This window comes from Ruegeria sp. C2, from assembly GCF_056537765.1.
Genome location: NZ_JBQFRZ010000005.1, coordinates 1 through 57,671, shown reverse-complemented (window position 1 = coordinate 57,671; position 57,671 = coordinate 1). Strand labels below are relative to the sequence as shown.

The window sequence follows — 57,671 nt, the reverse complement described above, 5'->3', positions numbered from 1 at the left end:
CGTGGTTCGGACGGCGACACCCAGACCTTTGGTGTTGGCGCGACCTTCGTGACCTCGGCAGATGTGTCGGACGACGCGGTCTATGCGGTTGTCAGCTCGGTCTTCGAGAACTTCGATGACTTTAAAAAGCTGCACCCGGCCTTCGCCAACCTGAAACCGGAAGAGATGATTGCGGACGGCCTGTCGGCACCGCTGCATCCGGGTGCTGAGAAGTACTACAAAGAAAAAGGCTGGATTCAGTAACCAGACCTGACGCGGGGCGCCTTTCGGGGCGCCCCGATTCATATCCGGGGTTAACCGGTGACAAGACGGCCATAAAAAACCAAGGCCGAAGGACGGGGAGATATTACCATGAGTTCCGACGACACACAGGGCAATCGCCCACTATCCGAAGAAGAGCTTCAGGATCTGGTCGCCTCATCCGATGCGGGTGCGCGTAATCCGGCTGGGAATGTGGGGCTGTTTCTGGCGATCGTTGCTGTCTTGTGGTCGGTGTTTCAGGTCGTGTTGGCCTCGCCCCTGTCGAATTACCTGCTGCCGGGCAGCGTAGTGAACAACTCGCGTCAGATTCATCTGGCCTTTGCGATGTTCCTGGCCTTTGCGGCCTATCCGGCGCTTAAATCCAGCCCGCGAAACTATATCCCTGTTCAGGACTGGATTATGGGGATCGTGGGCGCATTCCTGGCGCTGTACGGCTATTTCTTCTACCAAAAGATCGTCGATGCGGGCGGCCTGGCGGACGACACGGACAAGTGGTTTGCACTTGTCGGTCTGCTGCTTCTGTTCGAAGCCGCGCGTCGCGCACTTGGTCCCGCGATGGCCATCATCGCGACGATCTTTCTGGCCTACGTCTTCTTCGGCTCGTCCGATTGGGTCCCCGAAGTGATCCGTTGGAAAGGTGCCAGCCTGCAAAAGGCGATGAGCCATATGTGGATCACCTCCGAAGGTGTCTTTGGCATCGCGCTGGGCGTGTCGACCAAGTTCGTCTTCCTCTTCGTGCTGTTCGGTGCGCTGCTGGATAAGGCAGGCGCGGGCAACTACTTTATCAAGATGGCCTTTGGTGCGCTGGGCCACCTGCGCGGCGGACCGGCCAAGGCGGCTGTGGTGGGTTCAGCGGCGACTGGACTGATCTCGGGCTCGTCCATTGCGAACGTTGTGACCACCGGTACTTTCACCATCCCACTGATGAAGCGTGTGGGCTTTTCCAGCGAACAGGCTGGCTCGGTCGAGGTCGCCTCATCCGTGAATGGCCAGATCATGCCGCCGGTGATGGGCGCTGCTGCCTTCCTGATGGTGGAATATGTGGGCATCTCCTATGTCGAGGTGATCACCCACGCCTTCCTTCCTGCCGCAATCTCCTACATCGCGCTGGTCTATATCGTGCATCTTGAAGCGGTGAAGCGGAACATGCCGACGCTGGGCGACCGCGTTGTTTCGATGGGTCGTACGATTGGCGGCATGGCGCTGTTCTTCGTGGGCTTTGCCGGGCTGTGCTATGGCATCCAATACCCGATCAAGGCGATCATAGCGATCATGCCTGATGCGTCGGGACTGGTCCTGTCGGCGCTGATCGTGTTGGCTTATCTGTTCCTGTTGAAACTGGCCGCGGGGGTCGAGGATCTGGTTCCCGATGACCCCAACGCCAAAGAGGTCGAACTGCCGGTGATCGCCGAGATATACAAGGCCGGTCTGCATTACCTGCTGCCGATCATCGTGCTGGTCTACTTCCTGATGATCGAACAGAAATCGCCCGGTCTGTCCGCCTTCTGGGCAACCTCTCTGCTGTTCGTGATCCTGCTGACGCAAAAGCCACTCAAGTCCATCTTCCGGGGTGAGAGTGACACCGCGAATGCCTTTATGGCCGGTGTTGTAGATCTGTGGAACGGCCTGATTGACGGCGCGCGCAACATGATCGGTATCGCTTTGGCGACCGCTACAGCGGGCGTGATCGTGGGTACCGTGACGCTCACCGGTGTAGGTCAGGTGATGGCCGATCTTGTCGAGTTCCTGTCAGGCGGCAACCTGATTGCCATGTTGGCGCTGGTGGGTCTGCTGAGCCTGATTCTCGGCATGGGTCTGCCGACCACGGCGAACTATATCGTGGTCAGCTCGCTGATGGCGGGTGTGGTTGTCGAGCTGGGCGCGCAGGACGGTCTGATCGTGCCGCTGATCGCGGTGCATCTGTTCGTGTTCTACTTCGGTATCATGGCTGATGTGACACCGCCCGTGGGTCTGGCGAGCTTTGCGGCTGCCGCTGTTTCGGGCGGGGACGCGATCAAGACAGGCTTCACGGCTTTCTTCTATTCCCTGCGCACCGTAGCCCTGCCTTTCGTGTTCATCTTCAACACCGATTTGTTGCTGATCGATGTGGGCTGGGTGCAGGGCATCTTGGTGGCCGTCTCTGCGACCATCGCGATCCTGATCTTCACCGCCGGTACCATGGGCTGGTTCCTGACCAAGAACCGCATCTATGAAAGCGTCGCGCTGATCCTGATCGCTTTCGCGCTGTTCCGTCCGGACTTCTTCATGAACCGCATCGCACCGCCCTTTGCGCAGATCGAACCGGCACAGCTGACACAGGCCGTGGGCGAGGCTGCACCCGGCAGCACCATGCGGATCGAGGTCGCAGGTCCTGACTTTGACACCGGCAATATGACCGAAACCACAGTGGTTCTGGACATTCCGGAAGGGGCCGATGGTGCCGCGCGCGTTGACGCTCTGGGTTTGATCACGCTGGAAGAAGACGGCCTGATCAAACTGGACGAGCCGCTGTTTGGCACTCCGGTCGCGGATGAGCTGGACATGTTCGACTATTATGCTGACGACGCTGTTCGCATCACCAGCATTCAAGCCCCGCAGAGCCAGCCACCGAAAGAGCTGATCTTCATTCCGGCGCTGCTTCTGCTGGGTCTCATTGCCTTCCTCCAGCGCGGCCGCGCCGCGCGCGTCAACGAAGAAGAGGTCGTTACATCATGATTAAATCTGTCCTCTGTGCCGTGGATATCAGCAATGACGATCTGGATGCAGGCGTTCTGGAACGGGCAGCGGTGCTGGCCGATCTGGACGGCGCGCAGCTGGATGTGGTGACGGTTCTGCCGGATTTCGGCGAAAGCTGGGTCTCGGGCTTCTTCCAGCCCGAGTTCCATGAAAAGGCGGTGGAGGCGGCGCAAGAAAAGCTGATCCAGCTTTGCGCCCGCACGCTGGGCGAGGAGCGAAACGCCAGCATCCGCCATGTGGTCGCCACTGGCACCGCCTATCAGAAAATTCTCGAAACTGCCGAAGGCGCAGGCTCTGACCTCATTGTCATCGGAGCGCACAAACCAGACCTCAAGGACTACCTTCTCGGACCAAACGCGTCCCGCGTCATCCGACACTCAAACGCGTCCGTCTATGTGGTCAGATAGTGGTCAATTCGGTTTGAAAGTGTTTTTGTAACGAGTGTTTCGGTTTCCAAAAAACTTTCAAAGGTGAATTGCTATGAAAACCCTGTTGAAGACAACAGCGGCGATGGTCTTTGGCACCGTCGCCAGCATGGCTGTTGCACAAGACCCTGCGCCAGAATTTGGCTATGGCTGGGAAGACAAAGACTCGGTCACCGGGACCGAGTTCATGGTTTCCGCCGCAAACCCGATTGCCGCAAAAGCCGGATATGACGTGCTGTTGGCGGGAGGCACCGCCGCGGACGCGATGATCGCGGTTCAGTTGATGCTGAATCTGGTGGAGCCGCAATCCTCGGGCATCGGTGGCGGTGCGTTCATGTTGTATTGGGACGCCTCAGCCAAAACTCTGACCACCTTTGATGCGCGTGAAAAAGCACCCGCCAAGGCCACGCCCGAACGCTTTCTGTTACCGGACGGGGAAAAGATGCCGTGGCCCGAAGCTGTTGTAGGGGGTCAATCTGTCGGCGTGCCGGGCATTCTGCGCCTGATGGAAGTGACCCATAACCTTTATGGAAAGAAAGACTGGGCCTCGCTGTTTCAGTCCACCATCGATCAGGCCGAGCAGGGGTTCGAGGTCTCGCCCCGCATGGCAAATTCGATCCAAAGCACCATTGAGCGTGAGCGTTCTGTCGGTGTGTTCCCGGCGGGTAAAGCGTATTTTTTCAACGAAGATGGCACCCCGCTGCAGGCCGGGACGTTGCTAAGGAACCCCGAATTTGCGCAAACCCTGCGTATTCTGGCCGATCAGGGCGCGGGCGCTTTCTACAGCGGTCCGATTGCCGAGGATATGGTTGCTGCGGTTGCGGCGACTTCGAAAGTCGAAAACAACATCACGCTTGAGGATCTGGCCGCCTACCGGGTCAAAATCCGTCCCGCCGTCTGTGCCGATTATCGCGGCTATGACGTCTGCGGTATGGGCCCGCCGACCTCTGGTGGTCTGACCGTGGGGCAGATTCTGGGCATCCTGAGCAATTTTGACCTCAATGGTACCGGTTGGAACGCAGAGATGGCGCATCTCTATGCCGAAGCGGCCAAGCTTGCCTATGCTGACCGCGCGCTCTATATGGCCGATAGCGATTTTGTCGATGTACCGGTCAAGGGCCTGCTGGATAAGGATTATCTAAAGCTGCGCTCAGAAATGATCGACCCAGCAGCGGCTGGTGAGAAGCGCCAAGCGGGTGAGCCACCGCGTGATCACACTGCTCTGTTTGCACCGTCACAGAATCCGGATCGCCCCGGCACCAGTCACATCGTGATCCGCGATCAGTATGGCAACGCGCTGTCGATGACGACCACGATCGAAACCGCCTTTGGCAGTCGGGTCTTTGTGCGGGGCTTTCTGCTGAATAATGAGCTGACCGACTTTGATCGCGCACCCATGGATGGTGACCGGCTGGTGGCCAACCGGGTCGAAGGGGGCAAGCGTCCGCGCAGCTCGATGTCGCCAACCATCGTGATGAAAGAGGGTGAGCCCTATTTGCTGATCGGCTCACCCGGAGGCAGCCGCATCATCAATTATGTGGCCAAGACCATCATCGCGATCCTTGATTGGGACATGGACCCGCAGGATGCCATCGAAACGGGACATTTCGTGCATCGCAACGGGTCTTCGATGGATCTGGAGCAGGGAACATCCGCTGCAGAATTCGCGGATGCGTTGACCGGCAAGGGACATGAAGTGAAACAGGTCGACCTCAATAGCGGGTTGCACGCCATCCTGATCAAGGACGGGCAGTTGATCGGCGCTGCTGATCCGCGTCGCGAAGGCGTGGCTTTGGGCCAATAAACATGAACTGGAAAGGGGCTGCTGGACAATTGTACCACGCAGCCCTTTTCTCTTGCTTTATCAGCATACTCGTCCGATAGGGCGGTATGTTCAAAAGCCGCGCTATAACCTTCATTCTGATCACACTGATGATCGATGCCATCGGTATTGGCATCGTGTTCCCGATCATGCCCGATCTGATGGAACGCGTTGGGGCGGGTGATACCGGGCAAGGCGCCTTTTGGGGCGGTCTGCTGATGGCTGCTTATGCCGGGGCGCTGTTCCTGTGCGGGCCTATCGTGGGCAGCATTTCGGACGCGGTTGGCCGCAGGCCGATCCTGATCGCGGCGCTGACCATGTTGGCTCTGGACTATGTCATCATGGCGCTGGCCGAAACGTTTTGGCTGCTCCTTCTGGGGCGAACGCTCGCGGGGCTTGCGGGGGCGACCTATATCACCGCAACGGCTTACATCGCTGACATATCCTCACCGACCGAAAAGGCGGCGAATTTCGGCCTGATCGGGGCGGCCTTCGGGATTGGGTTTGTGCTTGGCCCAGCCATCGGCGGCATCGCTGCCGGGATCAGTATCACTGCGCCGTTCTGGATTGCCGCGGTTTTGTCCGCGGCCAACGCCCTGTTCGGAGTATTCGTCCTGCCCGAAAGCTTGAAACCAGAAAAGCGCCGCCCCTTTGGCAAGCGTGACCTGAACCCGTTCAAATCGATTTTTGACGCCTTCCGCTTTCCGGGGCTGGCGGTGCCGCTGCTGTGCATATTCATCTTTGAATTTGCCAACATGGTCTACCCCACCCTCTGGGCCTTCTGGATACGAGAGGTGTTTGGCTGGTCCACGCTCTATATCGGTCTGTCTCTGGCCGCATACGGTGTGCTTCTGGCCTTTGTCCAAGCGGGATTGATGCCGGTCTTCATTCGCTGGATCGGGGACTACCGGACCCTGCTGCTGGGGATGATTTCGGCTTTGATCGGAATGATCGGCTTTGGGTTTACCGTAACGGTTACGGCCCTTGTCATCTTTATTCTGCTGGCCGCGCTGTCCGACCTCGTGCCTGCCTTGATCACGGCTATGGCCTCGAACCAAGCGGACGAAGACCGGCAGGGCGTGGTGCAGGGGGTCATCGCGTCACTGTCTTCTGTGGCTGCGGTTCTGTCGCCTTTGGTGATGACCGGCATCTTTCAGGCGTCAGTCGATGGCGAAGGCACTTATCTGCCCGGCGCTCCCTTCTTTTTCTCGGCGGCTCTGGTTCTGGTGATGATGCCATTGGTGTTTCGTCTGCGCGGGCACGCATCGGTCTAATACGAAAAACGCACCCGCAGCGGACTGCGAGTGCGTTGAATTTTCAAGGCACGAGACGCTTACTGAATTTCACCCATGCAGAGATACTTCATCTCAAGGAAATCCTCAGTCCCGTATTTCGAACCTTCACGACCCAGACCGGACTGTTTGACGCCACCGAACGGAGCGACCTCGGTCGAGATCAGGCCGGTATTGACGCCAACCATGCCCGATTCCAGCGCCTCGGCGACACGCCAGACGCGCGCCAGATCGCGGCTGTAGAAATATGAGGCCAGACCGAACTCGCTGTCATTGGCCATGGCGACCACGTCGTCTTCTTCTTCGAACTTGAACAAGGGGGCAACGGGGCCAAAGGTTTCATCCTTCGCCACCACCATGTCTCGGGTCACGCCAGTCAGAACGGTGGGTTCAAAGAAGGTCCCGCCCAGATCCGAGCGTTTGCCGCCCAGAGTGACAGTCGCGCCTTTGGAGACCGCGTCCGATATATGTTCTTCGACCTTGGCAACCGCCGCGTCGTTGATCAACGGGCCTGTCGTGATGCCATCGCCAAAGCCGTCACCTACATTCAGCGCCTTGGTTTTTTCGGCCAGTTTGGCAGCAAACTCGTCATAGACGCCCGCCTGCACATAGATGCGGTTGGCGCAGACGCAGGTCTGACCGTTGTTGCGGAACTTGGCGATCATCGCGCCGTCAACGGCGGCATCCACATCGGCGTCGTCGAAGACGATGAAGGGTGCGTTGCCGCCCAGCTCAAGCGACATCTTCTTGATCGTGCCCGCAGCCTGACGCATCAGGATCTGGCCCACCCGGGTCGAGCCGGTGAAGGTGATCTTGGCAACCTTGTCGTTGGTGCACAGCTCATTGCCCACGCCCGAGCTGTCGGTGCCCGGGATCACGTTGAAGACGCCCGCCGGAATACCGGCACGTTCGCCCAATACCGCCATCGCCAGCGCCGAGAGCGGCGTCAGAGTTGCGGGACGTGCCACGAAGGTACAACCCACGGCCAGCGCCGGGCCAACCTTGCGGGCGATCATTGCATTGGGGAAGTTCCACGGTGTGATCGAGCCCACGACGCCCACAGGCTGTTTCAGCACCACGATGCGCTTGTCGCGCTGATGGCCGGGGATGACGTCGCCATAAACGCGTTTGGCCTCTTCCGAGAACCACTCGATGAAGGATGCGCCATAGAGAATCTCTCCGCGCGCTTCAGGCCAGGGTTTGCCCATCTCGGCGGTCAGGATCGTGGCTAGATCGTCGGCGTTTTCGACCATCAGATCGAACCACTTGCGCAGGATCGCAGCGCGTTCCTTGCCTGTCTGAGCGGCCCAGTCCTTCTTCGCGGCATAAGCGGCATCGATGGTCTGCGCGGTGCCTTCGATGCTGACATCGGTCACATTGGCGATCAGATCGCCTGTGGCCGGGTTGTGAACTGGGAAAGTCGCCTCACCCTCAACCCATGCGCCGTTGATATAGGCACGGGTTTCCAGAAGGCTGGGATCTTTCAGTTCCAGCTTGGTCACTTTGGTATCCAGCATGTTCAGGCTCCTTTGACAGCGTCGACCGAGGCTTCGAGGATATTCATGGCCTCGGCGAAGATCTCGTCCTGCACCGTCAGCGGTGCGAGGAAACGAATTACGTTCCCATATACGCCACATGTCAGCAGGATCAATCCGCGCTTGAGCGCTTCGGCGCGCACGGCGTTCGCCATGTCGGGGTTCGGGGCGCTGCCATCGGAGGTGTTGAACTCGGCCGCGACCATGAAGCCCGGGCCGCGAATGTCGACGATCTCGGGCGTACGGGCGCGGATGGATTCCAGACGCTGTTTCAGACGCGAACCCAACTCATTGGCGCGGGCGCACAGGTCTTCTTCTTCGATTACATCCATCACCGCATGGGCAGCGGCGATTCCCAGCGGGTTGCCGCCATAGGTGCCACCCAGACCACCGGGGTTTGCGGCATCCATCAGCTCGGCACGTCCGGTGACGGCAGCCAGCGGCAGGCCACCGGCCAGACCTTTGGCCATGGTGGTGATGTCTGCGGACACATCATAGGCATCCATCGCAAACAGGTTGCCGGTGCGGGCAAAACCGGTCTGAACTTCATCGGCGATCAGCACGATGCCGTGTTCATCACACAAGGTGCGCAGACCACGCATCAGCTCGGCAGGGGCGGGGTAGAAGCCGCCTTCGCCCTGAACCGGCTCGATGATAATCGCGGCAACGCGGCCCGGATCAAGATCGGCCTTGAACAGCTTGGTCAAAGCGCCCAGCGAATCCTCGACCGAGGTGCCGTGCAGCTCAACCGGGAAAGGGACGTGATAGGTGTCAGGCATCATCGCACCGAAGCCGGCTTTGTAAGGCTGAACTTTGCCGGTCAGGGACATGCCCATGAAGGTTCGGCCGTGGAAACTACCACCAAAGGCGATCACGGCGGGGCGGCCGGTGGCGGCGCGGGCGATCTTGACAGCGTTCTCGACCGCTTCGGCACCGGTGGTGACAAAGACGGTTTTCTTGGTGAAATCGCCCGGAACCTTCTCGTTCAGGCGCTCGGCCAGACGAATATAGGTCTCATAGGGCAGAACCTGATGGCAGGTATGGGTGAAGTTCGCGGCCTGTTTCTGCACGGCCTCCATCACCTTGGGGTGGCAATGCCCGGTATTCACAACGGCGATGCCTGCTGCGAAATCGATATAGCGTTTGCCCTCGACATCCCAGACCTCGGAGTTCACGGCACGGTCCACATAGACCTGCGTCTGCATTCCCACGCCCTGCGCGATCGAGGTGTTGCGGCGTTCAGCAATCTGAGCATTCAGCATCTTGCGTCCTTTCGGGTTATCGGGCGAGCGCGCCCGTAAATCTGACCGCGTGACTGTAGAGCCCACAGCCCCGAGCGAAAGCCTGTTTCTTGTGAATCATAAGTCCTTGATTTACGGTCCCGGCACCCCTCAAGTGATGCGGATAGTGAACATGAAGAACGCCAATCAGGATGATCTGACCCTCGGCTTGCGCCTGCGCACCCTGCGTGAACGGGCCGGCCTGTCACAACGGGCGCTGGCCAAAAAGTCGGATGTACCGAACTCCACCATCTCTTTGATCGAGTCCGGTAAGATGAACCCCTCCGTCGGTGCGTTGCGCCGGATATTGCAGGGTATTCCGATCGGCATGTCCGACTTTTTCTCGTTCGAGATCGAGCCCGAACAGACGGTGTTCTATGCCGCCGAAGAACTGACCGAGATTGGTAAGGGCGGGCTGTCGCTGCGGCAGGTGGGTTCGAACCTGCATGGCCGCGCGATGATGATCCTGCAGGAGACCTATGATCTGGGTGCCGACACGGGCCGCGTAATGTACGGGCATGAGGCGGAAGAGGGCGGCGTGGTGATCTCGGGCCGGGTCGAGGTCACTGTGGGCGATCAACGCAAGGTGCTGGGGCCTGGTGATGCCTATTACTTCGACAGCCGCACGCCGCATCGGTTCCGGCAGGTGGGGCCGGAAAAATGCCGGATCATCAGCGCCTGCACCCCGCCGACATTTTGACCGCCGATGCAGGAATCTCAGCACTATGCATCATAGTGTTGCAATATTCGTCGAGTTGATCCACAGTATGATGCATAGTGTGGGATTTTCCTGCATATTCCAACGGGCGACCCCCGCCCTATTCGGAGATATCGGATATGAAAAAGAAGCCTGCCACCCTGCCCCGCGGTTATCGCACCTGCACCGCATCGCTTGCTGTTTCGGACGTTCCCGCAGCGCTGCAGTTCTATGAAAAAGCCTTTGACGCCAAGATTCAGGCCTATGACGCGGAAGAGGCCCCCGGCTTTGCAGCCATCAAGATCGGCAACTCGATGCTGTTCGTCACCGCTGGCTGGGGCGCGCATGTCCCGTCCGTACCCGGCACCGTCATCCCGGTCGGCCATCATATGTATGTCGAAGATGCTGACGCCACGCTGACGACCGCCCTGGAAAATGGCGCGACGCTGATCGCAGACGCAAACGACACCTATTGGGGCGAGCGCTGCGCCACCGTTGCGGATCCGTTCGGTCATATCTGGACACTGGCGACACGGATCGAGAACCTGAAATCCGAGGATATCAGTGAGCGCCGCAAAGCGTTGTTCCGCGCCATTCAGGATCAGGATGCCGAGGCCGTGGCCGAATCCGTCGAGACAGCAGAGCAGACCGAGGCCGCGTGATCCTGACAGAGGTTGAACAACCGAAGGGTCGTGAGGTACCGGAATGGGTGTGTTCTTTAACAGGCTAATCATGAACGACGCACCCCTTCCCACTTTCACGATCCGCCAGAACGATCTGGCCATCCTCGCCGCCGAGAACCGGATCGGAGATTATCCGGTCGCCGTACGCACCGCCCGAGAGGTGGTCAGCGGCGGCTTTGCCAACCAGTCGGCGCATCCCAATACCTGGACAGTCTATTTTCTGGTCGACGGCCAATGGGCGCTGGTTGAATCCACGCGCGGGCTGCGGCGGGAATGGTCCAGCCTGGACCGGTTGGAAAAATGGCTGCGCAGCTGCGGCTTCCGGTTCTTCTGGGTGCGCAACGATATCGACTTTGTAGAAACGCTCGGCGAAGAGCCTACCGAGGAAGAGGCCGGATAAATCAACCGCCTGCGGATAGTGGGCTTGCGCTAACATACGGTTTTATGTTCCGATGAAGAACGCCGGGTCATAGCGGCGGTCGCAATCGGCAAGAAAATGAGAAGAAACGAAAAATGACCCCTTTTGCGATAACCGGAATCCAGATGCATGTCGGTGCGCTGCACTCGAATGTCGAGGCGATGCTGCATCGGATCGATGTGATGATGGCGCGGTTCCCCTGGACACAGATGGCTCTGTTCAGCGAGCTGGCCCCCTACGGCCCGCTCGACCGTTTTGCCCAGCCCTTTCCCAATGATGACTTGTCGCGGTTTCAGGATGCGGCGCGGCGTTATGGCATTTGGCTGATCCCCGGCTCGATGTTTGAAAAGCGCGAGGATGGGCGGGTTTTCAACACCTCGGTTGTGATCAACCCGGATGGTGAGATCGTCTCGAAATACTCCAAGATGTTCCCATTCAAGCCATATGAACAGAACATCGCATCGGGCACTGATTTCTGCATCTTTGACGTGCCGGATGTGGGCCGGTTTGGCCTTTCGATCTGCTATGATATCTGGTTCCCCGAAACCACCCGCCATCTGACCAGCCAAGGGGTCGAGGTGCTGCTGCACCCGGTTCTGACCGGCACCACCGATCGTGAAGCTGAGCTGTCGATCGCCAAGGCCACCGCGGCGCAGTTCCAATGCTACGTGTTTGACGTGAACGGTTTGGCCGCTGGTGGCGTTGGCCGTTCACTGGTCGTCGACCCGTCGGCCACCGTTCTGCACCAGTCCGCGGGGCAAGAGGATATCTTCCCGATTGAGATCGATCTGGACCAGGTTCGCCGCCAGCGCGAGGTCGGGCTGAAAGGCCTGGGTCAGGTTCTCAAAAGCTTCCGTGACCGCGAGGCGGATTTCCCGGTCTATGATCGCACCAGTGGGGCGGATGCCTATCTGCACACGTTGGGCCCGCTGCGCATTCCGCAAAAAGGCGACGCTGCCGGTGTTGCCGCATCCGACCCCAGAACGGCGCTGGGATATAGCGAAGACGCTGCGACCAAGCCCGATAATCTTTATCTCTACAAAGGGCGCTCTGGCACAGACTGATCCCGAGGCAGCTCTTCGGTATCGGTAGAAAGGACAAACTTCATGCACGGCATTTCCGACAGCGAAAAGCTCCACACCATCTCGGACTACTACAGCGCCTCACAGCTGAGGGCAGACCGATGGAGCGCGCTGCGGGAAACGGCCGAGTCGCTGGACCAGGGCGGAAGCGAAAAGGATCGAGATCGCGCACGGCAGTTGCTGCAGGCATTGGCCCCGATCGAGGTGTATTTCGCTTTCCCTGGGGGGTCGGCCTTCGACTATCTGCGCCGGCTGCTGGATCATGGCAATTTTTCCGATTTCTCGACTGCCGTGCGGCGGGTGTCGCGGGCGCTCACCTCGGGGGCTTATCGCCGCCGTTCTATCCCTCTGATCGCGGATGAAACCGAAGGCGATGAGTTCGAGGATGAAGCGGCCCAAAGCCATGAGGCCCGCGCGCTGGGGCGACCCTATTTCGAGGTGATGATCGTCGACAATGTCAACGAACATCAGGAACGGTTCTTGCAATCCAGTCTGCAGCGGATGCGCCGCAGCGAAGATCCGTTTATTTATGAAACCGTTGTCGTTCCCAGTGTCGAGGATGCGCTGATCGGGGTTCTATTCAATCAGAATGTGCAGGCCGTAATCGTTCGCCCGGGCCTGAGCTTGAAATCCAAGAACGAAACCAACGTGTTGGGCCGCTATATCAGCCTTTATGGCGAAGGCGCTGATCTTGATGCGTTGTCCCCCTCGGAATACGGACCTGAGACTTGCCGCCGGATTGGAATGTTGCGCCCCGAACTGGACGCCTACCTGATCACGGATCGCTCGGCCGAGGATATCGCCGGTCTCGATCTGGGCCTGTGTCGGCGGGTCTTTTACAATCAGGAAGACTTTCTGGAACTGCACCTGAACATCCTGCGTGGGGTGCAGCGGCGGTATAAGACACCGTTCTTCACGGCGCTCAAGGAATATTCCAAACAGCCCACAGGCGTGTTCCACGCCATGCCGATCAGCCGGGGCAAATCGATCAGCCGCAGCCATTGGATTCAGGACATGGGGGCGTTCTACGGATCGAACATCTTCATGGCCGAAACCTCGGCCACGTCTGGCGGGCTGGATTCGCTGCTGGAACCCAAGGGCCCGATCAAAGAGGCGCAAGAGGCTGCCGCCCGCGCATTCGGCTCTAAACAGACGTTTTTTGCCACCAACGGCACCTCGACCTGCAACAAGATCGTGGTGCAAGCACTGGTCAGGCCCGGCGATATCGTACTGGTCGACCGCGACTGCCACAAATCGCACCATTACGGAATGGTGCTGGCCGGGGCGAGCGTGGTCTACATGGACAGCTACCCGCTGCACGATTACTCGATGTACGGCGCGGTGCCGATCCGCGAGATCAAGCACAAGCTGCTGGCCTTGCGGGCCGAAGGCAAGCTGGATCAGGTCCGTATGGTGCTGCTGACCAACTGCACATTCGACGGCATCGTCTACAACGTGCAGCGGGTGATGCAGGAATGTCTGGCGATCAAGAAAGACCTCGTGTTCCTGTGGGACGAGGCGTGGTTCGGCTACGCCCGCTTTGCTCCCAACACACGGGTGCGCACCGCAATGCGCTCGGCCAATCTGCTGCGCGAGAAGTTCCGCACGGCAGAACATGCCGAGGCCTATGCTGCGCAGCAGGCAGAACTGGAGGGCGCGGATGATGAGACCCTGCTGAACACCCGCCTGATCGCGCCGCCGGATGCACGCGTTAGGGTCTATGCGACGCAGTCGACGCATAAAACGCTGACCGCGCTGCGGCAGGGTTCGATGATTCACGTCAATGACCAGCAGTTCAAAGGCGCGGTGGAAGAGGCCTTTCACGAGGCCTACATGACCCACACCTCGACCTCGCCCAATTATCAGATCATCGCCTCGCTGGATGTGGGGCGCAGGCAGGTCGAGATCGAAGGGTACGAGTTCGTCCAGCGGCAGGTCGAAAGCGCGATGGCAATCCGCCGCGCCGTAACCACGCATCCGCTGCTCAGGAAGTATTTCAAGCTGGTCACGGCGGGCGACATGATCCCCGAGGAATACCGTGAAAGCGGTATGACCAGCTATTTCGATCCAGATCAGGGCTGGGCGGATGTCTGGGATTGCTGGGCCAAGGACGAATTTGTTCTGGATGCCACCCGCATCACCTTGCATGTGGGCGCGACCGGCTGGGATGGCGATACCTTCAAGACCAAGATCCTGATGGATAAATACGGCATCCAGATCAACAAGACCTCGCGCAATACCGTGCTGTTCATGACCAATATCGGCACCACGCGCAGTTCCGTCGCTTATTTGATCGAGGTGCTGGTCGAGATCGCCAAGGAACTGGACGATCTGATGGACGATGCGTCCAAGATGGAGAAGCGCGCCTTTGACAAGCGGGTCAAAAACCTGATCGAACATGTCCCGCCATTGCCCGATTTCAGCCGGTTCCACGACGCTTTCCGCTGCGTCGAAGGCACCGAGGCAGGCGATATCCGCACAGCGTTTTTCCTGTCTTACGACGAAGACAATTGCGACTACGTTGAGCCCGACAAAGAAATGTTGGAACGGCTGGAGGCCGGGGAAGAGATGGTCTCGGCCACTTTCGTGATCCCCTATCCGCCGGGCTTTCCCATTTTGGTACCGGGGCAGGTGATCAGCCCCGAAATCCTCAAATTCATGCAGGAACTGGACGTGTCAGAGATCCACGGATTCCGTGCTGATCTGGGCCTGCGTATTTTTACCGAAGACGCTTTGAAATCAGTAAAGAACCCCTAAGGGGTCAGGGAGGACAACAATCATGCCAAAGAAGGTGCTGAAAAACATCTCGGAAATCCGTCGATATTTCCACACCAACAAGGACCCGATCTATTTTGTGTCGGCGACCAATTTCAACCTGTTGGGGCTGGATGAATGGGTGATGAATTTCACCTATATCTGCTACATGGATTGCTTTGACGGGCGGCATCCGAACGTGTTCGTGCCTTCTGAAATGCCGCATGATGAATTCCAGTCCATCGAAGACATCAATAATTATCTGCTACAGCACAAAGAGGTCATCGATCTGGTCAAACGGCGCGGAGGCAAGCCCAAGTTTGTTTTCCTGATGTTTGATGAGACCACCGAGGCGCTGGTCAAGGAGCTGGGTGGCCAGCTGTGGTTCCCCAAGGCCAAGCTGCGCACCAAATGCGACAACAAGATCGAAACCGTCCGCATCGGCAACAAGGCAGGTGTTCCTTCCGTGCCCAACACGCTGAGTGTGGTTAAAAGCTATGATCACCTAAGGAAGATCTGCGACAAGGCCGGGCTGGGCCACGATCTGGTGCTGCAATCGGCCTTTGGCGACAGTGGGCATACGACGTTTTTCATCAAGTCCGAAGCTGATTTCAACAAGCACAAGGATGAGATCGTCGGAGAGGGCGAGATCAAGATCATGAAGCGGATCGACTGTCGCGGGGCGGCGATCGAGGCCTGCGCAACCTCGGAAGGCACGATTGTGGGCCCGCTGATGACCGAGCTTGTGGGCTTCAAGGAACTTACCCCCTATCGCGGCGGCTGGTGCGGGAATGAAATCTTCTCGACCGCCTTTCCACCGAAAGCACGTGAACAGGCACGGCAACTGACCTTTCAATTTGGTGAGGAACTCCGCAAATCCGGGTATCGAGGCTATTTCGAACTCGACTTCCTGATCGATAAGAAAACCGACGAACTGTGGCTGGGCGAATTGAACCCCCGCATCACTGGCGCCAGTTCGATGACCAACCACGCGGCCTTTGCCCATGCCGACGCGCCGCTGTTCCTGTTCCATTTGTTGGAGTTCAGCAAGAAACCCTTCAAGCTGGATGTAGAGGAACTCAACGCCCGCTGGGCTGATCCGGATATGATAGACAGCTGGTCGCAGATGGTGATCAAGCACACCGATGACAGTGTCGATCGTATCACGCAGGCCCCGCAATCCGGCATCTACAAGATGCTGGAAGATGGCCGCGTCGTGTTCGACCGGTTCGACTATCACCGCCGCGCGGTGGGCGAGAACGAAGCGTTCTTCCTGCGTATCTCGAATGTCGGCGATTATCGCTATGAAGGCGCTGATCTGGGTATTCTGGTGACGCGCGGGCGGTCGATGACCAAAGGCTTCAAGCTGACGGACAAGTCGAAGAAATGGATCCATGGCATCACCTCGGCCTATACGGCTGAACCCCTGCCTGCTGCGCAACCGATGCAAGACCCCGCGTTCAAGATCATGTAGAAAGCCCCATGGCGCTTGTTTTTCGCTCAATCGACGAGGAACAGCCCGGTCCCAAGCTGGCCGGGCTGTTTGCCGAATACTGGCCCGCCTATCGCGATTGGTGGGCGCAAGAGGGGTATTCGGCCCGTCCCACCTATCGCGAATGCCTGCGCGCGTTGCAAAAGCACATGCCCGAGATTCTGCCGCTCTATGAAGAGGTGGTCGAACTGGTCGGAGGCAGCGATAGCCAGGCGCGGTTTCTCAGCTTCTACTGCCCGCCGAAATACCTGTCGGGCTGCAGTCAGGCGATCTGGCGTGGCAAGACCCCGTTTCTGGTGCGCAATTATGATTACCATCCGAGAATCTTCGATGCGGCACTGCTGAAAACCCACTGGGGCGGGCGCGGTGTGATCGGGATGAGCGACGGAGTTCTCGGTCTACTTGATGGGATCAACGATGCCGGTCTGACCGTTTCGCTGACATTTGGCGGGCGGCGTGAAGTCGGCGACGGTTTTGGCGTTCCATTGATCTTACGCTATGTGCTGCAAACCTGCGAGACGACGGCTGAGGCGGTCGACTGCCTGTGCCGCATCCCCTGCCACATGAGCTATAATGTCACCGTATTGGATGCGAAACATAACCACAGCACGGTTTACCTTGCCCCGGACCGGCATCCGCAGATTTCGGATGTGCCGGTGGCGACGAACCATCAGGGCCAGGTCGAATGGTCCAAACACGCGCGGTTTACAGCGACGGTCGAACGCGAACGCTTTCTTTTGAACCGGCTGAACCAGCACCCGGAAAGCGAAAAGCGTTTTATCGACGCCTTCCTGCGCCCGCCGCTTTATTCCACCGCGTTCAAATCCGGGTTCGGAACGCTTTACACAGCCGTCTACCGACCCGCAAAAAAGCAGCTGCAACTGCTGTGGCCCGGGGCTTCGTGGGATTTGTCTTTCGATGAGTTCTCGGAAGGTGAGTTCAGCCTGTTGCTGCCTGATGAGGCCGAGGCCGCGTATTGACGTGCCCGCTGGCCGAATGATCAGGATTATGCGATCCTTGTTTCTGAGCGTCCAAAGCCTTGATTTCTGGCGATCTTAACTTGTTGAACGGGATATGACCCATGCGCTGCCTGATCGTGACCACCATGCGCAACGAAGGCCCGTTCATTCTGGAATGGATTGCTTATCATCGGGCCATTGGCGTTACGGATTTCCTGATCTTCAGCAATGATTGCGAAGACGGAACCGATGAGATTCTGGATCGATTACACGCGCTAAAGATCGTCTGCCACAAGCCCAACCCGCGCAAAGGCAAGAAAACGGTGCAGTGGCAGGCCCTGAGCCGCGCATCGAACCACCGGCTGGTCGAGCAGGCCGATTGGATATTGGTATCGGATGTGGATGAGTTCCTGTGCATTCACGAAGGCAGCGGCCAGATCGCCGATCTGATTGCGGCGCGGCCCGATGCGGATGGGTTTGCTGTACCGTGGCGGATGTTCGGGCATAATCAGCAAGTTGCCTTTCAGGATCAGCCGATGACGCGCCTCTTCACTCGCGCGGCCCCTGCAACATTGCTATGGCCATGGCGTGCGGTGCAGTTCAAGACACTGTTCCTTGCTGATCAGCGGCTGGACCGGCTGGGCGTGCACAGGCCCCGGTTAAAGGACGGTGCGGAATTCAACATGGTTGATGGCAATGGTGATCCGGCCCCTGCCATACCCGGCACGGTCATTCCCAGCGTCGTGCCGAGATATGGGTTGGCGCAGGTGAACCACTACGCTCTGGGTTCGGTCGAGAACTATCTGGTCAAGGCCGAACGGGGTCGCCCCAATCACAGCGAAGACCCGATTGATCTGGCCTATTGGATCGACCGCGATTTCAATCAGATCGAAGATACCGCGATCCTGCGCCACGCCGATGCGATTGCCGACGGCATGGCCGAGCTGCGCGCCGACCCCGAACTGGATCAATTGCACACCCGATCCGTTGCGTGGCGGCACCAACGCATCAAAACGCTAATGCAGGAATCAGAGATGTTCTACACGCACGCGCGCCTCTGTCAGATCGGCCCGACGCGCGTTCTGCCGATGACCGCACAGCGTCGCATGTGGAGCCAGCTCATGTCGATCCGACGAGCGATCCACGCCGAGAAACAGGCGCGTGAGCAGGACGGCTAATCGGCCACCTCAGCTTCGGTGCGCTCGGGCATGAAAATCGCGTCAGGTTGGTCAGGCGCGGAAATCTTTTCGTAGAGGCGTGCATATTCAGGCAGGGCCTTCAATTCGGCCACCTTACGTTTATGCGTCTCGACAGCTGACTTGTGCAGCGCCGCGATCTCGGCATCGGCCATAATCCGATACAGTTCTTCGCGGGCACGTGGCACATGCTGTTGAATTCGGGCGTCACGTTCACTGTTATAGTTCCGGCGGTCCCAGTAATACCCGCCCATATCTTCATCGACATGGTTCACCCGCCCCCGATCACGCTTGACCAGATAGCTGTCGGCAGATCGCAAAGTGTAGTGGTTCAGCGTGACGAGATCATAACCCAGCGACCGTTTGGTCGATCGCCAGCTGTTTGAGGCATGCACCTGTTCCGGCATTTCCAGACCAGATCCATTAACCCACCGTATCTCAGACAGCCGATCTTCGTCCGGGCTCAGCGGCCTGTGAACGCCGAGCTTGGCATAGGGCGCAGATTTGTGGACCATTGTCTTGAAGCCCCAGCCCATGCGCGGCTTAGGGATGAATTGAGGCGCGCAGCGGTCGAAGGTTTCGATGACCCACTTGTCTTCGAAATCGGTAACGTCCGCATTCCCGAACAGCTTCCATGTCATCGAGATCAGGTTCGGTTCATTCATCGCCGCGAACAGCTCGGGCATGGTACCATCACCCACATGGATGTTTATGAACTCGTCACAATCCATGCACATGTACCAATCCGCATCCGAGATCAGAGGATGGGTGATCGCATGGTTCAGCGCTCCGCGTTGCGGTTTTTGCCCTTTGTCTGACTTGAATGGATTGTCCAGTCGCGTCACATATCCCAGCGCCTGCAAGCGGTCCAGCAGCTCAACCGTCTCATCGGTACAGCCATTGGTATAAATCAGAAAATCCGTCACCCCGATCGAGCGATGATAGGCGACCCATTCCAGTAGAAAAGGTGCCTCATTCCGCATTGTTGTTACAAGCGTGATCTTATCGCGTGAGAGGGGGGGGACGGGTTTGAGGGGCGAGAATAGTGTTTCGACACGTTTCTTGATGCTCTCATAAGCTTCTTGCGCGTCGTCTCCCAGTAGGATGGGATGACCGGAGGCTTGCAGAACTTCAGCTTGCGGTTCCGGTTCTTCGGGTGGTGTCGGTTGGGGCTGATCGCTGACAAAGGGCTCACCTGTCAGCGCGGTATGGGAAAGTGGTGCAAAATCTGGTTGAACGTCGTCCGATACACTGTGGGACAGGATGTCTTGCGACAGGATCTGGTAGAGCTGGTTGTATTCAGGCAGGTCTTTCAGGGCGTTAATCCGTGCGCGATGCCAGTTGCAGCTTGCCTCATGCAATTCTGCCAATCGTTGGTCCGCGAGCAGTTCATCACGTACAGGCTTGGATTTCTCGAAATGTGACCGGATAGAGGTGTCCTGTTCGTCATTGCGGTTGTGGATATTCCAATACCCGATGCCTTGCTCGCGGTTGATGTGATTGGTGCGGCCCCGGTCGCGTTTGACCAGATAGCTGTCCAGCGACCGGATCGAGTAATGGTTCAGCGTTACCAGATCGTAGCCCCAGCTTTCCAGCGACGACCGCCAGCCCTTTTCGTGATAACGGTCGGGCATCTGTCGGCCCGATCCGTTGACCCAATGGGGCATGATCTCTGTCACCGGCTCCAATGGACGGTGGATGCCGAATTTTGAATAGCTCGACGGTCTGCGGGCGAAGGTTTTGAAGCCCCAGTTGTGATGGGGCACGCGCACTTTCTGCGGGGCGCAGCGGTCAAACTGAAGCGGCACAGGGTTATCAGCGAAATCGACAACACCGGAACAACCGAAGAACCGCCAGGTCATCGCGATAAGCTCAGGATTTCCAGTGGCGTTCATGAGGGATCGCAAGGTGCCCTCGGGCGTGTGGATGTTGATATATTCATCCACGTCAAAAACCATGTAAGCATCTGCCGCCTGAATCACCGGATGATCCTGCGCCAATGCCAGCGCCACTCGTTGCGGCCGTTCACCTTTGTCTATGCATGCTGGGTTGTCGACGCGAGTGACCAGCCCGCGTTCAGCAAGACAGTCAAGAATCTCATCTGTGCCGTCCGAGCAGTCGTTGGTGTAGATCAGGAAATGGGTAAATCCCAGCCACAGATGATAAGCGACCCAATCCAGAATATAGGGCCCCTCGTTCTTCATGGTTGTCACCCCAACAACCGATTTCAGGGGTGCAGTATCGCTGACCGCGGGTGTGGCCGCCGCATATTGCTTGCCGTCGATCTCTTCCCGAAACACCTTGGCAAAGGCGCTATTGGGATCGGGGTTTGGATAATCCCGCAATGGAGCATTCAGCGGGTTGATCTTGTGCTTGATTAGCAATTGCCCCAGCAGACCGGTCGGATCGGGTACACCCTTGTAATGCTCGGCCAGAAACTTGCGCATTCGCCGACCGTACAGATGCACCGAATAGGTATTGTCGGTGACGTAATCGCTGATCCGGTTGTTGGGCTTTACGATCTTGCGACGGTCTTTGAAGGTGTAGGGATAGAGCCCCTCCTGTGGGAAGGCATAGCGATCTTCGCCGGTCTTGTGCAGGAAGTGCGAGACCGCATGCGGCCCCCAGACACCCCATGGCTGTTCGCCAGCGTGAACCGGGTTGCCTGCGGCTTTCTTCTCTTCCAGTTCCTTGACGTATTTCTCGCCATACCAAGTCGGGATGGCAAATTCGTCCGAGCAATGATCCAGCAGCAGACGCAGCGCTTCGCTATCGCGGGGCAGGCCTAATACACCACCATTGATGTGCTTCTTGCTTTCCCAGCCAAAGAAATGGCCGGTCTCGGTAACGAAGGGTTTGCGGCAATAGGCGTCCGTGTCGGCCCAGATCATTCGGTCGGCGTCACGTAGCATGTGGTATCGGAACAGATCGGAATGCAGCGCAGGCGAGCCGGTGCGTTCGTGTACCAGAAACCCGGTTTCAGGCAGGACATCGGCGGCATCGCGAAACTCGACCCCGTTCGGCACGCGATCGACATCCTCGTAGGTGTAGAGGATGGTATGGTGCCCCGCATCGAGGAAAGACTGAACGCAGAGCTGCTCGAGAAAGCTCAGCGAACCGCGCATCCACAGCATGCCGATTTGGTGAAGGTCTGTCATGTTACGCTCTGCAACCTCGCCTGAGCCGTCAGGGGACCCCGTCGACCTGTTTTTGGCAACTCTATTGGATCAGGTGGGGTGCGTCCAGCAAGCCTCAGCGAAAAGACGGGCAACAAAACATCGCTAGAATTCAGATGGTGTTGTGGATAGATGTAACTGCAACAAGGCGCAGCTTTCCGCCAACAATAAGCGCCAGAGCAACTGACTTGAGGGCGATATGGCAAGATCGAACCGTGCGCGTCACTTCAACTTTCAACGCACGACGAAAAATACACCTGAATTCAGAACCTGGTTTCGGGGTGAGCACACGAATGCCAACCCGAATGTAGCGCGCATGATCCCGGCGGACGCGGTTGGAAAATACGTGCTGAAAGGCTGGACCCCGAAAGAGCCGTTCATCACCCCTGACACACAGATTACTGCCTTTGGCAGTTGTTTTGCGGCGAATATCTCGGAATGGCTGTCGCGTCGGAACTATCGTGTTCTCAACAAGGAAGAAGATGCCAAAGATGCCTATGTCGTGACCTGTGGCGAAGGCATGGTGAATTCTTTCGTGATCCGCCAGCAATTCGAGTGGGCATGGGAAAACAAGGTTTTCGAAGGAGAGCTCTGGCACGGCTACAAGGCCGAATCCTATGGTTATGACCCTGAGGTGCAGGCGGAAACCAAACGCATATTTGACGAAACTGATGTGTTCATCCTGACCTTCGGATTATCAGAGATCTGGTATGATGAGGTCACTGGGAACGTGTTCTGGCGCACCATTCCCAAAGATGTTTATGACCCATCGCGGCACAAGTTTCGCGTGTCGACGGTCGAAGAAAACAAAGATAACCTGCGTGCTATCTACCATCTGATCCGAAAACACCGGCCGGATGCCAAGATACTGTTTACCCTGTCTCCGATCCCGCTGATCGCGACGTTCCGGGATAACTCATGCCTGACGTCGAACTCCGTCTCGAAAAGTGTTCTGCGCGTGGCTCTGGACGAAGTGGTCCGTGAGTTCCAAGACGAAGGCTTTCTGCACTATTGGCCGTCCTATGAGATCGTCACAGATGTCTTCAAGCTGCCCTATGTTGCGGATCGCAGGCATCCGAAACAAGCACCTCTGAAGTTCATCATGACGCTGTTTGAACATACCTGGTGCGTGGACGGGGACACTCCCAAACCGTCGATTTTGCAAGCTTGGGCGCAGGCCGGTGCCGAAGCTGAGCTGTTTCCGCCCGCCATGTCGCGCTGCATTCTGGCCAAACGCTGGAGCAGGTTACAGACCCTGATCGAAAAGGACGAATTCGACAACGATCCCGCTATCAATACGGCGCTTTCGAAGCTTGCGCAGGAACTGGTCGATGCTTCGAACAAGAACTGAGGTCACCTGGTAATGGTTGCACCGAATACGCTGACGAATGACGATTTCAAACTCAAAGGACAGGTCGGCAGGCGCGGCACCCGCACCCTTATAAACGTGCAGGAGATTGCGGCCAAAGACGGCTCCTACCGGTATCTGGAGATCGGCTCGTATCTGGGGAAATCCTTGCAACCACATGTCATGGATGACGACTGTATCGAAGCGCTGTCGATCGACCTGCGCCCCGAAATGACCCCGGATGCGCGGGGGGCATTAGATCAGTACAAGCATGTGACGACCCAGGATATGCTGGATGGCCTTCGGCAATATGCAAACGACAGCCAGATGCAGAAACTGTCAACACGCGAGACGACGTCCGCATCGTTGCGCTCGGACCCGCCCGAGGCCCGGTTTGATCTTGCGTTCATTGACGGCGAACACACGATCGCGGCAGCCTTTACGGACTTTTTGAACGTGCTGACCGTGATGAAAGAGAAATGCATCGTGGTCTTTGACGATACGCACATCATCTATCCGGCGGTCCAGAACGCTACGAGCTATCTGGAGAGCCTGGGTGCTGAGCATGCGGTGGTTTTTGGCGGTGGATACATCTCCGCGATCTTTATCGGCCCGGATGCTGGAGTTCGGGCGACCATGCTTAAGGACAGCAACCGGATACCACTTGAGGTGTTGGAGGCGAAATATGACGAAGTACTTGCAGATAGCTACGTAAAACGCAGCATGACGCGGTTACTGCGGCAGCAACCGGATCTGCGTAGCAAAGCTGTCAGATGTCTGCGCAATTTAGGATACCGGATTTCGTCTCCGGACGGAGAATGATATGTCAGATGGCAATTCCATGCCTGCAAAGTTGGCGGAAACAGATTCACGCTTTGACTATGAAGAGACGATTGAGGTTCAGGGGCTTCTCATCCCATTTGTACCTCAGGTCATAACACCGAAGATCGAGCGCCCTATGCGAAACAATCGCTATGAAAAGGGCGAATGCGAGGCGGTCAGAAAACTCTTGAGTTCTGGCGATCGGGTACTGGAGTTGGGTGCTGGCGTTGGTCTGATTTCCGGGGTGGCAGCTCAGGTGCCCGGTGTCGAAAAAGTTGTTGCGTTAGAAGCCAATCCTGAACTCATCGGGTTGATTGAAGAAACCCACCGCATCAACGACATTGCAAATGTCGATATTCGCAACGGAGTTGTCTGCGCGAAGAGCAGTCAAGCCATGGACTTTTATTTACGAAAGGATTTCTGGGCCGCAAGCATGGAGCCGGACTCTCGGCCATACACGCGGGTCGTGTCTGTTCCTGGTTATGGCATTGACGAGCTGTTGAAGGAATTACGTCCGACCGTCATCATCGCTGACATAGAGGGTGCCGAGCTCGATCTATTCAACAACACGTCGCTTCAAGGCGTGAACACAGTCATCCTTGAGCTACACCCAAAAGTTTATGGCGAGGCGGGACAGGATCGCGTGTTCGCCAGGTTTAATGCGCTCGGTTTTGAAGTGAACCAAGATTACCTCAAAGGTTCGGTTTGGGTTTTGGAGCGATCCGCAGATCGCTTGCAACCTGCGAGAGCGGCACTCCCTGATCCAACGCACAATCTGGAAGACCCGACGGTCACCATCATCACCTGTATGAAGAATGAGGGGCCTTTCATCCTCGAATGGCTGGCGTTTCACAAATCAATCGGCATCAGTAATTTTGTCGTTTTCTCAAATCACTGCACGGATGGCACGGATCTTCTGCTGGACCGACTGGATGAGTTGGGTGAAATCATTCACTTGCCCAATCCGGCTGTTGTGATGCAGTCGACTTACTACCAGCCTGTTGCGATTAAGTATGCGCGACAAATGCCTGTTGTCAGACGGTCTGACTATGTCATCTCGATGGACGTGGATGAATTCGTCAACATCCGGGTTGGTGACGGTCATTTTACCGATCTGTTAAGGGCGGCGGGCCCCTTTCATGCTCTGTCCATGAGCGAGCTGAATTTCACATCAAGCGGGCATAAGGCATATCACGATGTATGGTTGACTGAGGAATATAAGGTTCACGATAATCCGACGCCAGGTCCCTGGAAGGCGCGCCGAGGTGTTAAGACGATCCTGCACGGATTAGCTGCGTTCGAACGTCCGTCGAACCACCGCCCTTTGATACACCCGGGATCCGAAAATGATCTTGTATGGTTAGATGGTTCAGGCCGTCCAGCACCGTTTGAGTTCGTCACGGATGAAAAGCAGAAAAGCTATGATTGCAGGGGGGCCTATGATCTGGTGACGCTCAATCACCATGGATTACGCTCGGTAGACTCGTATCTGATCAAGATGGATCGGGGCGATGTTGTGAACAAAAACCGCAGAGTAAACAACAAATACTATCGTGTTCGGATGCGAGGCGGGTCATCAGAAAACTGGATCGCCCATCAGCTGCCAGCTGCACGGGCGGCAGAGGCTGAGTTGCTGCAGGACGCAGAAACCGAGCGTTTGCATAAGCTGTGCGTCGCCCGTCACAAGGCACGGATCGCCGAAATCGCGGATCAGCCAGACGTACGCGAGTTGAGGGAATGGATTGAGGCCAAGTATTTCTCGCCTCAAACGGAAGACTAACGGCAAATACTAGGCAAGTATTACTGCAGCGCGCGAGATACAACTCCAACACGCTGTGCGAAGTTGCGACCTTCAAGACAGAATCCTCCGCCCACACGTCACCCTTGCTGACCGAATCAACCCAATCTTCCCAGAGGAATGTTAAGCTATTGAGGATTTCTGGATTTTGGTGCCCAGGAGAGGACTCGAACCTCCACGTCCATACGGACACTAGCACCTGAAGCTAGCGCGTCTACCAATTCCGCCACCTGGGCAGGTGTCGTGGAGGGGCGTTTAAGCTGACTGGCGGGGGGCGTCAACCAGATTCGCGTCAGTTTTGTGAAGTTTTTTGTAACGCCCCCGTTAGATCGGTCAGGACCTCCGATTTTCGCAGACACGCGGCGTTATTGCGCCTTGTTCGCCGCGCGCTTGGGCGCTAGATCAAAACAGACCCAGACAGCAGGAGCGCCATCATGTCCAAACTGGTCACGATTTACGGTGGATCGGGCTTTGTCGGCCGCTATATCGCGCGCCGGATGGCCTCAGAAGGCTGGCGCGTGCGTGTGGCCGTACGGCGACCCAATGAGGCGATGTTCGTAAAGCCATACGGTGCCGTTGGTCAGGTTGAACCCATCTTGTGCAACATTCGTGATGATGCCTCGGTTGCTGCAGCGATGCATGGGGTCGATGCTGTGGTCAATTGCGTAGGTGTTCTGAACGAATTGGGGCAAAACGCATTCGACGCTGTTCAGGCAGATGGGGCTGAGCGTATTGCCCGACTGGCTGCGGCTCAAGGCATTGAGCGGATGGTGCACATTTCTGCGATTGGCGCGGATATAGATTCGGACAGCGCGTATTCGCGCACCAAAGCTCAGGGTGAGGCAGCCGTGCTACAGCATATGCCGAACGCTGTCATTCTGCGCCCGTCTGTGATCTTCGGTACCGAGGATCAGTTCTTCAACCGCTTTGCCGGAATGACTCGGTTGAGCCCGTTCCTGCCGCTGGTAGGGGCCGAGGCACGGTTTCAGCCGGTCTATGTGGATGACGTGGCACAGGCCGCGGTTCAGGGTGTTCTAGGCAAGGCCCAGCCGGGGGTTTACGAACTGGGCGGGCCTGAGACCAAGACCTTCCGTGCCCTGATGCAGCAGATGCTGGGCGTGATTCATCGCCGCCGCGTCATTCTGAGCGTACCATTCCTGGCCGCGAAGGTTATGGCCGGGGCTTTGGATATAATGAAATTCGTCAGTTTCCAGGTGTTCCCGAACAACATCCTGACCCGCGATCAGTTGAAGAACCTACGGCGCGACAATGTCGTGTCGGAAGGCGCGAAAGGATTTGCTGAGTTGGGGATCGAGCCCACTACGCTCGAGTCGGTGCTGCCAGACTACCTGTGGAAGTTCCGCCCGTCGGGTCAATATGACGACATTCAGAATTCGGCCAAAAACCTGCGGATCTGATCAGCTGTAAGCGATCACAAGCAAGACCACACCCAGAATGACCCGGTATATCACGTAGGGTGTAAAGCTGACGCTACGCAGCAGTCGCATCATCAGGCTGAGTGCCAACAGGGCCGATGCAAAGGCAAAGACTGCCGCGATCGCTCCGTCCTTGGCCAGTTGCATATTGGCTTGCTGGATCACATCAAAAGACAACAGCACGCCCGAGGCTAGAATGGTCGGGATCGACATCAGCATCGCAATCCGGGCACCATCTTCGCGGGTGTAACCAAGTTTGCGTGCGCCGGTAATGGTGATGCCCGAGCGTGACGTCCCCGGGATCAGTGCTAACATCTGCCAGACACCCATGATGAGTGCATCGCGTAAGTTCCAGTCGTCTGCTTGTTTGGTCTGTGCGCCCTTCTGATCCATCCAGTAAAGCAGCAGCCCGAAGCCCAGCATCGTCCAGCCGATTACGGCAATCGACCGTAGAGCTTGTTCGAGGCCGGTCATGTAAATGATTGCACCCGCGATCACGGTCGGGATCGTGGCGATGATCAAACCCAGTGCCAGACGCGCCTCTGGCCGGTCGGTGCGACCTTGCAGCGCCTCAGGAAGGCCGGACAGCGCTTTTCTTACATCGCTCCAGAAATACAAAACGACCGCACCCAGCGTTCCCACATGGACTGCGACGTCAATCGCAAGCCCTTGGTCGTCGATCCCTGTGAGGCTGGGCAGCAGAATCAGATGTCCCGATGATGACACGGGCAGAAACTCGGTGACGCCCTGAATAATCGCCACGAGAATCAGGTGGAAAAGGCTCATCTGCTCGACCCTGCGCTATGGTCATATTGTTGTGACCAATGGGTATAAGTGTGGTGCGCGAAAGGAAAGTGCTCAAATAGGTCCGAATCGGAACTAAAATCGGGAATAATTTTGCGTTCAAAGTCGAATTTCCCTGAGTATTTGATAAATAAGTCAGTAATATTGACTTTTATTCTGACTGCTCATCTTTTAAAGAGGCCTGACCTAGCCAATTCATGGAGTCTGACCCGTGGCCAAGCAACCGATGCTGAAATTTGTGCAGATCGATCGCGTCATGCCTGAAAAGCGTGCTGCAAATGACCGCAAGGAAGACTTTGACGAAATCTATGCCGAGTATGCGGCCGAGAAGGCAGCTGAGCAGGCCAGCCGCTGTAGCCAATGCGGTGTGCCCTATTGTCAGTCGCACTGCCCGCTGCACAACAACATCCCCGATTGGCTGAATCTGACAGCAACAGGACGCCTTGAAGAGGCCTATCAGACCAGTCAGGCCACCAATAACTTCCCCGAGATTTGCGGACGTATCTGCCCGCAGGACCGCCTGTGCGAGGGTAATTGTGTGATCGAGCAATCCGGCCACGGCACGGTCACGATCGGCTCGATCGAGAAATACATCACTGACACTGCGTGGGACCAAGGCTGGGTGAAACCAGTCGCACCGGGCGCTGAGCGCAGCGAGAGCGTTGGTATCATCGGCGGCGGGCCGGGTGGCCTTGCGGCAGCGGATATGCTGCGGCGTGCGGGCATTCAGGTGACCGTCTATGACCGCTATGACCGCGCGGGCGGTTTGCTGATGTATGGCATCCCCGGCTTCAAGCTGGAAAAAGACATTGTGCAACGGCGCAATGACCTGCTGGCCGATGGCGGCGTCGCGTTCGAATTGAACTGCGACGTGGATGCCGCGAAGTTCGAAGAGATCCGCACCAAGCATGACGCGGTGATCATTGCCACCGGCGTTTACAAATCCCGCGATTTGTCCATGCCGGGCAGCGGTCTGGCCGGGATCGAGAAAGCCATCGACTTTCTGACCGCCTCGAACCGTAAGAGCTTCGGAGATGAGGTTGAAGAATTCGATAATGGCCGCCTGAATGCCGAGGGCAAAAAGGTTGTCGTGATCGGTGGCGGTGACACCGCGATGGATTGTGTGCGCACGTCGATCCGTCAGGGCGCGACCTCGGTCAAATGCCTCTATCGCCGCGACCGCGCCAACATGCCAGGTTCGCAGCGTGAAACGCAGAATGCCGAGGAAGAAGGCGTAATCTTCGAATGGCTGAGCGCGCCCAAAGGGTTCACCGGCGATGACACGGTCTCAGGCGTGATGGTGCAGAAGATGCGCTTGGGTCAGCCCGATGCGTCGGGACGCCAGGCCCCTGAGGTGATCGAAGGCGCGGATTACGTCGAAGAAGCCGATCTGGTGGTCAAGGCACTGGGGTTCGAGCCCGAAGACCTGCCAACCCTGTTCGGTCAATCTGACCTGCCGGTGACCCGCTGGGGTACAGTCAAAGCGGCCTTCCAGACTGGTGAGACCGAGATGGACGGTGTCTATGCCATTGGTGACATCGTGCGCGGTGCCTCTTTGGTCGTATGGGCGATACGCGATGGTCGTGACTGCGCCGAGGCCATTATCGACCGGTTTAACAGCAAGGCAGCAGTCGCAGCCGAGTAACCCCAAGCCCAGCGACAGGAGGGACAGCAATGCCCGAATTGCAAGGCCAATGCATGTGCGGCGCGGTCACCGTGACCGCCACTCCGGTGAAGGACACGCTGGGAGCCTGCCATTGCGACCAGTGCCGCCGCTGGACAAGTTCGATGCTGGTGACGTTTCCGGCCGAGCCCGGCTATGCTGCTTTGGGCCCGGTCAAAACCTTCACCTCGTCGGAATGGGCCGAGCGTACCTTTTGCGCCGATTGTGGCTCGGCGCTCTGGTACCGGATCACACTGCCGGGCGAGATGCACGGCCAGACACAGATGGCGGCGGGCCTGTTTGATGACACAGGCTACGCGCTGAAACTTGAACTTTATATCGACAAAAAGCCCGAGGGCTATGCGTTCGCAGGCGAGCGCCGGCAGATGACCAAAGCTGAGGTCGAAGCCATGTATGCCCAACCGGAAGAAGGAGACAGCCAATGACCAAATATGATGCCGATTGGGTGCGGGCCGAGGAAGCCAAGCGTCAGTGGATGGCCGAAAACGGTCTCTATTCCGAGGAAGAAGAGCATTCCTCTTGCGGTGTAGGTCTTGTTGTATCCGTTGACGGCAAGCCGTCGCGCAAGGTTGTCGACGCTGGGATCGATGCGCTCAAGGCGGTCTGGCATCGCGGTGCCGTCGATGCCGATGGCAGAACCGGCGATGGTGCGGGTATCCACGTACAGATCCCGGTGCCCTTTTTCTATGACCAGATCCGCCGCACGGGCCATGAGCCCAACATGGATCAGTTGATCGCGGTTGGTCAGGTCTTTCTACCGCGCACCGATTTTGGGGCGCAGGAGCAATGCCGGACTATCGTAGAAACTGAAGTTCTGCGCATGGGCTACTACATCTACGGCTGGCGTCATGTGCCTGTCGATGTCACCTGCCTGGGTGACAAGGCTAACGCAACCCGTCCTGAGATCGAGCAGATCCTGATCTCGAACTCCAAAGGCGTAGACGAAGAGACGTTCGAGCGTGAGCTGTATGTCATCCGTCGCCGCATCGAGAAGGCAGCGATGGCTGCGGGTATTTCCGGTCTGTATCTGGCGTCGTTGTCCTGTCGCTCGATCATTTACAAAGGTATGATGCTGGCCGAGCAGGTCGCGGTTTTCTACCCCGACCTGATGGATAAACGGTTCGAGTCCGCCTTTGCGATCTATCACCAGCGCTATTCGACCAACACCTTCCCACAATGGTGGCTGGCGCAGCCGTTCCGCATGCTGGCCCATAATGGTGAGATCAATACGCTCAAGGGCAACGTCAACTGGATGAAGAGCCATGAGATCCGCATGGCCAGTGGAACCTTTGGCGACTATGCCGAAGACATCAAGCCGATCATCGCCGGTGGATCATCAGATTCGGCCGCATTAGACTCAGTTTTTGAGGTTCTGGTACGCGCGGGCCGCTCGGCCCCGATGGCGAAAACCATGTTGGTTCCGGAAAGCTGGTCCAAGCAGGCGGTGGAACTGCCGCAGGCCTGGCGCGACATGTATTCCTACTGCAACTCGGTGATGGAGCCGTGGGATGGTCCTGCCGCTCTGGCCATGACCGATGGTCGCTGGGTCTGCGCCGGTCTGGACCGGAACGGTCTGCGCCCGATGCGCTATGTGGTCACCGGCGATGGTCTGGTGATTGCCGGGTCCGAGGCCGGGATGGTCCCGATTGATGAGGCCTCGGTGGCCGAAAAGGGCGCTCTGGGTCCGGGTCAGATGCTGGCCGTGGATATGAAGAAGGGCAAGCTCTTCCGCGACAAGCAGATCAAAGACAAGCTGGCGCGGGCGCTGCCGTTCGGAGAATGGGTCAGCAAGATCAACGACGTGGATGCCACGTTGGGCAGTGCGAGCGAAAAACCCCTGTTTTCGGGCGAAGAGCTGCGCAAGCGTCAAATCGCTGCCGGCTACTCAGTTGAAGAGCTGGAACAGATTCTTGCGCCTATGGCCGAAGATGGCAAAGAGGCGCTGGCGTCGATGGGGGATGACACACCCTCGGCCGTGCTGTCGAAGCAGTATCGCCCGCTCAGCCACTTCTTCCGGCAGAATTTTAGCCAGGTCACCAACCCACCGATCGACAGCTTGCGCGAATATCGCGTCATGTCGTTGAAGACACGGTTCGGCAACCTGAAGAACGTGCTTGACGAGGACAGCAGTCAAACCGAGATCGTGGTTCTGGAAAGCCCCTTTGTAGGCAATGCGCAATGGGAGTTGCTGGTTGGGCAGTTCAATGCCCCTCTGGCCGAGATTGACTGCAGCTTTACCCCGGGCGAGGGGCAGTTGGACGTGGCCCTTAGCCGTATCCGTGCCGAGGCGGAGGAGGCCGTGCGCTCGGGCGCTGGGCATCTGGTGCTAACGGATCATCATTCGGGGCCGGACAAGGTGGCGATGCCGATGATTCTGGCCACCAGCGCGGTGCACAGTCACCTGACTCGGCAAGGTCTGCGAACGTTCTGCTCGCTCAACGTACGGTCGGCTGAATGCGTCGATCCACACTATTTCGCGGTGCTGATTGGTTGTGGTGCGACCGTCGTGAACGCCTATCTGGCCGAGGATTCTTTGGCGGACCGGATCGATCGGGGACTGCTGGACGGCACCCTGACCGAAAACGTGGCGCGGTATCGCGAGGCGATTGATCAGGGTCTGCTCAAGATCATGGCAAAGATGGGCATTTCCGTCGTGTCCTCGTATCGCGGCGGTCTGAATTTCGAAGCAGTCGGTCTGAGCCGCGCCATGGTGGCCGAGTATTTCCCCGGTATGACGAGCCGGATTTCAGGCATTGGTATCCATGGCATTCGCGTCAAGGCCGAGGCGATACATGCCAAGGGTTGGACCAATGGCTTGGATGTGCTGCCCATCGGTGGTTTCTACAAGGCGCGCAAATCAGGTGAGACCCACGCGTGGGAAGCGACCTCAATGCATATGATGCAAATGGCCTGTAATAGAGCCTCATATGAGCTGTGGAAGCAGTATTCGGCAAAGATGCAGTCGAATCCGCCGATCCACCTACGCGATCTGATGGATTTCAAACCGCTGGGCAAGCCGGTGCCGATTGAAGAGGTGGAATCGATCACTTCGATCCGTAAACGCTTTGTCACGCCGGGCATGTCGCTGGGCGCGCTGAGCCCTGAGGCGCACAAGACGCTGAACGTGGCGATGAACCGGATTGGTGCGAAATCCGACTCAGGCGAGGGCGGAGAAGACCCGGCGCATTTCGTGCCGGAACCCAATGGCGACAATCCCTCGGCCAAGATCAAACAGGTAGCCTCGGGTCGGTTCGGTGTAACCGCCGAGTATCTGAACCAGTGTGAAGAGTTGGAGATCAAGGTCGCCCAAGGTGCGAAACCCGGTGAGGGTGGCCAGCTGCCGGGCATGAAGGTCACCGACCTGATCGCACGTCTGCGTCATTCGACCAAGGGCGTTACGCTGATCTCACCGCCGCCACACCACGACATCTACTCGATCGAGGATCTGGCGCAGCTGATCTATGACCTGAAGCAGATCAACCCGCGCTGCAAGGTGACGGTGAAACTGGTGGCGTCCTCGGGCGTTGGCACGATTGCTGCCGGTGTGGCCAAGGCGAAGGCGGATATCATCCTGATTTCGGGCCACAATGGTGGTACCGGCGCGTCGCCCGCGACCAGCATCAAGTATGCTGGCCTTCCGTGGGAGATGGGCCTGACCGAGGCGCATCAGGTTCTGGCTATGAACAACCTGCGCGACCGCGTCACCCTGCGGACCGATGGTGGCCTACGGACCGGTCGTGACATCGTCATGGCTGCGATGATGGGGGCCGAGGAATACGGCATCGGCACCGCCGCACTGATTGCGATGGGCTGTATCATGGTACGTCAGTGCCAGTCGAACACCTGCCCTGTCGGTGTCTGTACGCAGGACGAAGACCTGCGGGCCAAGTTCACCGGCAATGCGGATAAGGTCGTAAACCTGATCACCTTCTACGCGCAGGAGGTGCGCGAGCTGTTGGCAAGCCTGGGTGCGCGTTCGATTGATGAGATCATCGGCCGGGCCGATCTGCTGGCTCAGGTCAGCCGTGGCTCGGCGCATCTGGACGATCTGGACCTGAACCCGCTGCTGATCACTGTCGATGGGGCGCATGACATCGTTTACAACCGCGACAAGGATCGGAATGCGGTGCCGGATACTCTGGACGCCGAGATTGTGCGTGACGCCGCCCGGTTCCTGAAAGACGGTGAGAAGATGCAGCTTTCTTATGCTGTACAGAATACGCATCGGACCGTGGGTACGCGGGTTTCCAGCCATATCGTGCAGAATTTCGGTATGCGGAACACGTTCCAGGATGACCACCTGCATGTGAAACTGCAGGGCTCAGCCGGGCAGTCTTTGGGGGCCTTTGCGGCTCCAGGCCTCAAGCTGGAGGTCTCGGGTGATGCCAACGACTATGTTGGCAAGGGTCTGTCAGGCGGCATGATCGTCGTGCGCCCACCGCAGGTTAGCCCGCTGAAGGCGGATGACAACACCATCATCGGCAACACCGTCCTCTACGGTGCCACCGACGGCTATCTGTTCGCAGCAGGCCGTGCTGGTGAGCGCTTTGCGGTGCGAAACTCGGGCGCGAAGGTGGTGATCGAAGGCTGTGGCTCGAACGGATGTGAATACATGACCGGCGGTGTGGCCGTGATCCTGGGCGATATTGGTGCCAATTTCGGAGCGGGCATGACCGGGGGCATGGCCTATCTGTACGACCCGGACGGTAAAGCCGAAGCCCTGATGAACAAGGAGACCCTGGTCACCTGTCCAGTGACGGTCGACCACTGGGAAGATCAGCTGAAATCGTTGATCGAGCGCCACGCTGCAGAAACCTATAGCCGCAAGGCCGCAGATCTGCTTCAGCATTGGGATGTCGAAAAGGCACACTTCCTGCAGGTTTGCCCGAAAGAGATGCTGAACAAGCTCAGCCATCCATTGACTACGGAAGTGGCAGCCATGCCGGCAGAATAGGCTCTGATGCAGGCAGAATCTTAACCTTGCGTGTTTGAAAAGACACGCAAGGCCCTCATTTGCGTATGCATAATGCACCGATTCTTGCCCGCATTGGCAAAAAACACCTAGCTTTGGACATAGTTTGTTCTGGAATTGCGGGCATGCTGCGTTCCTACAGATATGAGTGAAGTGGAGTTGTTACATGCCCACGAGTTATACAGATCAGTTCTTTTTGCTCGACCCGGCAAACCCCGGGGCGAACGGTACGGTGGTGGGCTCCACTCTGACTGTGCAAAGTTTCGAGATCATCGACCAGAATGACAATGATCTGATCAACCGGCTGAATGGCGACTCGGTGGATGGGGTGGATATTACCGCCTCGTATTTCAACGATATGGTGACAATCGAGCTGCCAGATGGAACTCAGGTCACTTATACCGGCGTCACCTTCTATCTGGCCGATGGGCGAGAGGTATTCACGCCAACCGATGGATCGGTACTGCAGCAGGGCACATTTGTATCTTCGTCTGTGACCGATTTCAGCGACAACGGCGGGTCCTTTGGTTCGGTCGACATCAACAATGGTGATCTTGGCCCGCCCTGTTTCATGCCAGGCACTTTGATCGACACTCCCGATGGACCGCGTTTGATTGAAGACCTCGAAGCCGGTGATCTGGTGACAACCGCCGACAGCGGTGCAAAACCTCTTCTTTGGGTGGGACGCACGGTGGTGGAGGCCGATGGAAAATTCGCTCCGATCCGGTTCGAGGCCGGTTTGTTTGGGCTGACGAGTCCGCTGCTAGTGTCACCGCAGCACCGGATGCTGATCGACGATTGGCGCGCGCCCTATCTTTTTGGCCATGCTGAGGTGTTGATCGCTGCCCATTGTCTGGTGAACGGTACCACTGTGACCCGTGTTGAAGGCGGAAAGGTGGAATATATCCACCTGCTGTTCCGGCGTCATGAGATCATATTTGCCAACGGCGCCAAGAGCGAAAGCTATTATCCCGCCCATGCGGTTTCGCAATCAGAACGTGACACGCAAGCCGAAGTCCTTGCATTATTCCCCGAGTTGCAAGCCCGTGGGGCGGTTGCGGCCAAGACCGCACGCCCGGTGATCCGACCGCGCGATGCGCGCTTGATGGCGAAATAATCCGTTTCAAATACGCTGGTCGCGGCGTATAGCAGGGCATGGCAAAAAAAGCAGGCCGCAAGACAGGCGGTAAGAAAAAGCAGGCGACTAAGACAAGCAGTATATCAGGCGCGATCGTATGGATCCGGCGCTGGGCTTTGCGCGCCGTCCTGGCCGTGTCTGTGGTTTTTGCGGCTCTGGTGCTGGTCTATTCGGTCGTGAATCCGCCCGTCACACACACCATCTGGTCCGAGTGGCGGCGGCTGGGCAAGGTCGAGCGTGAGTGGGTGCCGATCGAAGAGATCGCGCCTGTCATGGCACGGTCGGTCGTCGCGGCCGAAGATGCCAACTTCTGCCTGCATTGGGGGTTTGACGTTGAAGCGATCAGAGATGCGTTGGAAGACGGCGGCAATCGCGGGGCCTCAACAATCACGCAACAAGTGGTGAAGAACGTGTTCCTGTGGCAGGGGCGCAGCTGGGTGCGCAAGGCACTGGAGACCTCGATGACTCCGGTCGTTGAGCTGATCTGGAGCAAACAGCGCATCCTTGAAGTTTATCTGAATGTCGCTGAAACCGGACAGGGTGTCTTTGGCGTCGAGGCAGCGGCACAGAAATACTATGGTGTCAGCGCCGACAAGATGTCCCCCGTGCAGGCGGCGCGGCTGGCAGCGATCCTGCCGTCCCCACGCAACCGCTCGGTGACGGACCCGTCGGTCCGGACCCGGCGGCGCGCGGCTTCGATCCTTGATGGAGCGGCCACCATCCGCGCAGATGGACGCGCCGATTGTTTCGAGGATTGAAACCTCGCCCCCTCAGCGGCTAAAGCTTGAGGCGTATTCTACTGGTTCGAATGGAAGTCCATGGCGCGTCTGTTTCACGTTCCCCTCTCACCCTACTGCCGCAAAGTTCGCCTGTCTCTGGCCGAAAAGAAGATCGAGGTTGAGCTAGTCGAAGAACGATACTGGGAGCAGGACCCGGATTTCCTGCGTCGCAATCCGGCAGGGAAAATTCCGGTACTGCGGCTCGACGGTCAGATCATGGCCGAGAGCGCGGCGATCTGCGAATATATCGAAGAGACCCGCCCCGAGCCTCCTTTGATGCCTAAGAAACCCGAAGCGCGTTATGAGGTGCGGCGTCTAGTGGGGTGGTTTGATGACAAGTTCCATCACGAGGTCACTTCAAAGCTCCTCTATGAGCGGGTGAACAAGAAGGTGACGGGGCAGGGCTATCCGGACAGCAAGAACGTCAAGGAGGGGGCGCGGGCGATCAAGTACCATCTGGATTACATGGCCTGGCTGCTGGACCATCGCCGCTGGCTGGCCGGGGATCAGATGACATTGGCCGATTTTGCCGCTGCGGCGCATTTGTCGGCGCTGGATTATATTTCGGACGTGGACTGGAACCGGAGTTCAGCGGTGAAGGATTGGTACGCCAAGATCAAGTCCCGTCCGGCTTTCCGCTCGATTCTGGCGGATCAGGTCCCGGGATTCCGGCCGCCTCCGCATTACGCTGATCTGGATTTCTGATATTCAGAGTAGGACCGGGGCTGTCTGCCCCTGGCCCGAAGGTATTTTAGCCAAATGAAGAGCGGATCGGAGCTGAAGGAGCGGTTGGTGGAGCAAGCCCTGTCTGAGGGGTTTGTCGCTTGTCGAGTGTGTCGTCCATGGGATGTACCACAGGTACCTGAGCGGTTGGCTGCTTTTCTGGAGGCCGGGTATCATGGGCAGATGGGCTGGATGGCCGAGCGTAGTCATTGGCGCGGCGATCCATCTGTGCTGTGGCCAGAGGCGCGGTCGGTGATCATGCTGGCTGAGAGTTATACACCCGCCCATGATCCGACTGAGGTGTTGGCGCATCCTGAGCTGGGCGCGATCTCGGTCTATGCACAGAACAAGGATTATCATGATCTGGTCAAGAAACGCCTGAAGCGCCTGGCGCGTTGGCTGATTGCCGATGCAGGCGGCGAGGTTAAGGTCTTTGTGGATACCGCACCGGTGCCAGAGAAAGCACTGGGGCAGGCTGCAGGGTTGGGCTGGCAGGGCAAGCATACGAATCTAGTCAGTCAGGATTGGGGGAATTGGGCCTTTTTAGGGTCTGTTTTCACCACATTGGATTTGCCCGTGGATGGTGCTGAGGTTGATCACTGCGGATCGTGCCGGGCCTGTTTGACAGCCTGTCCAACTGATGCCTTCCCGGCGCCCTATCAGTTGGATGCGCGCCGTTGTATCTCGTATCTGACCATCGAGCATAAGGGCCCGGTAGATGAGGATTTACGGGCGCTGTTGGGGAATCGGATATATGGCTGTGATGATTGTCTGGCCGCGTGCCCCTGGAACAAGTTTGCGGTCGCGGCGAGCGACTTTCGCTATGCGGCGCGTGAAGATTTGAGCGCGCCACCGCTGGCGGAACTGGCGATGCTGGATGATGCGGCGTTTCGGGCGAAGTTCTCGGGGTCGCCAATCAAACGGATAGGGCGGGATCGGTTTGTGCGGAACGTGCTTTACGCGATCGGAAATTCCTCTCAACCCGCGTTGAGGCATATTGCCCAAGGACTGACCGATGATCCCGATCCAACCGTGGCTGACGCTGCGCGCTGGGCGGTGTCTCAGTTGTCGTAAACGGGCTGGACGCGCCGCAGGAAAACGCTACACCCGATTCTGGCGAACAGATGGAGGACCCGATGGCGCTGGCTTTGGGGGTAGATACGGGCGGAACCTATACGGACGCAGTGCTGGTCCGGGATGAGAGCGAGGTGATTGCCTCGGCCAAATCCCTGACCACGCGGGCGGATCTGGCCATTGGCGTTGGTCGGGCGGTTTCTGCGGTGCTTGAGACGGCTGGGGTTGCGCCCGATCAGATCGGCATGGCGTCGTTATCGACCACATTGGCCACAAATGCTCTGGTCGAGGGGCAGGGTGGACGCGTAGCACTGATCTATGTCGGGTTCCGGGAAAGCGATCTGGAAAAGCACGGGCTGCGCGATGCATTGAAAGGTGACCCGGCTTTGGTTCTGGCTGGTGGACACAATCATGCAGGTGGTCAGGCTGCGGAGTTGGACATTCCGACGTTAGAGGCTTTTTTAGACTCGCATACGGGCATCTCTGGCTATGCGGTCGCGGCGCAGTTCGGCACCAGAAATCCGGCGCATGAACTGGAGGTCGCACGCGTAATTTCCGAGCGTACGGGTGTTCCCGTGACTTGCTCTCACCACCTGTCGGCCAAGTTGAACGGGCCGAAGCGGGCGGTGACGGCTGTGCTGAATGCGCGGTTGATCGGCATGATCGACCGGCTGATCGGACGGGCGCAGGATCAACTGCGTGCACAGGGCATCACTGCCCCAATGATGGTTGTGCGCGGGGATGGTGCGCTGATGAGCGCCGAGCAAGCGCGGGAGCGACCGATTGAGACGATTCTGAGCGGCCCCGCGGCCTCGATTGTGGGCGCGCGCTGGTTGACCGAGGCCGAGAATGCACTGGTGTCAGATATCGGAGGCACCACAACCGATGTGGCGCTGATCCGGGATGGGAAACCAGCCATAGACCCTGCTGGCGCGCAGGTGGGTGGTTTTCGGACCATGGTCGAGGCGGTAGCGATGCGCACCCATGGTCTCGGTGGCGACAGTCAGGTGCACGTGGTGACCGAGGGCCTGGGCGGTGGCGTCTTCCTTGGGCCGCGCCGGGTGCTGCCAGTGTCGCTGATCGCATCCGAGGCTCCGGATGTGGTGCATGCTGCACTGGATGAGCAGCAACGGGCCACGACGGTAGGCGAGCACGACACTCGGTTTGCCCGCCGGGTGCCGGGCATTCCCGCCGAAGGAGTGGGGCCGCGCGAATCCGTTTTGCTGGACCGCTTGGGGGATGATGTCGTGCCCCTCAGCAATCTGTTGCAGACCCGTATGGAGCATGGGGCTCTGAACCGTTTGGTGGATCGCGGAATCGTACAGGTTTCGGGCGTCACGCCATCGGATGCCAGCCATGTTCTGGGACGGCTCGAGGATTGGGATCGCTCGGCTGCGCTCAAGGCGTTGGAACTGGTTGCGCGCAAGCGTGTTGGGTCGGGAGATCGGCTGGCACCATCGGCTGAAGCATTGGCTCAGATCATAGTAGATCAACTGACAGAACAGACCGCTTTAACCTTGTTAGAGACTGCTTTTGCCGAAGAAAGCGATGGACTCGGATTGCCAGCTAAAGATCTGGCGCGGCATGTGCTGACGCAGCGCGGGTTGGCAAAGCATCGCGGACTAGTGGCGCTGGATACGGCGTTGAATGTGGATGTGGTGGGTCTTGGGGCCTCGGCCCCCAGCTATTATCCAGCGGTCGGAGAGCGGCTGCATTGCAAGATGGTGCTGCCCGAACATGCCGGTGTTGCAAATGCTATCGGAGCAGTTGTCGGGCGCTTGACTCTTCGGCGGACCGGGTCCGTTACATCTCCGGCTGAAGGCCGCTATCGGGTGCATCTGGAAGAGGGGCCGCAGGATTTCTCGGACTCGAATTCTGCCCTGAAGTTGCTTGAAGATGTGTTGCGCGGTGAAGCTGAAGGCGCGGTGCGCGAAGCGGGCGCTGAAGATATCCGCGTGAGCGTCGAACGCGACATCCGTACCGCCAAGATCGAGGCGCAGGAGGTGTTCGTCGAAGCGCTGATTACCGTCGAAGCCAGTGGACGACCTCGGGTGGCGGTCGGGTAGCCCCCGCGGGGCTACCGGAGTCCTTATTCTGCTGCGCTGGATCGCTTTGGCAGTACCCAATCCGGGCGTGGGAAATGGCAGGTATAGCCGTTGGGGATACGCTCCAAGTAATCCTGATGCTCGGGCTCGGCCTCCCAGAAATCACCGACCGGTTCGACCTCGGTCACGACCTTGCCGGGCCAGATGCCGCTGGCATTCACATCGGCAATCGTGTCCTCGGCCACCTGTTTCTGTGCATCATCCACGTAATAAATGGCCGAGCGATAGCTCATCCCACGGTCATTGCCCTGACGGTTCGGGGTGGTGGGGTCGTGAATCTGAAAGAAGAACTCCAGCACATCGCGATAGGTAATCCGGGTCGGGTCGAACCAGATCTCAATTCCCTCGGCATGGGTACCATGGTTGCGATAGGTGGCGTTGGGCACGTCACCGCCGGTATAGCCGACGCGGGTGCGGGCCACGCCCGGCAGTTTGCGGATCAGGTCCTGCATGCCCCAAAAGCAGCCTCCGGCCAGAACAGCGCGTTGATCGGTCATCAGATATCCTCCACATGGATCAGGAATTCGCCGTACCCTTCGGCCTCCATCTCGTCGCGATGGATGAACCGCAGCGAGGCGGAATTGATGCAATACCGTAGCCCACCATGTTCACGGGGGCCATCGGGGAACACATGGCCCAGATGGCTGTCCCCATGTTTCGAGCGTACTTCGGTCCGGATCATGCCCAAGGTGCGGTCTTCCAATTCTTCGACATGTTCATGGACGATGGGCTTGGTGAAGCTTGGCCAGCCACAACCGGATTCGTATTTATGGGTGGACGCAAACAAAGGCTCACCCGAGACGATATCCACATAGATACCCGGTTCCTTGTTGTTCAACAGTTTGCCGGTGCCCGGGCGCTCGGTCCCGCTGCGCTGGGTCACATGAAACTCTTCCGGTGATAGGGCGGCGATGGCCTGGGGGTCCTTGGTATAGCGGGACATGGCTCCTCCGGTATTCTGTTGGTGGTGTACTATTTGGGCACATCCGCGAGGAAATCAAAATCATATTTCAGTCTGCTCGCGGGTCTGTGCAGATGATCCAGACCGCCGCAAATCGCGTATCTTGTTCAAGAGGAGGAAAAAGATGATTCGGATGGCTCTGTTGACGGCTCTGATTTTGCTGGCAAAGGTGGTGCAGGCCGCACCGCTGACTGCCGAGTTCTCCTCGATCGATGGAGGAAAGTTGTCATTGGATGACTGGCGCGGGCAGCCTGTGCTTGTGGTCAACACCGCGTCCCTTTGCGGGTTTACCGGGCAGTATTCTGCCCTGCAGGACCTGCATGAGGCTTATGAAGACCGAGGGTTGGTGGTTCTGGCGGTTCCGTCGAATTCCTTCAATCAGGAGTTGGAAACGACTGAAGAGGTCAAGGAGTTCTGTGAGTTCAACTATGACCTGACGCTGCCGATGACTGATATTACCGAGGTCAAAGGCCCCAATGCTCACCCGTTCTACAAAGAGGTCGCGGTTGAGGTGGGTTTTGTACCCAGCTGGAACTTCAATAAGATTCTCATCGGCCCGCAGGGCACTGTTGTCGCCACCTATGGATCGGGCACCAAGCCCAATGCGTCGAAACTGATCAATCAGATTGAAGCTTTGCTGCGCTGAGCGGGTTGCCGCGACAGCTGCACCGCAAGAATGCCCAACGTGGTGATGCCGACTCCAAGCAGATCCAGCGGGCCGAGATTCTCGCCCAAGAGCATTGCTGCGATGGCAACACCGAAGACGGGGTTCAGAAAGTGGAACGTTGCAGCCCGGATCGGGCCGATGCGATCCAGCAGCAGGAACCAGATCAGAGTGGCCAGAAGGCCAGGGAACAGGGTCGTATAGGTAAATGCCAGTACAAACGGCAGTGTAGGATGGATATAGATCGTCTCGAACACTGGGGCGGCGAGGAACAGTGCTGCTGAGCCCACAAGCATTTGCAGACCGACCACCATCATGAAGTTCCCGCCCGAGGTCGCCCCCCGCACTGCCAGTGTGGCGAAGGTCAGCGCCAGTGCTCCGATCCCGCAAAGGAACACACCGAACAGATCAACGCCGGCGCTGATCCGGCTGCTCATGATCAGCGCAACTCCGACAAAGCCTGCCAGCAACCCGAGGATACCTAATGGGCGCAACCGCTCACTCAGCAGCAACCACCCGGCCAGCGCGACCAGCAGGGGCATGGTAGATGCGATAATTGCCGCCACCGAGGCTTCGACGGTTTGCATCGCATAGAAATTCAGACCCAAATACAGGGCATTTTGGCAGATTCCGAACAAAATGGTTGCGCGCCATTGCGGTCGGGTCAGACGCCAGCTCTGCCCCATGGCCCGTGCAATCGCTACGCCAATCAACCCGGAAATCAGAAATCGCAGCGCGAGCGAAAACAGGGGCGATGCATCAGCCACAATGATCCGGGCCGAGGTAAAGGCCGAGGACCAGATCAGGGCAAACACAAGCCCCATGGCAATGGCGCGCAGATCCATTTCGGTCTCCTGATGAAATCCGGGCGACTTTCACTGGTTTTTGCATCAACCGCAAGGAAAAGGGGCCGCCCGATGGCGACCCCTTCGATCTTGCGATCTGTCAGCGGCAAATTAGCCGTTGACGCTGTCCTTCAGAGCTTTCGCGATGGTCATCTTGACCACTTTGTCGGCTTCTTTCTTGAACTGCTCGCCGGTGGCGGGGTTGCGCACCATGCGCTCGGGGCGCTCACGGCAGTAGATTTTGCCAACGCCGGGCAGGGTGACGGCGCCACCGGCCGAAACTTCGCGGGTGATCAGGCCGGTCATGGCCTCCAGCGCGGCATTCGCGGATTTCTTGTCAGTTCCCATTTCCTCAGCGAGAGCAGCAACCAGCTGAGTCTTTGTCATAGGCTTTGCCATTTCTTGGTCTCCTTAACGTGCCCGATAATTTGGGCCTCACCGCGTAACTGTAACGGGATATTGTGGATGAACACAACGAATAGTAGCGCTGAAAACCCTAAAAATATGGGGAAATCGTTGCTTTTTTGCTTCAGAGAAAGGCCGTTTCGTCGAAGGAACGCAATTTCCGGCTGTGCAGACGCTCCAATGGCATTCCGCGCAGATGTTCCATTGCCCGAATTCCGATGGCCAGATGACGACTGACCTGGGTGGTATAGAACGCCGAGGCCATGCCGGGAAGCTTTAATTCGCCATGCAACGGCTTATCCGACACACACAGCAAGGTTCCGTAGGGTACGCGGAAGCGATAACCATTTGCGGCAATCGTTGCGCTTTCCATATCTAGTGCGATGGCGCGGGATTGGCTGAGCCTTTGCACCGGGCCTGACTGATCCCGCAGTTCCCAGTTGCGGTTGTCGACCGAGGCGACGGTGCCGGTGCGCATGATCCGTTTCAGCTCATACCCTTCCAGTTTGGTCACTTCGGCGACGGCTTGTTCAAGTGCGACCTGAACCTCGGCCAGCGGCGGGATCGGCACCCAGACCGGCAGATCGTCGTCCAGCACTTTGTCCTCGCGCAGATAAGCATGGGCCAGTACGAAATCACCCAAGGCCTGCGTGTTGCGCAATCCGGCGCAATGCCCAACCATCAGCCAGGCGTGGGGGCGCAAAACAGCGATGTGGTCGGTGGCGGTTTTCGCATTCGACGGCCCGACGCCGATATTGACCAGCGTAATGCCCGATCCATCGGCGCGTTTCAGATGATAGGTGGGCATCTGTGGTAGTTTCAGCGGCTGCTCAATCGGGGCGTTTGCGTCGGTGATCTCGACATTCCCGGTTGAGACAAAGCTGGTGTAGCCGCTGCTCGGATCAGCGAGTTGAGTACGAGCGTAGTTCTCGAATTCCGAGACGTAGAACTGGTAGTTGGTGAACAGAACATGGTTCTGAAAATGGCTGGGATCGGTGGCGGTGTAATGAGACAGCCGAGACAATGAATAATCGACGCGCTGGGCGGTAAAGAGAGCCAAAGGCCCGATATCGTCGTCGTGGTCATATACACCGTTGACGATATCATCATTGGTCGTCGTCAGATCGGGAACGTCAAACACATCGCGCAGGGTGAAACCTGCGGCACCCTGATGTGGAACATGCAGATCTGGATTGCTGGCAACAGCAAAATGAACCGGGATCGGTGTGTCAGAGGCTCCGATCGTGACTGGCTGATCGTGGTTTCTGATCAACAGTGCGATCTGCTGGGTCAGGTAGGACCGGAACAGATCCGGTCGGGTCACGGTTGTTGTATGTATCCCGGGTTCCGACACGTGACCAAAGCTCAGGCGGCTATCGACCTGAGCGTAGGACGAGGTTTTGATGCGAATTTCTGGGTAATAGGCTCTGAATCGATCGGTGGGCGTACCGTTTTTCATCGCTTCGGCAAAGCTATTGCAGAGATAAGTCGTGGCCTGTTCATAGAGCATTTCCAAACGCGCTACCGCAGCAGCTGGATCGGTGAATTGCTCGGGCTTTGGGACTTCGGGTGTATTGAGAACGGTCATGCAAGAGGTTCCAGAAGATCAATCTTTTCGAATGTGCGCACATCCACCAGCCCAAGGTCCGAGATCCGCAACTCGGGGATTACGACCAGGGCCAGAAGCGAGTGCTGCATATATGCGTTGTTCAACTGACAGCCACAGGCCTGCATCGCCTCGACCATCTTTTGCGCTTTGGCGGCCACTTCGGCCGCCGGGCTATCAGACATCAGCCCGGCAATGGGCAGCTCCACCAGCGCCAACTCCTCACCATCGCGGAAGATCGTGATGCCTCCGCCAACGTCTGCCAGCCGATTGGCGGCCCGCGCCATTTGTTCGCGGTCGGTCCCCACGACAATCATATGGTGACTGTCATGCGCCACGGTCGATGCCATGGCCATCCGCCCCTGATACCCGAACCCCGAGACAAAGGCGTTGGTCACACCGCCCGTGGCGCGATGTCGTTCGACCAGCGCGATTTGACAGACTTCGCCTTCCCCTTCAACCAGACCGCCGATGATCGGCAGTTCCGATTTCAACGCCTGTGTCGGCGCCTGATTTTCAACCACACCGATGACGTTGGCCCTGACACGATTAGCGCCAGCAGGTGCTGTGATCTCAAAATCAGCGGCGCTCAGCGTATGGCCTAGATGCATTGTGTTGCGGGCATTTGTCGGCCAGTCGAGATGCGGGCAGTCGACAGTGACTTTGCCCTGTTCTGCAACGATCTGACCCCGGGCGATCACCGTTTCGATGGGCAGTTCGGTCAGATCCGAGGTCAGGATCACGTCTGCGCGCCGCCCCGGGGTGATAGAGCCAATCTCACGCTCCAGCCCGAAATGAGTCGCAGTGTTGAGGGTCGCCATCTGCAGTGCGACCACAGGATCGCATCCGCAGGCAATCGCGTGCCGGACCACGCGGTTCATATGGCCGTCATTGACCAGAGTGCCCGAATGGCAGTCATCCGTGCACAAGATGAAGTTGCGCGGGTCCAGCCCCTTCTCGGTGACGGCGGTAATCTGACTTTCCACATCATACCAGGCCGAGCCCAATCGCATCATCGAGCGCATCCCTTGCCGTACCCGTGCAATGGCATCGGCTTCACAGGTGCCTTCGTGATCGTCGGCGGGGCCTCCGGCCACATAAGCTGCGAAATCAGACCCTAAATCAGGCGAAGCATAGTGTCCGCCCACGGTTTTACCCGCCCGTTGCGTCGCCGCGATCTCGGCCAGCATCTTTGGGTCGCCATGAATCACACCGGGAAAGTTCATCATCTCGCCCAACCCGATGATACCGGGCCAGGACATCGCCTCGGCCACATCCTCGGCGGTGATCTCATAGCCTGTCGTCTCAAGCCCCGGTGCCGAGGGCGCGCAGGATGGCATCTGGGTGAAAATGTTCACGGGCTGCATCAAAGCTTCATCATGCATCAGCCGTACACCCTCCAACCCCAGCACATTGGCGATCTCATGGGGGTCGGTAAACATCGAGGTCGTGCCGTGCGGGATCACGGCGCGGGCAAATTCCGCTGGGGTCAGCATCCCCGATTCGATGTGCATATGCGCGTCACACAATCCGGGGATCATATAACGGCCTTTTGCCTCAATGATCTGAGTGGCGGGCCCGGTGCAATGAGAGGCGTCGGGTCCGACATAAGCCACACGTCCAGCGGCAATGGCTATGTCATGATCCGGCAGCAGTTCACGCGTATGTACGTTCACCCAGATCCCGCCACGGATGACCATATCGGCGGGTTCGCGGCCTGAGGCCACAGCAATAAGGTGGGGGGCGGTGTCGGGCCAACTGGGGAAAGTCTTGTATTCCATGGCCCAACTTTCCCGAATGCGACCGAAGGTGCAACCCCTGCCAGCGGGGTATCATCAAATCATCATAATGCCTGCATGATGAGCGACCCTCAGCGCGTCAGCGCTGCCACGCCCAACCAGAGGATTGGCCCCACAGGGGCCATGACGATGGGCGGAAGGGCACCGCCTCAATCCTGCAAATCCGCCTCGATCTCGGCGCGTACCCAGTTGGCGAACGCCATCGCTCCGGGATTCTCTTCGGCCTGAGGGGACAACAGTAGGTAATACGCTTCGGGCATCTCGGCGCGGTGGGGGAAAGGCGCGATCAACCGTCGTTGCTCGATCAGATGTCGGACGATGGTGTCATGCGCCAGACAGAGCCCGCCGCCTGCCATCGCGATCGACAGGCTGACCAGATAGGTCGTCGCATAGGTGATCTGTGGATTCTCCCATATCAGACTCTGTTCTTCAGTCCAATTCGCCCAGTTTGACAGCAAATTTGAGCAATCGAACAAAGGTTGCTGTTGAAGATCCTCCAACGTAACGGCGAAATCGGGCGCGCAGACCGGATAGTAGTGATCGGTGCGCAGCAGCTCGGTCCGAACCGTGTCGGCTGGGTGCAAGGAATATCGAATCTCGACTGCCGCGCCTTCTGCCATTTCGCGCGGCTCCCACAGCTCAGTGAATATGTTCAGATGCACCTCCGGATGCTGTTCCCGAAACCGTGGAAGACGCGGCGACAGCCAATTGACGGCAAAGCTTATGTTGCTTTGCACCTGCACTGCATTTTGCTGTGCGCCCGTCACGGCTTGTGTGCCACGCACAAGCGTACGGAAAGCTTCGCGCACAACAGGCAGATAGGTGATGCCCGCCTCAGTCAGCTCCAGTGCGCGGGGACGACGTAGGAACAAGGGCTGCCCCAGATAACCCTCCAGCGACTTGATCTGTTGGCTGACCGCACTTTGCGTCATGTTCAGATCGTGCGCTGCGCCGGTAAAGGACAGATGTCGGGCTGCCGCCTCAAATGTGCGCAGCCATCCCAGCGGAGGAAGCTGTTTCTGCATCTGCATAACCTCGCCATTAGTTTAGCTAATGGAATAGGTGTGTTTTTTTCGTTGGTCAAACTTTTGCGGTGCAGGCACCATTTTTTGAAACCTCTTCCGCCCAAGGAGCACGATATGAGCGTCACCAACCTGCGCCCCAACATGGATTACTGGCCAGAACGCGTCGACATGGCCGCCGCCTTTCGCTGGACCGAGCGGTTGAACATGCACGAAGGCGTGGCCAATCACTTCAGTCTGGCCGTGAATCCAGACGGCACACAGTTCCTGATGAATGCCAACCAGATGCACTTTTCACGGATCAAGGCGTCCAATCTGTTGCTGTTGGATGCCAATGACAACGAAGTCATGGATCAACCCGGCGCACCAGATCCGACCGCCTGGGGGCTGCACGGGTCGATTCATCGTCATTGCCCTCACGCGCGTTGCGTTATGCATGTGCATTCTATTTTTGCCACCGTTCTGGCGTCATTGGCGGACAGCACTTTGCCGCCGATCGATCAGAACACGGCCACTTTCTATAACCGCTATGTCATCGATGAGGAGTTCGGGGGGCTGGCGTTTGAAAGTGAAGGCGAGCGCTGTGCCTCGATGCTGTCGGACCCTAAGAAGAAGGTCATGATCATGGGGAACCATGGCGTTTTGGTGATCGGTGACAGCCCGGCAGATGCCTTTAATAGACTCTATTATTTTGAACGTGCTGCCGAAACTTATATCCGCGCGTTGCAGACGGGCCAGCCTCTACGCGTCCTATCGGACGAGATCGCTGAGAAGACCGCGCAGGAGCTGGATGACTATCCCGATCAGGCCGAGGCGCATCTGCGCGAGATCAAGGCCATTCTGGATGCCGAAGACTCGGATTACGCAACCTGAAGACTCTGCAAGGAGCATCTGCCATGACCGACGTTCATGACCCGGAAGCAGCGCGTTGGAATTATCGCCCTGAAGGGCCGGTTGGGCTAAATCCACTGTTCAGCTGGCCTCCGCGCCCCATGGCCGTTTTGCGGTGGTATCGCGGGGCCTGGCTGCCATTGACTTCGCTAACCCTGTGCATGGTGCTGGCCAGCATTGCATATGTCGCGTTTTTCCCCGCGTTAGAGACAATGCAGAACCTTGCACCCGGCTGGATGTTCCGCATCTGGCTGCTGAACATGGTACCGCAAATCCTCGTGGCAGGTGGGCTGCATTGGTGGCTTTACATGCACAAGGGACAGGGCATGTACAAGAAGTTCGACCGTCGGGATCTGACCCGCGACAACGGAACTTTCACCTTCCGCAATCAGGTGTGGGATAACATCTGGTGGACACTCGGCAGCGCCATGACGGTGGCGACCGTCTATCAATGGGTCATCTACTGGGCGATGGCCAACGCCTATGTACCGGTTGTTACATGGGCCGCTGCACCCGTCTGGTTCGTGATCTGGATGCTGTTTATTCCCATGTGGTCCGGTCTGCATTTCTATTGGGTGCATCGGCTTGAACATCACCCGAAGCTCTATAAGCATGTCCATGCCGTGCATCACCGCAACGTCAATATCGGACCGTGGTCAGGCATTTCGAACCACTGGTTCGAGAACATGCTCTACTTCACCACCTATTTCATCCACCTGATTGTGCCGTCTCACCCGCTGCATCTGCTGTTCCACGCCTATTTTCAGCAGATCAGCCCGGTGCTGTCCCATTCGGGGTTCGAGAAACTCAAAGCGGGTGAAACAGAGGCGGCCCGCGCGGGGGATTTCTTCCACCAGCTGCACCACCGCTATTTCGAGTGCAACTATGGTACTTCCGAAATTCCGTTCGATAAGTGGTTTGGCACCTATCATGATGGGTCGGCCGAGGCGACGGTGCGGACACGGGCCTACAAGAAACAGATGTATACCTGAGGGAGAATGACCCAATTATGGTCTGATCAGCAGGTCTCGAACAGGGCGATCAGCGCGCGGTCGTCTTTGTTCGGGCCTGCTGCCAGCTCACCGTAGATCCGGACTTCGGGCAGTGAAAGATTGCTGATCTGACTGTCCTCCAGATCCCGGAGGGCCTCTGCAAATCCCATCGTTTCAAAGTGCTTTGCGTTGATAGACAGGGCGAACTGAGCGCCCGGGCGGGCGACGCGCAGTAGGGCGGGCAGCACCTCGGGGCCGAGATGACCGTGAGTGAAGGTCCCAGAAGAGACGACGCCGGCATAACTCTCACGCGGGACCGGCAGACCATCGTTCAGATCAGCTTCGATCGCGTCGCGATAGATATCCTTGCGCATGGCCTGGTCCAGCATCTCGGCGCTGATATCGGTGGCATCGATTGGGCCAACGCCAAATCCGGCCAGAATACCGCCACACAGCCCCGTACCGGCACCGACGTCCAGAACCGGACCCTGCCCACCGGCGCTGACAAAGGCGCGGGCTGTGTGGATATGTAGCTGATAATCTTCCCGCGCAGCAAAGCCGTCATCATAATCCCCGGCCCATTCGGCGTAGAGGCGTTTGTTGTCTTCGGGTGATTTCAACGCGTAGGCCGCGTGCAGGTCTGGGGTTTTGTCGCTCATACATCAATGAATGCGCATCCGAGGATTCGAATCAAGTGCGGCCATCCGGCGCTTGCATCCCTGCGTTTGGCGGATCATCAAAGGGGTATGACACAGTGTTTGCTCTCTTTTGGTCACGGCTATTCGGCCCGCGCCACGTCCAAACAGATGGACCCGAACTCATGGCGCGTCATCGGGACCACGCGAGATGCCAGCCAGCTTGAGGTCATCCGGGCCACGGGCGCCGAACCGCATGTTTGGCCGGGAGAGGTGCCAGATCTGGATGGTGTGACGCATCTGCTGATCTCGACCGCGCCAACCGCCGAGGGCGACCCGGTGCTGGCGCAACTGCGGGACGAGATCGTTGCCCGCGCTGGGCAATTCACATGGGTTGGGTATCTGTCGACCACTGCAGTTTATGGCGATCATCAGGGCGAGTGGGTGGACGAGACAACGCCCACGGCCCCCACCGCTGAACGGGGCCGCTGGCGTGTTCAGGCCGAGAATCAGTGGGCTGAGATTCCGAACCTGTCGCTGCACATTTTTCGGCTGGCGGGCATCTACGGGCCGGGTCGGGGGCCGTTCTCGAAGCTCAAGCGCGGCGGCTTGCGGCGGATCATCAAACCGGGGCAGGTGTTTTCTCGCATCCATGTGGATGACATTGCGCAGGTTCTGATCGCCTCGATGGCGCAGCCTAATCCGGGGGCGATCTACAATGTCTGTGATGATGAGCCCGTCCCACCGCAGGATGTGATTGGCTATGCTGCCGAGTTGCAGGGCCTGCCGATGCCGCCCGCTGTGTCCTTCGATGAGGCTGATCTGACCCCGATGGCGCGGAGTTTTTACAATGAAAACAAACGGGTTCGGAATGATCGGATCAAATCCGAGCTTGGTATCTCACTGCTTTATCCCAATTACCGGGTCGGGCTGGAGTCGTTGATGCAGCATCAGGATGCGGCTGCGGCTGAGCGCTGAACCTTGTCAACAAAGTGTCGCGGGTTGTAAGGGGGTTCGATGGATGACCGCTCTGCCCCTTTGAAGATCACCGTGTCGACGCTGACCCGTCAGCGTCCCGAGATGTTGGCTGCACTGATCCAAAGCTGGGGCGAAATGACTCTGCCACCCGATTGCTCAGTCCGGTGTCTGGTGGTCGAGAATGACGCCTCGTCCTTCAGTGAAGCCACGGTTCGTGCGGCAGGAGCGACACTGCCCAATGGCGCTGCGCTAGATTATGTGTTGGAGACCGAGCCTGGCATCCCCTTTGGCCGCAATCGCGCTGCGCGAGAGGCGCTGGCGCAGGGGGCGGACCTGCTCTGCTTTGTGGATGACGATGAGGTCGTTGCGCCCGACTGGCTGGAGCGTCTGGTCGCTGGATACCGGACCAGTTCGGCGGTTCTGCTGGGGGCCCCGCTGCGGGCTGCGGGACCGTCAGGTGCGGAGACGGCACTGCAACGGCTGATGTTGCGCAACATCAGCAATCGGTATCTCGACAAGGAACGCGCCGCTGCCAAGAAGGCCACGTTGAACGATACCGGTGGGGTGACGATCGTCACTAATAACTGGTTGGGTGAGACGCGGTTGTTCAGCGAAACCGGCCTGTGGTTCGATGAGGCGATGCGCATGACCGGCGGCACGGACGCCAAGTTTTATGCAGAGACGGTTGCCGCAGGTTTGCCTGTAGGTTGGGTGCCGGATGCCTTTGTCTATGAGACTATTCCCCCAGCACGGCTGTCTTTCTGGTATCAGGCTGCGCGCGGGCGGGATCAGGCCAACACTCATATGCGCCGCAAGCTGGATCAGAAACCTTCGCGCGCCATGGTCGGATTCGTTAGCGCGCCGTTCCGCCTTGTCGCGCTGTTGGTGCTGATGCTGCTCTTCCCGTTTCAGCCGGATCGACGGCTGATCCAGATCGCCCGGACCGCCGGTTGGCTGGTGGGCGTTCTGGGGATTCCGTTTGGCTATAAATCAGCGCTCTATAAGAAAGTGAGCGGTCACTAGCCCGGCAGAAGACGCGCGCGTGCGTCGTTGGCTTCGGCCCGCATCGCTTTTGCAAACAGAACCACATCAATTGCGGTGGCCATAAAGGTCACGCCAATATCTGCGCAGCGTTTCTGCATCGTCGGATCAAGCGTCAGGATGCCTGCGGCTTTGCTAGCCTTCACGATCCGGCTGAGCGCATCCATGATGGCTGCGTCTACATCGGGGTGATCCGCGTTGCCGATATGGCCCAGATCGGCCGCCAGATCCGCGGGGCCGATAAAGACGCCGTCAACGCCCTCGACCGCAAGGATGTCGTCCAGCGCGGCAAGTCCAGCACGGTTTTCAACCTGAACCAATAGGCAAACCTGCTCATCCGCTGTTTGCAGATAATCGGGAATGGCCGAGAATTTCGAGGCGCGTGCAAGGGCCGAGCCCACGCCACGCGTCCCGTTGGGAGGGTAGGTCACAGCGCGGACCAGTTCGCGCGCCTGTTCAGCGCTTTCGACCATCGGGATCAGCAGTGTCTGTGCGCCCGCATCCAACACCTGCTTGATCATCCAGGTTTCGCCCACCGGCAACCGAACCGCCGCATGCGCACCCGAGGCCTGAACGATCTGTAGCTGCCCGAGGATCGAACGCAGGTCATTCGGCGCGTGCTCTCCGTCAATCAGCAACCAGTCGAAACTGGCGGTTGCAGCGATCTCGGCAGCATATGTATCGGCCAGGCCCAGCCAGCACCCCAGCTGCAGCTGGCCATCCTTGAGGGCGTGTTTGAAAGTATTTGTCGGCGCCGGCATATCTCTCTCCGCTTATTACGTAGCGGTGTAGAGCTTTATGCGGAGCGCCTCAACGCATGTTTGGTCATGCGACCGAGAGAATCATGTCCGCAGCCTTTTCCGCGATCATGATGGTCGGCGCGTTTGTATTGCCTGAAACCAGGGTCGGCATGATCGATGCATCAACCACCCGCAGACCTTCTATCCCACGCACGCGCAGGTCTGGGGTCACAACCGCCAGTTCGTCCAGACCCATTTTGCAGGTGCCGACAGGGTGATAGATCGTATCAGCGCGCGCGCGGATATGGCGCTCCCAATCCGCGTCGCTTTGTGCGGTATCGGTGCCGAACATCTCTTTGTGACGGTAAGGCTCCAGCGCCGGGGCTTGCATGATTTCGCGTGTCAGACGTGCCCCCTTGATCATTGTGTCCAGGTCGCGCGGGTCGGACAGGAAATTTGGATCGATGGCGGGCGGTGCTTCCGGGTCTGAACTGTTCAGCGAGACGGTGCCCCGGCTTTCAGGTCTCAGCTTGCAGACATGGCAACTGTAACCATATCCCATATGCAATTTGCGCGCGTGGTCGTCGACCATGGCGATGGTGAAATGCAGCTGAATATCAGGTCGGTCAAGATCCGGAGTTGTTTTCAGAAATGCGGCTCCCTCTGCGAAGGGTGTGGCCGCCATCGACGTTCCATCTTTTCGCCAACGCCAGAGATGGCCAAGCAGTTTCAATGCCCCGACCGGACCGATGCCGAATGTGTCGGTGTCTCTGGTTTTGTAGGAGATCGTGAAGTCCAGATGATCCTGTAAGTTCTGCCCCACGCCTGGCAAATCATGTGCAACTGCGATTCCATGGCGCGAGAGGGTCTCAGCGTCGCCGATTCCCGACAGCATCAAAACCTGAGGCGATTTGAGAGCACCGGCGCAGACAAGAACCTCTCGCGTGGCGGTCACCTGCAGATTGCGCGCCTTACCCCGCCTCCGATACAGCACACCGGTTGCGCGTTTTCCCTCCAGCAGCAGCCGCTGTACGTGCGCGCCTGTGATGACGGTCAGATTGGGCCGCCTCATCACCGGGAACAGATAGGCGGCGGCGGCCGAGCACCGCTCGCCATTGCGGTCGGGGTCGTGAAACTGAGTGACCTGATAGAGGCCCGCGCCTTCATTGTCGCCCCTATTGAAATCCTCGGTCCGGCGATGCTGCATTTGGGTGGCGGCATCCACGAAGGCGCGCGTGATTGGGCGTTCCTCTTTCTGGTCTGAGACCTGAAGCGGCCCTGTCGCACCACGCAGATCGTCAGCCCCGCGCTCGTTGTTTTCCGAGCGTTTGAAATAAGGCAGCACGCTGTCCCAGTCCCAGCCCTCGCAACCCAGATCGGCCCAGCCGTCATAATCCTGACGTTGGCCCCGGACATAAAGCATCGCATTGATCGCGCTTGAGCCTCCAAGGGCGCGTCCGCGCGGCTGGTATCCTTTGCGCCCGTTCAGTCCGGGTTGTGGAGTGGTTTCAAACGCCCAGTTGTTGATCCGGGGCCGACCCGGCAGCATGCCCACCACTGCTGCGGGCATGCGCACCATCAAGCTGTCACCGCGCCCGCCCGCCTCAAGCAGGCAAACGCGGGTTCGTGGATTCGCGCTCAGGCGGTTGGCCAGAACAGTGCCCGCCGAACCGCCGCCGACAATCACATAGTCGAATTGCATCTTGCTTTGACCTCCCTGCCGATGACGGTCACTGTGAAGGGCAATCACAGGAACGCAATTGTGACGCTGCGGCGAATAGAGGTCGTTCAAGAGCAATAGTTTTAAATTATTAATATCATCGAAAAACAAAACTTATATGCATCACCCAGAGTTGCTAAATCTACGCCAAGCAGAAAGAACGAGTCGTTAATGCTATTCTCCAAGATGAGGTCAGGGCCGACCCTTGCGAACAAGCGACGTGCCCGGACCAGTAAAGGATGCAAAGACACTCACGACCCCTGTTTCTCGTATTCAGAGTTAACCGCGCGACACACACATCTAGCCAGGACTGGAGACCGATATGGACGGAAGTGATACCCCTAACATGGGCAAATGCCCGGTGATGCATGGCGCCGAGGCCCGGACCAACCGGGATTGGTGGCCGAACCAGCTGAACCTGTCGATCCTGCACCAGCACGGGGTCGCCTCGAACCCGATGGGTGAGGCGTTCGACTACGCGGAAGAGTTCAAGAAGCTCGACCTGAAAGCGTTGAAAGAGGATCTCTATGCTTTGATGACCGACTCGCAGGATTGGTGGCCTGCGGATTATGGTCACTATGGCGGCTTGTTCATCCGCATGGCGTGGCACAGCGCGGGCACCTACCGGACGGCGGATGGCCGCGGCGGTGCTTCGACCGGCAATCAGCGTTTCGCACCGCTCAACAGCTGGCCCGACAACGGCAACCTGGACAAGGCGCGTCGCCTGCTGTGGCCGATTAAACAGAAATACGGCAACCAGATCTCTTGGGCCGACCTCTATATTCTGGCGGGCAACTGCGCCATTGAGTCCATGGGTGGCAAGACCTTTGGCTTCTCTGGTGGGCGCGAGGATATCTGGGCACCCGAAGAAGACATCTATTGGGGTGCCGAGACCGATTGGCTGGCCCCCACCGAGAATCCGCACAGCCGTTATTCGGGCGAACGAGATCTGGAGAACCCGCTGGCCGCTGTGCAGATGGGTCTGATCTATGTGAACCCCGAAGGCCCGGATGGTGAGCCGAACGTATTGGCATCAGGCCGTGACATCCGCGACACCTTTGGCCGGATGGCGATGAACGACGAGGAAACTGTGGCTCTGGTCGCCGGTGGCCACACCTTTGGTAAGGCGCACGGCGCAGGCGATCCCGGCCTTGTTGGCCCCGAGCCCGAAGCCGCCCCGATCGAGGCTATGGGTTTTGGCTGGATCAACGATTTCGGCAGCGGCAAGGGCGATGACACCACGACCTCGGGTATCGAAGGCGCTTGGACCGCAAATCCGATCAAATGGGACAATGGCTATTTCGACCTACTTTTCGGCTATGACTGGAACCTGACCAAAAGCCCCTCGGGTGCCTATATCTGGGAACCGGTCGGCGTTAAGGAAGAAGACATGGCCCCGGCGGCGCATGATCCGTCCAAGAAGGTCAAGACCATGATGACCACCGCCGACATGGCGATGCGCATGGACCCGATCTATGGCCCGATCTCGAAGCGCTTCCACGAAAACCCCGAAGAGTTCGCCGATGCCTTTGCCCGCGCCTGGTTCAAACTGACCCACCGCGACATGGGCCCCCGCTCGCGCTATCTGGGCGTCGAAGCACCCACTGAAGAGCTGTTGTGGCAGGATAATGTTCCGGCCGTTGATCATGATCTGATCGACGACGCGGATGTGGCAGATCTGAAAGCAAAGATTCTCGCTACCGGTCTGTCGGTATCGGATCTGGTTTCGACCGCATGGGCCTCGGCTTCGACCTTCCGTGGATCGGACATGCGTGGCGGCGCCAATGGTGCGCGCGTTCGTCTGGCCCCGCAGAAGGATTGGGAGGTCAACGAACCGCTGAAACTGGCCAAGGCGCTGGATGCGTTGGAAGGCGTTCAGACCGCGTTTAATGACGCACAATCGGGTGGCAAGAAGGTCTCATTGGCGGATGTCATCGTCCTGGGTGGCGCCGCAGCCATCGAAAAGGCCGCCAAGGCCGCAGGCCATGACGTAGATGTGCCATTCGCCCCGGGTCGCACCGATGCCTCGCAAGAGCAGACGGATGTCGAGTCCTTCACAGTGATGGAACCCATCGCGGACGGTTTCCGTAACTACCTGCGCAAAGAATACTCGATTCCGGCCGAGGCCCTGTTGTTAGACAAGGCGCAACTTCTGACACTGTCGGCCCCTGAAATGACGGCGCTGGTTGGCGGGATGCGTGTACTGGGTGCAAACTTCGGCGGCACGTCTCATGGGGTGTTCACCGACCGGGTTGGCACGCTCAGCACCGACTTCTTTGTGAACCTTTTGGATATGAGCACCGAATGGAAGCCATCCGGTGACGGCGTCTATGAAGGCCGCGACCGCGCAAGCGGTAACGTGAAATGGACTGGCACCCGCACGGATCTGGTCTTTGGGTCGAATTCGCAATTGCGGGCACTGGCCGAGGTCTATGGTCAGGAAGATGCAGGCGGCAAATTTGTCTGCGATTTCGTTTCGGCTTGGAACAAGGTGATGAATGCGGATCGTTTTGATCTGAAGTAACCCTGTGACCATCGCAGTAAATTGCGCCGCCCGAAGAGACTCGGGCGGCGTTTTCATTCGCCTGATTTAGGGCTGTATACCGAGCATTGGGTATGATTCCGCTGAAAGGTCGTCCATTTCGTTGCTGTGAACGTCCTTTCAGCAAGTTTTCGGGGCGAATTATGAAGCTAACGTATTGTTTTTATTAAGGTGGAGAAGAAACCGAACGGAAATGCGAAGTTTTTTCAAAATGGGGGTTGCAGGTCCCAGACCTAATCCGTAAATACCCCTTCACCGGCGCTGCTGAGGTGGTTGTTGGGACGCTGGGAACGGCGGAGACGGGCCGGAGAGACGGTTGGACGCTCGGGAGAGACTGGG

45 protein-coding genes and 1 tRNA gene (1 of these 46 running past the window's edge) are annotated in these 57,671 nt (G+C 58.0%); 31 read left to right on the top strand and 15 right to left on the bottom strand.

Going from position 1 to position 57,671, the window contains the following annotated elements:
- From ACR0IV_RS15445 to ACR0IV_RS15425, 5 genes are all read left to right on the top strand, one after another.
- Positions 1-243 carry the 3' portion of a TAXI family TRAP transporter solute-binding subunit gene (locus tag ACR0IV_RS15445; protein WP_480660656.1) on the top strand. It extends 720 nt beyond the left edge of the window, so only the last 243 of its 963 coding nucleotides appear in the window; the start codon falls outside the window, past its left edge; its stop codon occupies positions 241-243.
- A 108-nt stretch (positions 244-351) separates the two neighbouring features.
- Entirely contained in the window at positions 352-2,976 is a 2,625-nt protein-coding gene (locus tag ACR0IV_RS15440; RefSeq protein WP_480660654.1) for a TRAP transporter permease, read from the top strand.
- The gene (locus ACR0IV_RS15435) at positions 2,973-3,404 is read left to right on the top strand and encodes a universal stress protein (RefSeq protein WP_480471270.1); all 432 of its coding nucleotides are present in this window, start codon (positions 2,973-2,975) and stop codon (positions 3,402-3,404) included. Before ACR0IV_RS15440 ends, ACR0IV_RS15435 begins: the two co-directional genes overlap by 4 nt.
- 73 nt (positions 3,405-3,477) lie before the next feature.
- Entirely contained in the window at positions 3,478-5,226 is a 1,749-nt protein-coding gene (gene ggt / locus ACR0IV_RS15430) for a gamma-glutamyltransferase (protein ID WP_480471269.1), read from the top strand.
- Positions 5,227-5,312: 86 nt separating this feature from the next.
- Positions 5,313-6,518 (top strand): MFS transporter, encoded by a 1,206-nt coding sequence (locus tag ACR0IV_RS15425; RefSeq protein ID WP_480660651.1) that lies wholly within the window; start codon positions 5,313-5,315, stop codon positions 6,516-6,518.
- A 59-nt stretch (positions 6,519-6,577) separates the two neighbouring features.
- On the opposite strand, the gene ACR0IV_RS15420 is transcribed toward ACR0IV_RS15425, so the two are convergent.
- The gene (locus ACR0IV_RS15420) at positions 6,578-8,053 is read right to left on the bottom strand and encodes an NAD-dependent succinate-semialdehyde dehydrogenase (protein ID WP_480660649.1); all 1,476 of its coding nucleotides are present in this window, start codon (positions 8,051-8,053) and stop codon (positions 6,578-6,580) included.
- Positions 8,054-8,055: 2 nt separating this feature from the next.
- Positions 8,056-9,333, bottom strand: a complete 1,278-nt coding sequence (locus ACR0IV_RS15415) for a 4-aminobutyrate--2-oxoglutarate transaminase (RefSeq protein WP_480660647.1) — start codon at positions 9,331-9,333, stop codon at positions 8,056-8,058.
- A gap of 151 nt (positions 9,334-9,484) precedes the next feature.
- Between ACR0IV_RS15415 and ACR0IV_RS15410 the strand changes: the two genes are divergently transcribed.
- The 8 genes from ACR0IV_RS15410 to ACR0IV_RS15375 all read left to right on the top strand — a co-directional run bounded on the left by ACR0IV_RS15410 (position 9,485) and on the right by ACR0IV_RS15375 (position 18,614).
- Positions 9,485-10,051, top strand: a complete 567-nt coding sequence (locus ACR0IV_RS15410) for a cupin domain-containing protein (protein ID WP_480660645.1) — start codon at positions 9,485-9,487, stop codon at positions 10,049-10,051.
- Positions 10,052-10,188: 137 nt separating this feature from the next.
- Complete coding sequence (locus tag ACR0IV_RS15405) at positions 10,189-10,710, top strand: VOC family protein (protein ID WP_480660643.1); 522 nt, start codon at positions 10,189-10,191, stop codon at positions 10,708-10,710.
- A 70-nt stretch (positions 10,711-10,780) separates the two neighbouring features.
- On the top strand, positions 10,781-11,131 hold the full coding sequence (locus tag ACR0IV_RS15400; protein WP_480660641.1) for a hypothetical protein: 351 nt from the start codon (positions 10,781-10,783) through the stop codon (positions 11,129-11,131).
- A 113-nt stretch (positions 11,132-11,244) separates the two neighbouring features.
- Entirely contained in the window at positions 11,245-12,213 is a 969-nt protein-coding gene (locus ACR0IV_RS15395; protein ID WP_480471262.1) for a carbon-nitrogen hydrolase family protein, read from the top strand.
- A gap of 42 nt (positions 12,214-12,255) precedes the next feature.
- Positions 12,256-14,988 (top strand): aminotransferase class I/II-fold pyridoxal phosphate-dependent enzyme, encoded by a 2,733-nt coding sequence (locus tag ACR0IV_RS15390; RefSeq protein WP_480660639.1) that lies wholly within the window; start codon positions 12,256-12,258, stop codon positions 14,986-14,988.
- 22 nt (positions 14,989-15,010) lie between these two features.
- The gene (locus ACR0IV_RS15385; protein WP_480660637.1) at positions 15,011-16,459 is read left to right on the top strand and encodes a biotin carboxylase; all 1,449 of its coding nucleotides are present in this window, start codon (positions 15,011-15,013) and stop codon (positions 16,457-16,459) included.
- An 8-nt stretch (positions 16,460-16,467) separates the two neighbouring features.
- The gene (locus ACR0IV_RS15380) at positions 16,468-17,457 is read left to right on the top strand and encodes a C45 family autoproteolytic acyltransferase/hydolase (protein WP_480660635.1); all 990 of its coding nucleotides are present in this window, start codon (positions 16,468-16,470) and stop codon (positions 17,455-17,457) included.
- A gap of 101 nt (positions 17,458-17,558) precedes the next feature.
- Positions 17,559-18,614: a glycosyltransferase family 2 protein gene (locus ACR0IV_RS15375; RefSeq protein WP_480660633.1), complete on the top strand. Its 1,056-nt coding sequence runs from the start codon at positions 17,559-17,561 to the stop codon at positions 18,612-18,614.
- On the opposite strand, the gene ACR0IV_RS15370 is transcribed toward ACR0IV_RS15375, so the two are convergent.
- Positions 18,611-21,790 carry a glycosyltransferase family 2 protein gene (locus tag ACR0IV_RS15370; RefSeq protein ID WP_480660631.1) on the bottom strand — a complete coding sequence of 1,060 codons (3,180 nt, stop codon included), beginning with the start codon at positions 21,788-21,790 and terminating at the stop codon, positions 18,611-18,613. The genes ACR0IV_RS15375 and ACR0IV_RS15370 overlap by 4 nt on opposite strands.
- A gap of 217 nt (positions 21,791-22,007) precedes the next feature.
- Here ACR0IV_RS15370 and ACR0IV_RS15365 point away from each other — a divergent pair, with 217 nt between their 5' ends.
- The 3 genes from ACR0IV_RS15365 to ACR0IV_RS15355 are packed head-to-tail and all read left to right on the top strand — an operon-like array spanning position 22,008 to position 25,758.
- Positions 22,008-23,159: a GSCFA domain-containing protein gene (locus tag ACR0IV_RS15365; protein ID WP_480660630.1), complete on the top strand. Its 1,152-nt coding sequence runs from the start codon at positions 22,008-22,010 to the stop codon at positions 23,157-23,159.
- 12 nt (positions 23,160-23,171) lie between these two features.
- Entirely contained in the window at positions 23,172-23,978 is an 807-nt protein-coding gene (locus ACR0IV_RS15360; protein WP_480660628.1) for a class I SAM-dependent methyltransferase, read from the top strand.
- A 1-nt stretch (position 23,979) separates the two neighbouring features.
- A complete protein-coding gene (locus ACR0IV_RS15355) occupies positions 23,980-25,758 on the top strand; it encodes an FkbM family methyltransferase (RefSeq protein WP_480660626.1) in 1,779 nt (592 codons plus the stop codon).
- 167 nt (positions 25,759-25,925) lie between these two features.
- On the opposite strand, the gene ACR0IV_RS15350 is transcribed toward ACR0IV_RS15355, so the two are convergent.
- A tRNA-Leu gene (locus ACR0IV_RS15350) sits at positions 25,926-26,012 on the bottom strand.
- 198 nt (positions 26,013-26,210) lie between these two features.
- Between ACR0IV_RS15350 and ACR0IV_RS15345 the strand changes: the two genes are divergently transcribed.
- Positions 26,211-27,194, top strand: a complete 984-nt coding sequence (locus tag ACR0IV_RS15345) for a complex I NDUFA9 subunit family protein (protein ID WP_480660624.1) — start codon at positions 26,211-26,213, stop codon at positions 27,192-27,194.
- Here ACR0IV_RS15345 and ACR0IV_RS15340 read toward each other — a convergent pair whose 3' ends face one another.
- Complete coding sequence (locus tag ACR0IV_RS15340; protein WP_480660622.1) at positions 27,195-27,998, bottom strand: undecaprenyl-diphosphate phosphatase; 804 nt, start codon at positions 27,996-27,998, stop codon at positions 27,195-27,197.
- 229 nt (positions 27,999-28,227) lie between these two features.
- On the opposite strand from ACR0IV_RS15340, the gene ACR0IV_RS15335 reads away from it, so the two are divergent.
- The 8 genes from ACR0IV_RS15335 to ACR0IV_RS15300 all read left to right on the top strand — a co-directional run bounded on the left by ACR0IV_RS15335 (position 28,228) and on the right by ACR0IV_RS15300 (position 40,452).
- Positions 28,228-29,661, top strand: coding sequence for an NAD(P)-dependent oxidoreductase (locus tag ACR0IV_RS15335; protein ID WP_480660620.1), 1,434 nt, complete (start codon positions 28,228-28,230; stop codon positions 29,659-29,661).
- Positions 29,662-29,690: 29 nt separating this feature from the next.
- Positions 29,691-30,125, top strand: a complete 435-nt coding sequence (locus ACR0IV_RS15330; RefSeq protein WP_480660618.1) for a GFA family protein — start codon at positions 29,691-29,693, stop codon at positions 30,123-30,125.
- Positions 30,122-34,654, top strand: coding sequence for a glutamate synthase large subunit (gene gltB / locus ACR0IV_RS15325; RefSeq protein ID WP_480660616.1), 4,533 nt, complete (start codon positions 30,122-30,124; stop codon positions 34,652-34,654). The genes ACR0IV_RS15330 and gltB overlap by 4 nt, the downstream gene beginning before the upstream one ends.
- A gap of 184 nt (positions 34,655-34,838) precedes the next feature.
- Entirely contained in the window at positions 34,839-35,789 is a 951-nt protein-coding gene (locus tag ACR0IV_RS15320; RefSeq protein ID WP_480660614.1) for a Hint domain-containing protein, read from the top strand.
- Between the two features lie 38 nt (positions 35,790-35,827).
- The gene (gene mtgA, locus ACR0IV_RS15315) at positions 35,828-36,568 is read left to right on the top strand and encodes a monofunctional biosynthetic peptidoglycan transglycosylase (RefSeq protein ID WP_480660612.1); all 741 of its coding nucleotides are present in this window, start codon (positions 35,828-35,830) and stop codon (positions 36,566-36,568) included.
- Positions 36,569-36,628: 60 nt separating this feature from the next.
- The gene (gene fzlA / locus ACR0IV_RS15310; protein WP_480471243.1) at positions 36,629-37,294 is read left to right on the top strand and encodes an FtsZ-binding protein FzlA; all 666 of its coding nucleotides are present in this window, start codon (positions 36,629-36,631) and stop codon (positions 37,292-37,294) included.
- A 54-nt stretch (positions 37,295-37,348) separates the two neighbouring features.
- Positions 37,349-38,386 carry a tRNA epoxyqueuosine(34) reductase QueG gene (queG, locus tag ACR0IV_RS15305; protein WP_480660610.1) on the top strand — a complete coding sequence of 346 codons (1,038 nt, stop codon included), beginning with the start codon at positions 37,349-37,351 and terminating at the stop codon, positions 38,384-38,386.
- 62 nt (positions 38,387-38,448) lie between these two features.
- On the top strand, positions 38,449-40,452 hold the full coding sequence (locus ACR0IV_RS15300) for a hydantoinase/oxoprolinase family protein (protein ID WP_480660686.1): 2,004 nt from the start codon (positions 38,449-38,451) through the stop codon (positions 40,450-40,452).
- 23 nt (positions 40,453-40,475) lie between these two features.
- Here ACR0IV_RS15300 and msrA read toward each other — a convergent pair whose 3' ends face one another.
- Entirely contained in the window at positions 40,476-40,988 is a 513-nt protein-coding gene (gene msrA, locus ACR0IV_RS15295; protein WP_480660607.1) for a peptide-methionine (S)-S-oxide reductase MsrA, read from the bottom strand.
- On the bottom strand, positions 40,988-41,434 hold the full coding sequence (gene msrB / locus ACR0IV_RS15290) for a peptide-methionine (R)-S-oxide reductase MsrB (protein ID WP_480660605.1): 447 nt from the start codon (positions 41,432-41,434) through the stop codon (positions 40,988-40,990). Before msrB ends, msrA begins: the two co-directional genes overlap by 1 nt.
- 142 nt (positions 41,435-41,576) lie before the next feature.
- Here msrB and ACR0IV_RS15285 point away from each other — a divergent pair, with 142 nt between their 5' ends.
- Positions 41,577-42,098: a glutathione peroxidase gene (locus ACR0IV_RS15285; RefSeq protein WP_480660603.1), complete on the top strand. Its 522-nt coding sequence runs from the start codon at positions 41,577-41,579 to the stop codon at positions 42,096-42,098.
- Here ACR0IV_RS15285 and ACR0IV_RS15280 read toward each other — a convergent pair.
- The 5 genes from ACR0IV_RS15280 to ACR0IV_RS15260 form a co-directional block, all read right to left on the bottom strand.
- Complete coding sequence (locus ACR0IV_RS15280) at positions 42,074-42,961, bottom strand: DMT family transporter (RefSeq protein WP_480471238.1); 888 nt, start codon at positions 42,959-42,961, stop codon at positions 42,074-42,076. The genes ACR0IV_RS15285 and ACR0IV_RS15280 overlap by 25 nt on opposite strands.
- Positions 42,962-43,072: 111 nt before the next feature.
- The gene (locus tag ACR0IV_RS15275) at positions 43,073-43,360 is read right to left on the bottom strand and encodes an HU family DNA-binding protein (protein ID WP_010442901.1); all 288 of its coding nucleotides are present in this window, start codon (positions 43,358-43,360) and stop codon (positions 43,073-43,075) included.
- Between the two features lie 130 nt (positions 43,361-43,490).
- Complete coding sequence (locus tag ACR0IV_RS15270; RefSeq protein ID WP_480660601.1) at positions 43,491-44,954, bottom strand: AMP nucleosidase; 1,464 nt, start codon at positions 44,952-44,954, stop codon at positions 43,491-43,493.
- On the bottom strand, positions 44,951-46,753 hold the full coding sequence (gene ade / locus ACR0IV_RS15265) for an adenine deaminase (protein ID WP_480660599.1): 1,803 nt from the start codon (positions 46,751-46,753) through the stop codon (positions 44,951-44,953). Before ade ends, ACR0IV_RS15270 begins: the two co-directional genes overlap by 4 nt.
- 167 nt (positions 46,754-46,920) lie before the next feature.
- The gene (locus ACR0IV_RS15260; RefSeq protein ID WP_480660597.1) at positions 46,921-47,796 is read right to left on the bottom strand and encodes a LysR family transcriptional regulator; all 876 of its coding nucleotides are present in this window, start codon (positions 47,794-47,796) and stop codon (positions 46,921-46,923) included.
- A gap of 114 nt (positions 47,797-47,910) precedes the next feature.
- Between ACR0IV_RS15260 and ACR0IV_RS15255 the strand changes: the two genes are divergently transcribed.
- Positions 47,911-48,666 carry a class II aldolase and adducin N-terminal domain-containing protein gene (locus ACR0IV_RS15255; protein WP_480660595.1) on the top strand — a complete coding sequence of 252 codons (756 nt, stop codon included), beginning with the start codon at positions 47,911-47,913 and terminating at the stop codon, positions 48,664-48,666.
- A 23-nt stretch (positions 48,667-48,689) separates the two neighbouring features.
- Positions 48,690-49,676: a sterol desaturase family protein gene (locus ACR0IV_RS15250; RefSeq protein ID WP_480660593.1), complete on the top strand. Its 987-nt coding sequence runs from the start codon at positions 48,690-48,692 to the stop codon at positions 49,674-49,676.
- A 26-nt stretch (positions 49,677-49,702) separates the two neighbouring features.
- On the opposite strand, the gene ACR0IV_RS15245 is transcribed toward ACR0IV_RS15250, so the two are convergent.
- Positions 49,703-50,335, bottom strand: a complete 633-nt coding sequence (locus ACR0IV_RS15245) for a class I SAM-dependent DNA methyltransferase (RefSeq protein ID WP_480471232.1) — start codon at positions 50,333-50,335, stop codon at positions 49,703-49,705.
- An 87-nt stretch (positions 50,336-50,422) separates the two neighbouring features.
- On the opposite strand from ACR0IV_RS15245, the gene ACR0IV_RS15240 reads away from it, so the two are divergent.
- Positions 50,423-51,289: an SDR family oxidoreductase gene (locus ACR0IV_RS15240; RefSeq protein WP_480471231.1), complete on the top strand. Its 867-nt coding sequence runs from the start codon at positions 50,423-50,425 to the stop codon at positions 51,287-51,289.
- 39 nt (positions 51,290-51,328) lie between these two features.
- A complete protein-coding gene (locus tag ACR0IV_RS15235) occupies positions 51,329-52,312 on the top strand; it encodes a glycosyltransferase (RefSeq protein WP_480660590.1) in 984 nt (327 codons plus the stop codon).
- Here the strand turns inward: ACR0IV_RS15235 and ACR0IV_RS15230 are convergent.
- Together ACR0IV_RS15230 and ACR0IV_RS15225 are read right to left on the bottom strand one after the other, a co-directional pair.
- A complete protein-coding gene (locus ACR0IV_RS15230) occupies positions 52,309-53,091 on the bottom strand; it encodes an aldolase/citrate lyase family protein (RefSeq protein WP_480471229.1) in 783 nt (260 codons plus the stop codon). The genes ACR0IV_RS15235 and ACR0IV_RS15230 overlap by 4 nt on opposite strands.
- Before the next feature lie 64 nt (positions 53,092-53,155).
- Positions 53,156-54,772, bottom strand: a complete 1,617-nt coding sequence (locus ACR0IV_RS15225) for a GMC family oxidoreductase (protein WP_480660588.1) — start codon at positions 54,770-54,772, stop codon at positions 53,156-53,158.
- Positions 54,773-55,112: 340 nt separating this feature from the next.
- Between ACR0IV_RS15225 and katG the strand changes: the two genes are divergently transcribed.
- Positions 55,113-57,314, top strand: coding sequence for a catalase/peroxidase HPI (katG, locus tag ACR0IV_RS15220; protein WP_480660586.1), 2,202 nt, complete (start codon positions 55,113-55,115; stop codon positions 57,312-57,314).
- The last annotated feature ends 357 nt before the right edge of the window (positions 57,315-57,671 follow it).

Coding starts and splice junctions, on each gene's coding strand:
- ACR0IV_RS15440 (WP_480660654.1), top strand. CDS start 352: ATGAGTTCCGACGACACACAGGGCAATCGCCCACTATCCGAAGAAGAG.
- ACR0IV_RS15435 (WP_480471270.1), top strand. CDS start 2,973: ATGATTAAATCTGTCCTCTGTGCCGTGGATATCAGCAATGACGATCTG.
- ggt (WP_480471269.1), top strand. CDS start 3,478: ATGAAAACCCTGTTGAAGACAACAGCGGCGATGGTCTTTGGCACCGTC.
- ACR0IV_RS15425 (WP_480660651.1), top strand. CDS start 5,313: ATGTTCAAAAGCCGCGCTATAACCTTCATTCTGATCACACTGATGATC.
- ACR0IV_RS15420 (WP_480660649.1), bottom strand. CDS start 8,053: ATGCTGGATACCAAAGTGACCAAGCTGGAACTGAAAGATCCCAGCCTT.
- ACR0IV_RS15415 (WP_480660647.1), bottom strand. CDS start 9,333: ATGCTGAATGCTCAGATTGCTGAACGCCGCAACACCTCGATCGCGCAG.
- ACR0IV_RS15410 (WP_480660645.1), top strand. CDS start 9,485: ATGAAGAACGCCAATCAGGATGATCTGACCCTCGGCTTGCGCCTGCGC.
- ACR0IV_RS15405 (WP_480660643.1), top strand. CDS start 10,189: ATGAAAAAGAAGCCTGCCACCCTGCCCCGCGGTTATCGCACCTGCACC.
- ACR0IV_RS15400 (WP_480660641.1), top strand. CDS start 10,781: ATGAACGACGCACCCCTTCCCACTTTCACGATCCGCCAGAACGATCTG.
- ACR0IV_RS15395 (WP_480471262.1), top strand. CDS start 11,245: ATGACCCCTTTTGCGATAACCGGAATCCAGATGCATGTCGGTGCGCTG.
- ACR0IV_RS15390 (WP_480660639.1), top strand. CDS start 12,256: ATGCACGGCATTTCCGACAGCGAAAAGCTCCACACCATCTCGGACTAC.
- ACR0IV_RS15385 (WP_480660637.1), top strand. CDS start 15,011: ATGCCAAAGAAGGTGCTGAAAAACATCTCGGAAATCCGTCGATATTTC.
- ACR0IV_RS15380 (WP_480660635.1), top strand. CDS start 16,468: ATGGCGCTTGTTTTTCGCTCAATCGACGAGGAACAGCCCGGTCCCAAG.
- ACR0IV_RS15375 (WP_480660633.1), top strand. CDS start 17,559: ATGCGCTGCCTGATCGTGACCACCATGCGCAACGAAGGCCCGTTCATT.
- ACR0IV_RS15370 (WP_480660631.1), bottom strand. CDS start 21,790: ATGACAGACCTTCACCAAATCGGCATGCTGTGGATGCGCGGTTCGCTG.
- ACR0IV_RS15365 (WP_480660630.1), top strand. CDS start 22,008: ATGGCAAGATCGAACCGTGCGCGTCACTTCAACTTTCAACGCACGACG.
- ACR0IV_RS15360 (WP_480660628.1), top strand. CDS start 23,172: ATGGTTGCACCGAATACGCTGACGAATGACGATTTCAAACTCAAAGGA.
- ACR0IV_RS15355 (WP_480660626.1), top strand. CDS start 23,980: ATGTCAGATGGCAATTCCATGCCTGCAAAGTTGGCGGAAACAGATTCA.
- ACR0IV_RS15345 (WP_480660624.1), top strand. CDS start 26,211: ATGTCCAAACTGGTCACGATTTACGGTGGATCGGGCTTTGTCGGCCGC.
- ACR0IV_RS15340 (WP_480660622.1), bottom strand. CDS start 27,998: ATGAGCCTTTTCCACCTGATTCTCGTGGCGATTATTCAGGGCGTCACC.
- ACR0IV_RS15330 (WP_480660618.1), top strand. CDS start 29,691: ATGCCCGAATTGCAAGGCCAATGCATGTGCGGCGCGGTCACCGTGACC.
- gltB (WP_480660616.1), top strand. CDS start 30,122: ATGACCAAATATGATGCCGATTGGGTGCGGGCCGAGGAAGCCAAGCGT.
- ACR0IV_RS15320 (WP_480660614.1), top strand. CDS start 34,839: ATGCCCACGAGTTATACAGATCAGTTCTTTTTGCTCGACCCGGCAAAC.
- mtgA (WP_480660612.1), top strand. CDS start 35,828: ATGGCAAAAAAAGCAGGCCGCAAGACAGGCGGTAAGAAAAAGCAGGCG.
- fzlA (WP_480471243.1), top strand. CDS start 36,629: ATGGCGCGTCTGTTTCACGTTCCCCTCTCACCCTACTGCCGCAAAGTT.
- queG (WP_480660610.1), top strand. CDS start 37,349: ATGAAGAGCGGATCGGAGCTGAAGGAGCGGTTGGTGGAGCAAGCCCTG.
- ACR0IV_RS15300 (WP_480660686.1), top strand. CDS start 38,449: ATGGCGCTGGCTTTGGGGGTAGATACGGGCGGAACCTATACGGACGCA.
- msrA (WP_480660607.1), bottom strand. CDS start 40,988: ATGACCGATCAACGCGCTGTTCTGGCCGGAGGCTGCTTTTGGGGCATG.
- msrB (WP_480660605.1), bottom strand. CDS start 41,434: ATGTCCCGCTATACCAAGGACCCCCAGGCCATCGCCGCCCTATCACCG.
- ACR0IV_RS15285 (WP_480660603.1), top strand. CDS start 41,577: ATGATTCGGATGGCTCTGTTGACGGCTCTGATTTTGCTGGCAAAGGTG.
- ACR0IV_RS15280 (WP_480471238.1), bottom strand. CDS start 42,961: ATGGATCTGCGCGCCATTGCCATGGGGCTTGTGTTTGCCCTGATCTGG.
- ACR0IV_RS15275 (WP_010442901.1), bottom strand. CDS start 43,360: ATGGCAAAGCCTATGACAAAGACTCAGCTGGTTGCTGCTCTCGCTGAG.
- ACR0IV_RS15270 (WP_480660601.1), bottom strand. CDS start 44,954: ATGACCGTTCTCAATACACCCGAAGTCCCAAAGCCCGAGCAATTCACC.
- ade (WP_480660599.1), bottom strand. CDS start 46,753: ATGGAATACAAGACTTTCCCCAGTTGGCCCGACACCGCCCCCCACCTT.
- ACR0IV_RS15260 (WP_480660597.1), bottom strand. CDS start 47,796: ATGCAGAAACAGCTTCCTCCGCTGGGATGGCTGCGCACATTTGAGGCG.
- ACR0IV_RS15255 (WP_480660595.1), top strand. CDS start 47,911: ATGAGCGTCACCAACCTGCGCCCCAACATGGATTACTGGCCAGAACGC.
- ACR0IV_RS15250 (WP_480660593.1), top strand. CDS start 48,690: ATGACCGACGTTCATGACCCGGAAGCAGCGCGTTGGAATTATCGCCCT.
- ACR0IV_RS15245 (WP_480471232.1), bottom strand. CDS start 50,335: ATGAGCGACAAAACCCCAGACCTGCACGCGGCCTACGCGTTGAAATCA.
- ACR0IV_RS15240 (WP_480471231.1), top strand. CDS start 50,423: ATGACACAGTGTTTGCTCTCTTTTGGTCACGGCTATTCGGCCCGCGCC.
- ACR0IV_RS15235 (WP_480660590.1), top strand. CDS start 51,329: ATGGATGACCGCTCTGCCCCTTTGAAGATCACCGTGTCGACGCTGACC.
- ACR0IV_RS15230 (WP_480471229.1), bottom strand. CDS start 53,091: ATGCCGGCGCCGACAAATACTTTCAAACACGCCCTCAAGGATGGCCAG.
- ACR0IV_RS15225 (WP_480660588.1), bottom strand. CDS start 54,772: ATGCAATTCGACTATGTGATTGTCGGCGGCGGTTCGGCGGGCACTGTT.
- katG (WP_480660586.1), top strand. CDS start 55,113: ATGGACGGAAGTGATACCCCTAACATGGGCAAATGCCCGGTGATGCAT.